Below are 56,790 nucleotides of genomic sequence, written 5' to 3' on the forward strand. Positions count from 1 at the left end.
CACCTGAACGATCTCATCCGGATTGGAAAGATCCAGTTTGGGATCAATGCCTTGGCTGTAAAGGTTCATCGCCAGGGTAACAATATCCATATTGCCTGTGCGCTCGCCGTTACCGAGTAGCGTGCCTTCGACGCGGTCGGCACCCGCCAGTAATGCTAACTCTGCTGAGGCAACTGCGCCGCCGCGGTCGTTGTGGGTATGTACCGAGATAATGACACTATCTCGACGGCTAATGTGCTGGCAAAAGTAGTCAATCTGGTCAGCATGATGATGGGGGCCTGCGACTTCTACCGTGGTGGGCAGGTTAAGGATGCATTTATTGTCCGGCGTTGGCTGCCAGACATCCATCACCGCCTCACAAATAGCCAGTGAAAAATCGATTTCAGTGCTAGAAAAGCTTTCCGGTGAGTATTGGAAACGCCAGTCAGCGTCTGGGTATTGGGCAGCATAGGTTTTTACCCAGGTAGCACCTTGCACAGCGATATCGGTAATGCCGGCGCGGTCCATCTCAAACACCCGCTCGCGCTGGATGGTAGAGGTGGAGTTGTAAAGATGAATAATGGCGCGTTTGACGCCTACCAGCGAGGCAAAGGTTTTCTCAATTAAGTGTTCGCGGCACTGCACCAATACCGCAATGGTGACATCGTCTGGAATTTGGTCTTCTTCAATAAGCCAGCGGACAAAATCGTAGTCTGGTTGGCTAGCCGACGGAAAGCCCACCATCACTTCTTTAATGCCCACTTTAATAATCTGGTGCCAAAAGCGCTGCTTTTGCTCAACTGTCATCGGCTCTAATAGCGCCTGATTGCCATCGCGAAGGTCTTCACTGACCCAAATTGGCGCTTGGGTTAAGTCGCGGTCAGGCCATAGACGGTTGAACGCGGGGACACGCGGAGCAGGGCGGTATTTGCGATGATCAAAAGCAGACATGGCGAGTTTCCTGAAAACAGTGAATTAGTTGGGTGGCCGCTTGTGGCGTATGCCGCGTTAACAGATGCCTGGGTAAGGCAACATGTGAGAGCTGCTTGTAACAGTCACTACAGTCTACTGGAAGTATGGCGAAAGTTTATTGCGAAAATGTGGTTTTATCGCCAATAATCGGCAGCAAATATCGGTTATTTATTTTTTATTGGTAGGAGCTGCTTCTAATGCCTGTCGTGCCGCTTGAGCTTGATCGTTTTGATCGCCATATTCTGAATGTGTTACAGCAGGAAGGGCGCATTAGTAATCAGGAGTTAGCCGAGCGCATTGGGCTTTCTCCATCGCCCTGCTTGCGGCGGGTGCGTGCGCTAGAAGAGCACGGCTTAATTACCCAATACCGAGCAGATGTTGATGCACGTCAGCTGGGTTATCAGCTGATGGTATTGCTGCATATTTCAATGGATCAACATACCCCCGAACGGTTCGATAACTTCGAACGGCATATCCGTAAAATTCCTAACGTGATCGAGTGTTTGATTATTACCGGGCAAGCGGCTGATTTTCAGCTCAAGATTCTGGTTCGTGATATGGACGACTATCAGCACCTTTTACTGCATGTGATTAACCGCATTGAAGGCGTTACCGGGGCGCATACCAGCTTTGTTTTGCGGCGAGTCTTTGAGCATCGTCCGGTGCCTACAGAGCACGCTTGATTAAGAAGGCGTAGGCAACAAAGCGGTAGCGGTTTACACTGCTTTTTTTTGCTTTACTTAGGAGATTGAACTATGACAATTCAGCGCCATGATACGAAAGCCCGTATGAGCCGTGCCGTTATTCATCAAGGCGTTGCCTACCTATGTGGTCAGGTAACAGGCCCCGAGGCACGTCATGAAGGCATTAAAGCACAAGCCGAAAGTATGCTGGCGCGGGTTGATGCGCTGCTAAAAGAGATTGGCTCCAGCCGAGAGCAGCTGCTCAGCGCGACGATTTATCTCAAAGACGGCAATGATTTTGCTGCCATGAACGAAGTGTGGGATGCGTGGGTACCTGAAGGCTATGCACCGGCACGCACCTGTGTCTGCGCGCCGCTGCCTGCTGATGAGTTAAAAGTAGAAATTACGGTTACCGCCGCCGTCAGCAGTTAAGTCATTGGTGTCAGTGATTGATGGCTTACTGATTACTTCCCCACCTTTTCTATGGGAAAACGGGTATCGCGCAAGCTATCTTTGATCTTCTTAAGGTGCGGCAGAAAATCTTCGCCGCGCCTTAAGGTTACCCCCGTGGCTAGGGTATCAATCAGTGTTAATTGAATCATCCGCGAGGTCATTGGCATGTAGTGGTCGGTGTCCTCGGGGGTGGCGACTTCAAGTGTCGCAGTACACTCTAGGGAGAGCGGAGAGTTAGGCGCGGTAATTCCCAGCACCACGGCACCTGCTTCGCGGGCAACGCGTGCAATATCGACCAGTTCTTTGGTGCGTCCTGTGTAGGAGATAATCACGACGACATCTCCTGTATGGCAAGCGGCGGCCACCATGCGCTGCATCAGTACATCAACATAAGCCATAACCGGCAAGTTGAAGCGGAAAAACTTGTGCTGGGCGTCTTGGGCGACGGCACCGGAGGCGCCTAAGCCAAAGAAATGAACCTGTTTCGCTTGGGTGAGGTAGTCGACCATGCGCTCGACGGCGGCCATATCGACGTCACGCTGTGCTTCGTCCAGAGCAGCAATGGTCGCGCCGAAAATCTTCTGGGTGTATTGCGTGGCGCTATCACTGGGTTCGACAGCTCGCGTGACATAGGGCGTGCCGCCCGCCAAGCTTTGAGCAAGTTTGATTTTAAAATCCGGGTAGCCTTTGGCACCAAAATTGCGGCAGAACCGATTGACCGTGGGCTCGCTGACGCTGGCTGCTTGAGCAAGGCTTGCAATGCTTAGGCTGGTGGCTACCGCCGGGTCCTCCAGTATGACATTGGCAACCTTGCGTTCTGAGCGGTTTAGTTCTTCTAGGCGTTCGCGTAAGCGGTCAAGCAGGTCGTGCGCCATCAACAGACTCCATGTTTATGGTTATTTAATAAAAGCAACGTTGTTATCAACATCTATTCACTACCGTGCAGGATATCATCACTTGTTTACCCATAGAGAGCTTAGCCAATCCTTAGTAATTTTAATAGCCAGCGCTTATAAGGCGGCCTTATTAATGAACTAGAGGCTCGTTTTGATTGGTAGAAAATGCCGCGTAAATGGCTGAATCGTTCAAAGCCGTGGCGGCCGTGATATGCCCCTATGCCGCTTTCTCCAACGCCACCAAAAGGCAGAGAGGGAACCGCGTGGTGGAGCAATGTTTCGTTAAAGACCAGCGCGCCAGAGCGCGTTGTGTGGCGTAAGGTCGTTTGCAACAATTTATTGTCAGTGAACGCGTAAAGTGCCAGTGGGTGTGGCCGGGCGTTTACAAAGGCAATCGCGTCGTCGAGCGTTTTAACGCTGATAAGCGGCAGCGCACGGCCAAAAATTTCTTCACTCATTAGCTCAAGGTTTTGGGTTGGGTCGATAACGAGCGCGGGTGCATGATGCCCCGTATCGATGATACGGCAGCCGTGATCTCTTGCCTGTTCTATCAGTCGTTCACTGCGCTGTTGATGGTGAGGGCTGACAAACCCGGTGGCCTCTTTATCGCTTGGGCGCTGCTGTTTGATAGCGCGGCTAAGCGCCTGGATAAGCGCTTCCAGGTGGCGGCTTTCCACCAGCACGTAATCCGGTGCAATGCAGGTCTGACCAGCGTTCATTCCCTTACCGAAAATAATCGATGCAGCAGCACGATCCAGGTCAGCGTCACTCGCAACGATGGCAGGTGATTTGCCACCCAGCTCAAGCGTCACCGGTGTTAACTGCTCGGCGGCGGCAAGTGCAACCTGCCGGCCCACTCGGGTGGAGCCGGTGAAGACCAAGTGGTCAAAAGGCAGTGCGCTAAACGCTTTTGCTATCTCAGGGCCACCCTCAACAATGCACAGTTCTTCATCGGTAAAATATTGTGGTACCAGCTTGGCCAAAAGGGCGCTGGTAGTAGGGGCGAACTCACTAGGCTTGATCATGACGCTATTCCCCGCTGCGAAAGCATCAATTGCAGGCATCAATGCCAGGCTCCATGGGTAGTTCCAGGGCGACATAATGCCGACCACGCCAAGTGGCTGAGGCACAATACGTGCGCGGGCGGGCCATAAGCGCCACGGCATGTTGGCAGCATATGGGCGCATCCAGTGCCAGAGGTGCCGACGCGTATGACGAATGGCTTGAAGCACTGCGCTAATTTCCGCCAAGCGTATTTCTGTTTCGCTGCGTTTGCCGAAGTCAGTCTGGATAGCGTGGATAATGTCTCGCTGGTGGTGCTTGGTCATTCGTGCAAGGCGGGCCAAGCGCTCTCGTCGCGACGTTAATGTTGGGAAGGGCGCATTGCCAACCGCATGGCGCTGAGCGTGCAAAAGGCGCGTTAAATCGCGTTTCATGGCGGCTCCTTGGGTCACTTCTTAATAACAATAGACGGTTGTCACTGCTAGTTGAATACCGCACGCCGGACAGAAATGGCAGCATCAACAAAGGCACTGACAGCCTAGTTGGTGGTAAAGTCACTTATTCACTATTTTATCGATATGCCTTGGGAGGCATCATGCGCTCACTGTCATGCATCATGCTACCCGGTATCAATGCCGTGGAGGCCGTCCAATGGGACGCACTGGTCAGCCATGAACAACCTTTTCTACGCCATGCGTTCTTACAGGCGTTAGAAAGCAGTGGCTCTGTCTGTGAGGCTACCGGGTGGGAGCCTTGCCACCTTTGCGTGTGGCAAGATAACCGCCTAGTAGGCGCGCTGCCAATGTATCGCAAGCACCACTCCTACGGTGAGTATGTGTTTGATTGGGGGTGGGCTGACGCGCTGGAGCGTGCTGGTGGTCGTTATTACCCCAAGGCATTAAGTGCCATTCCCTTTACCCCGGTTCCCGGTACGCGCACCTTAATTGCCGATGACGCCAACGCCGATGATGTTCGCGGCGTATTGGCAACGGCATGGCAAGCCCATTGTGAAGAACAAGCGTTATCGAGTTGGCATCTCCTGTTCGCGCAGGATGACGAAGTGGATGCATGGCAGCGTCAGTGCCCACAGTTAATTGCTCGAGAAGGCGTTCAGTTTCAATGGAAGGATCGTGGGTTTGGCGATTTCGAAGGTTTCCTGGCAAGTCTTACCTCAAAACGTCGCAAAATGATTAAACGTGAGCGTCGTCTGGTAGCCGAGCAAGGCTTTAGATTACGGCGTTTAGAAGGCGAGGCGATTACCCAAGAGGCAATGGCACACTTTTTCCGCTGCTACACGATTACGTATCACGAGCGGGGACGTCCCCCCTACTTAAATCACGCCTTTTTTGAGCGTTTACGTCACGCGATGCCTGAGGCGCTTGTGTTGGTTCAGGCGCTGTTGAATGACCAGCCCGTCGCCGCTGCTCTCTATTTCCGTGGTGAGAACACACTGTATGGCCGTTATTGGGGGAGCGAGGTGGCTGCCGATTGTCTCCACTTCGAAGTTTGCTACTACCAAGGCATTGAATTTTGTCTGGAAAAAGAGCTCTCTTTGTTCGACCCAGGTACCCAAGGAGAACACAAGCTGGTGCGCGGTTTTGCCCCCCAGCGGGTGCGCTCATTGCACTACCTTGTGCACCCAGGCTTAGCGGCAGGGGTCGCCCAATTCTGCCAAGAAGAGGGTGCCCACATCAGCGCTTACCGTGAAGCGGCGAACGACGCATTACCGTTTAAATAAAAAACGATTTACACCGACCTGTTAGGTAAGGTGCTGCTCGCTGGAAATAGCTCATGATGGCATAATGCGCTTCGTTTAGGCCTAAACAAAGGATGGCGGTGATGCATAAATGGCTAACGGTTGCGCTGCTTGCCGTAATGGGGTTGCTCCAATACCAGCTTTGGCTAGGTAATGGCGGCTGGGAAGATTTGCAGCTAGTTGAAGAGCGCGTTGCCGTTCAAGAGGCTGCCAACGTGCCCATGCGTGAGCGTAATGCTCGGTTAGCGGCTGAAGTCACCGACCTGAAAACCGGCCTTGATGCTATTGAAGAGCGTGCCCGAAGCGACATGGGCATGGTGCGAAGCGATGAGCAGTTTTTTTGGGTGCCGGGTGTCGCGATTGAAGCAGAACTTGTGGGTATCAATGCGGGGCTAGTTACCCAGCCAAGCTTACCCAGCGAGGTTGCTAACGAATGAACCATTCGCTGTGGCTAATCGTACCCGCAGCAGGGCAGGGCAAGCGAATGGGGGCTGACAAGCCTAAACAGTACCTGTCGTTAGGTGAAAAACCGATCCTTGCCCATACACTTACTCGGCTACATCAAGCCTTTCCCGCTGCGCATCTCGTGCTATGCCTGGACAGTGATGATCGTTGGTTCAACCCTAAGTGGGTGCCGTTTTCTCAGTGGCAACGCGTGTCTGGTGGCGCTGAGCGAATGGATAGCGTTTTAAATGCGCTGAATGCTATTAATGCGCAAGAAAACGATATGGTCATGGTGCATGATGTCGCGCGACCCTGCATTACAGCGTCTGATTTGCTGACGCTTTACCACGTGGCACAACAGCACCCAAGTGGCGCACTCTTGGCGATGCCGGTTGCTGATACTATGAAACGGGCCAGTGCAGAACAGCTAAGCACCGCGACAGAGTCCCGCGATCGTTTATGGCATGCGCTAACACCGCAAAGCTTTCGTTATGCGCTTTTGCTCCGTGCCCTTGAATACGCATCTGCGAATCACAACGTGGTAACGGATGAAGCCTCAGCGGTTGAAGCACTTGGCCAGGCCCCTAAATTGGTAAGTGGGCGTCGCGACAATCTCAAGATCACCCATCCTGATGACCTTGCTCTTGCCGCTGCCATCATGGCGTCGCAAGTAGCTCAATCCTCTGAATCTGAAAGGAGTTGTTAATGCGAATTGGCCACGGATTTGACGTGCACCGATTTGGCGTTGGCGACCATTTGATGATTGGTGGCGTAAAGTTGCCTTTCGAACATGGTTTTGTTGCCCACTCGGATGGCGATGTGCTGCTGCATGCTGTCAGTGATGCATTGCTGGGTGCCTGTGCGCTCGGTGATATTGGACGGCACTTTCCCGATACCGACCCAGCATGGGCGGGTGCAGATAGCCGTCATTTATTACGTCACGTGGTTCAACTGGTTCATGCAGAAGGCTTCTGTGTGGTTAATCTGGATGCCACGCTAATGGCACAGGCGCCTAAAATGGCGCCGCACATTGACACAATGCGGGCTGTCATCGCTGAAGATTTAGGTATTAGCCTTGGGCAGGTCAATGTCAAAGCCACAACGACTGAACGGCTTGGATTTACCGGACGAGGTGAAGGTATCGCCGCTGAAGCAGTGGTGCTGATTGAGCACCAAGAGGCGCTGAATGCTTAACTTACACGCTTGGCAGCGCTGCTTGGATGCCGAGTTTGGTGCTCCTGAACCAGGACATTACCGTGCTCAGCCAGAAGATTTTGTTGTCGATGAGCAGCTGGATTTTACGCCTGAAAATCATGGCGAGCATCTGTGGTTACGTCTTGAAAAGCGCCATCAAACCACGTTAGATGTGGTAAAAAGCCTTAGCTGCCTTTGTGGGGTAGCCCCCCGAGAGGTGGGCTACTCCGGAATGAAAGATCGTGTTGCGGTGACCCGGCAGTGGTTAAGCGTTCATTTGCCTGGCCGCGAGGCGCCAAGTGATTTAAGCGTGTCATTAGCGGCATTGGGTATTACGGTGTTGGCACAGGCGAGACATCCCCGAAAGCTTAAACGCGGTGTGCATCGTAGTAATCACTTTACGTTGCGTCTTAGCGGTGAGGCGCTTCAAGGAAATCATTTTTATGACCGTTGGGAGGCGCTTTGTCGTCAGGGTGTTCCTAACTATTTTGGACCTCAGCGTTTTGGGCCAGGTGGGCGTAATTTACAGCGTGCAGAAGCCCTTTTCGCTAAAGGTTGGCGCAAGCGTGACGACCGCCAAGGAATGATGCTTTCTACCGCGCGAAGTTTCTTGTTTAACGAGCTGTTGAGTGAACGTTTGGCAGATGGGACTTGGTGTCAGCCGTTAGCAGGCGACACGCTCATGCTGGATGGCACTCACAGTGTCTTTACCGTTGATGCAGTGGATAACAACTTGCTTGATCGTGCTGCTGCGCTTGATATCCATCCAACCGGTGCCTTATGGGGCGTCGGTGAGCTAGCTGACTATCACGTGGCAGACTACGAAAAGCGGCTGTTAGCATGCCATCCAATGTTGTGCGAAGGGTTACTGAAAAGCGGCGTGAAACGTTCCCATCGGGCGCTGCGAGCAAGGTTGATTTCGCCTAGTATCGAGACATTGCCTAATGCCGTGGTACTCTCATTTGCCTTACCACGGGGAAGTTTTGCGACGGCGGTGGTGAATGAGTTAATTGCTCATCCAGATGTTGCTTAATGCACCCCGCGTGCGCTTATCTTTACTAGGTATCCTTAAAGGAGACGCTAATGCGGCGACTGCTGCTTTCCAATGACGATGGTGTCCATGCGCCGGGCTTGCGGGCACTTCATGATGCGCTAGTCGCCCATGCAAATTTACGTGTGGTTGCTCCTGACCGAGATCGCAGCGGCGCTAGTAACTCGCTGACGCTCTCCCGTCCGCTTTCTTTAACCGCGTTAGATAATGGTTTTTATAGCGTCGACGGGACGCCCGCCGACTGTGTTTACCTTGGCGTGAACGGTGTCTGGGACGAGCGTCCTGACTTAGTGATCTCCGGGATTAATCACGGCAGCAATCTTGGTGATGACGTACTCTATTCAGGCACCGTGGCGGCTGCCATGGAAGGGCGCAATTTGGGCATGACCGCTATTGCAATGTCGCTGTGCGGTGATCGCTATTTCCCAACTGCGGCTAAAGTAGCGGCCAGTTTAATCGGCGCAGCCGACCAACTGTCGCTGCCACCGCGCACCCTTTTAAATGTCAACGTGCCGGACGTGCCATGGGAAGAGATTAAAGGCGTCAGAGTGACCCGCTTAGGCTACCGCGGGCCAGCAGAGAAGCCTGTGCCGGTAAAAGATCCGCGCGGTCGCACGCGCTTCTGGATAGCGCCCGTTGCGGCGAATGCTGACGATGGCGAGGATACCGACTTTTCTGCGATCGAAGCGGGTTATGTATCAATTACCCCATTACAAACAGACTTGACGCGCCACCCTGCGCGCAGCGACGTGCAGGACTGGTTGGATGCTTTTGCCTGAGCTGTCGCCTAGCGAGCTGCGCGGACGGGGCATGACCTCTCAGCGCACTCGGGATCGCATGGTAGAGCGGCTTGAGCAGCAAGGTATTCAAGACGCACGGGTGCTCGGTGTTATGGCGGCTGAGCCAAGGCACCTTTTCGTTGATGAGGCGCTGGCCCATCGCGCGTATGAAGATACCGCGCTGCCCATCGGTTTTGGACAGACACTATCGCAACCACTGACGGTTGCCCGCATGACCGAGCTGGTGCTGCGAGCTGATCCAAAGCGCGTGCTTGAAGTAGGGACAGGCTCTGGTTACCAAACGCTGATATTGTCGCGGCTGGTGCCCATGCTTTACTCGGTCGAACGCATTTATGCATTACATCAGCGCGCCGCGCAGCGGCTTCGACGTCTTGATGCGCCAGCGACGCTGGCCGTTGCTGATGGCGGTGAAGGGTGGCAAGAAACAGCCCCTTTTGACGTGATTTTGTTAACCGCTTGTGCTCAAACGCTGCCAGAAGCTTTATTGGAGCAGCTTAGCCATGACGGTGTTCTGATTGCTCCGTTGGAAGAGCCTGACGGCAGCCAATGGCTCACTCGAATAAAACGCATGGGTAGTGCTTTTGAAAAGCGTCGGCTTGAACCTGTGCGTTTTGTACCCCTATTGCAAGGAGTGGTGGATTGAAGCGTCGATTTGTAGAGCTGTTTTTAAAAGGCGCAGGAATGGGGGCAGCCGATGCGGTGCCCGGTGTTTCAGGCGGAACAATCGCATTTATTACCGGTATTTATGAGGAACTCATTAATACCATCAAACAGTTTGGGCCCAGCGCCTTCATCGCTTGGCGTCGTGGCGGCTGGGTGGCGCTGGCTCAGCATTTGAATTTAACCTTTTTAGTGCCGCTATTACTGGGCGTCGCGGTTAGCCTTTTCAGTGTTGCTCATATAGCGCTTTGGCTAATGGAAGCGTACCCGCTATTAATTGAGGGGTTTTTCTTCGGTTTGGTGGCCGCATCAGGGTTTGTGGTAGCTAAAGCGGGAAGAGGTTGGAAGTTTTGGTACTTATTACCCATGGTCGGGGGGCTGCTGTTAGCTAAATCGCTGCCTGGTATGATGCCGCTGGTGTTACTTATCGGTAATGAAGCTCTGGTTGTCATGGTCGCTGGCTGTATTGCTATTAGCGCCATGCTGTTGCCAGGGGTGTCGGGTAGCTTCTTGCTGCTTACTATGGGACTTTATGGCACCATTTTAGGGGCTATTCGAAGCTTCGATATCGGCATTATTATACTCTTTGGCATGGGATGTGTGATCGGTTTAGCGCTGTTTTCGCGACTACTGTCGTGGCTGTTGCGCCGCCACCATGATTCCACACTACAGCTGTTATTAGGGTTTATTGTTGGTTCGTTACCCGTGCTATGGCCGTGGAAAGAGCTACTGCGTTATCAGCTTGGCCCAGACGGACAAATGATCCCGTTGGCTCATCGTTATTTGTTGCCTGGTGATTATGCGGTACTGTCTGGTGAATCGGCACAAGCGATAGGCGTTGTGGCACTAATGGTGGTTGGCGCACTATTGGTGGTGTTATTAAACCGTCGCGCAGTGCATTATGCCGGGCATAGATCAATAGGAAACGCGCGCGACGTTGAAAAGGAGTAGGGTTTTCATGCGTAAGGTTTTCATCATGTCAGTATTGGCGTTAGCTGTCAGTGGCTGCGCCAATCAACAGCAAAACACCCCGCAAGTGCAGGACTTAAGTGAAGCACGCCGCGCGGTAGCAGACTCACCTCAATATACCGTTAAGGCAGGCGATACTCTTTATGGAATCGCATGGCAGCACAGTCTTGATTATCGCCAGTTAGCGCAAATCAATAATATTGAGGCGCCTTATCAAATTCACCCAGGCCAAACCATTGCGCTACGAGACGGGGTGTTGGCATCAAATACCCCGTCGGCAGGCTCCTCTGTTCCAGAACGCCCTGCGTCGGGTGCCGTTGCAACAGGGTTGAATCCTCAGGCCACTTCCGTGGCAAGTAACGATCAGCAGCTAGACTGGTTGCTGCCCGATGAGAGTGCGATTGAGCGTAACCAGCGTTTAACAGCTGAGCGAGCGCAGCGTGCTGAGCAAGCGTCGGTGGAAGCCGCGCAGCAAGTGGCTGAAAGCGTGAGTGTGGCGAGTGTCGATGCGCCCAGTAGTGAGACGCCCGAAGTGTCTGAGCCAGAGCCCACCAGAGAACCAGAGACGAAGCCTGAACCTAAGCCTGAACCTACCCCGAAACCTGAGCCTACCCCGGCACCAGAGCCAGAACCAGCGGCAACCACCCCGCCTGTTGAGTCTGCAAAGCCAAGCCAAACCGCTCGCGTTGACCGTTCTTCACGCACGTTTACACCTGTCGATAATGTTAACTGGCTATGGCCAACGGCAGGACAAGTTGCCGGAGAGTTTGGCCAGGGAGGCTCAATTACCGCCGGGATTGATATCGAAGGTCAAAAGGGGCAACCTGTCAAGGCGGCAGGACCAGGCATCGTCGTTTATGCAGGCAGCGGCGTGCGTGGGTACGGTAACCTAATACTACTCAAACACAATGACCAGTATCTGAGTGCTTATGCGCATAATGATAGCCTGAGCGTTAAAGAAAATGATGTCGTTGAAGCGGGAGAGGTGATCGCAACGATGGGTGATAGTGATGCAGACAGTGTCAAGTTGCATTTTGAGGTGCGTCGTGATGGGCAGCCACAAAACCCCTTGGACTATCTACCCTCTCGTTAACACTTCTGGCATTGTTAAGCGAACCGGTCAGTTAATGTGCTTTGGGGTACCCGGATAGCTAGAGTAAGGCGTCATATAGCAATAACGGTGCAAGTGCACAGGGAGTGCAGCTACCTTCACTTTTCTAAATGGCGGTTAGGCGAAATAACGGGGGATACTACCATGAGTATGCTGGAGAAGGATCTACAGGAGGTTGACCTGGACGCTATTGAGGAGGCGCTGGATAGCGCCGATGACGTCACCGCGGAGGAAGATGCTTTTGAAAAAGCGTTGAGCCGTGATGAGCGTCAATCGAGTCAAAGCTCGGATGCTACACAAATCTATCTCAATGAAATTGGTTTCTCGCCGTTATTAACGCCGGACGAAGAAGTTTTTTATGGCCGTTTAGCACGTAAAGGTGACCCGCTTGGACGGTCAAGAATGATTGAGTCCAACCTCCGCCTGGTTGTCAAAATTGCCAGACGTTATCTTAATCGGGGGCTAACGCTGCTTGATTTGATTGAAGAGGGTAACCTTGGGCTGATCCGGGCGGTAGAAAAGTTTGATCCTGAACGAGGGTTTCGTTTTTCTACCTATGCCACATGGTGGATTCGACAAACTATTGAGCGTGCACTGATGAACCAGACGCGCACCATTCGTTTGCCGATTCACGTGGTTAAAGAGCTGAATATTTATTTGCGCGCAGCGCGTGAGCTGACCCAAAAGCTTGACCATGAAGCAACCGCAGAAGAGATTGCCGATCATCTCGATAAGCCAGTTGAAACGGTTAAGAAAATGCTTGGGCTCAACGAGCGCGTCTCTTCCGTAGATTATCCAATGGGTGGCGATAGCGATAAGCCGTTAATCGATACCTTGACTGACGACGAAGTGCTCGGGCCGGAAGCGTGTCTGGTTGATGGTGATGTGCGTGAGCACGTAGACCACTGGTTGGATGAGCTAAGTGATAAGCAGCGTGAGGTGGTTGTGCGTCGCTTCGGTCTGCGAGGCCATGAAGCCGCCACATTAGAAGAAGTTGGCGCTGAAATTGGCCTGACCCGAGAGCGTGTTCGGCAAATTCAAGTGGAAGCGCTAAAGAAGCTGCGCCGCTCTTTGGAAAAGCAGGGCCTTTCGCTCAACGCTATTTTCGAGAGTTAGCTGTTTTCGAGAGTTGGCTGTTTTTGAGAGTTAATGGCGGCAAGCTGTGTCGTCATACAGACCCTAACGCACCGAGTTAATCGCTCGGTGCGTTGTTTTTGACACCCGCTGGTTGATCTACCGATAAACTATTGACTGTGTAAGTGAGAAACGTGATGCGCCCCTTAGTGGCCCATATTGATTTAGGCGCGCTGCGTCATAACTATCAGCTAGCGTGCCGCTGCGCCCCTCAAAGCCGTTCGGTAGCCGTTATTAAAGCGGATGCTTATGGTCACGGGGCGCTTGAATGCGCGCGCGCCCTAGAAGCCGATGTGCCTGCATTTGCTGTTGCTTGCATAGAAGAAGCGATTAGCTTGCGTGAAGGGGGCATTAAAGTGCCCATCGTATTGCTTGAAGGTATTTTTACCGCCGACGAGCTAGCGTTAGTTGATCAATACAACTTCTGGATCAGCGTTCACACTGAGTGGCAAGTGGCTGCCTTGTTAGCTTTTTCACCCCGTCAGCCTATCCCGGTATGGATGAAAGTCGATTCAGGTATGCATCGTTTAGGCTTTTCCCTAGATGAAGCGCCTGATGTTTGGCAGCGATTAGTCAACGCGCCACAGGTAACCGCGCTGCATTTGATGAGCCACTTTGCGACGGCAGATGCTCGCGAGGGGAGCTACTTTAATCAGCAAATGACCGCCTTAACGACCTTGGCGGAATCGCTGGATGCGCCTCTATGTTTAGCCAACTCTCCGGCAACACTGGCATGGCCAATTGCCCATGGTGACTGGAATCGTCCTGGTGTCATGCTGTATGGCAGTGACCCGCTGGAAGAAGCCAATGAGATCACCCGCCAGTTGCGCCCGGTGATGAGCTTACGCTCCGAAATTATCGCCCTTCGTGAACTTGAGGAAGGCGAACCGGTTGGCTACGGTGGTCGTTGGCGAGCTTCGCGACGCTCTAAAATTGCTGTCGTTGCGGCAGGGTATGGCGATGGCTATGACCGCCATGCCGTAGACGGTACCCCTGTGTTGGTGAATGGCCAGCGCTGTGCGATTGCCGGCAAGGTCTCAATGGATATGCTAACCGTCGATGTCACCGATGTGCCGGAGGCTGTTATCGGTAGCGAGGTCGTGTTGTGGGGATCCGCAAGCAACGGTGTTGTGTTGCCAGTTGATGAGGTGGCGCGCTACTGCGATACCATCAGCTATACCCTGTTAACGGGAGTGTTGCCAAGAGTGCCGCGTCGCTATCACAGTGCCTTCGCTTAAACGGTAATCAGTATGTCTAAAACCTCCTATCCGCGCTCGTTTGCACACCCGCGCTACTGGCCAACCTGGCTGGCAATAGGCGCGATGTATGTTGTTGCTTGGCTCCCTTGGCGGTTTACGCTGTGGGTAGGGAAAGTGATTGGTTTGTTAGCATGGCGTTTTATAAAGCGTCGGCGGCACATCACAGAGACAAATATTGCCCTCTGTTTCCCTGAAAAAAGTGCCGATGAGCAGCACCGGTTAGTAAAAGAGATTTTCATTGCCAATGGAATGGGACTGGTAGAAACCGCCACGGGCTGGTGCAGAAATGCCGAAAGCTTACGCCACCGTGTGGCCTACCATGGCCAGGAAAACTTAGCGCGCGCCCAGGCTCAAGGCAAAGGCGTGCTGGTTGTGGGGGTGCACTTTTCAACGTTAGATCTAGGTGGTGCGCTCCATTCGCTATTTTTTTCCGCAGATGCGGTTTATCGGCCACATAACAATCCCTTGTTTGAGCGATTTATGACGCGAGCCCGTTCGCGTATTTTTGGCCAGGCTATCGACCGCCATGATTTGCGCGGCGTTGTTCGGAGGATCAAAGCAGGCCATATTGTGTGGTACTCGCCTGACCAGGATTTTGGCCGCGATGTTAGCGTGTTTGCACCACTGTTTGGCCAGCAAGCAGCGACCATTCGTCTTACCGCTAAGATTGCTCGTTTAACAGGTGCGCCTGTTGTGCCACTGATGTTTCATCGCAACCCGGATAATCGTAGTTATACTATTGAGTGCTTGCCTGCGTTTGAAAACTTTCCTAGTCGAGATGAGGTAGCCGATGCTACTCGGGTGAATGAGTTTATCGAACGGGCAATTCGTAAGCATCCTGAGCAGTATCTATGGCTCCATCGGCGGTTTAAAACGCGCCCCGAAGGTGAGTCAGGTTTCTATTAGCGGCTGCCAAGAACCAAGCAGTGAATAAAAAAGCCGCCCTGCGATTGTCGTAGGACGGCTTCTGGTCGATTGGTGTCTAGGCTAGTCGAGATTACGTGAATAGAAAATCTCTAGCATCTCTCTGCGCAACCGACTTTCAATGTCTCGCGCTTCTTCAAATGTAATGTCGCGGCGCGATGTGCCGAACAAGTAGTTATCAAGCTCGAAGTCTTTCAGCAGCATCTTGGTGTGGAACATGTTTTCTTGATACACGTTCACATCGATCATTTGATAGGCGTGCTTGGTATCTTCTGCCAGGTAGTCCTGGATCGAGGTAATATCGTGATCGATGAACAGCTTTTTTCCGTCGACGTCGCGAGTAAAACCGCGAACGCGGTAGTCCGTGGTAACAATATCAGAGTCAAAACTGTGGATTAGGTAGTTCAGTGCCTTCAACGGGCTGATGTGACCACAGGTTGACACGTCAATATCCAGTCGGAAGGTGCTGATACCATTGTCAGGGTGCGACTCAGGATAACTGTGCACCGTCACGTGGCTTTTATCAAGATGCGCCACGACTGTTTCAGGTAGTGGTCCAGGGCCTGGCTCGGTTTGCTCCGGATTGGATTCATCCAGTTCGTGCTCAGCGATTAGGATCGTAACGCTGGCCCCATGGGGCTCATAGTCTTGACGAGCAATATTGAGCACATGAGCGCCGATAATATTGGTGACGTCTTTTAAAATCTGCGTTAAACGTTCGGCGTTGTAAAGCTCATCGATATAGTCGATGTATGCCGCACGTTGCTCTTCGGTCTTGGCGTAACAGATGTCGTAAATGTTAAAGCTCAACGAGCTAGTCAGGTTGTTAAACCCGTGGAGTCGGAGATTATCTGACACGTCCGAACCTCCCTATGGCAGATGAAGACACCCCGACGAGCCAGCGCCGGAACCGATAAAAACTTGTCACCATGATGCTGTGGTCGCTTTCTGCAAAGCGGCCGTTTGCTACGCAGTAGGGGTAAAAACAAGCGAACGTATTATGCCCGCCAAGCGCATGGTATGCATCCAGGCGCGCTAATTTTTTTAATACATGCATTTTTGATGCATGCGTCGTTAATAAACAGGGAAGATGTCGCTCCGAGTAGCTCAAGCGTCGACAATCTCAAACGAGTGAGTGATCTCAACGCCGCCTTGGACCAGCATGATAGACGCGCTGCAGTACTTTTCTGCGGAGAGCTCAACCGCTCGCTGTACCTGCTTCTCTTTTAAGTTGCGACCAGTCACCACAAAGTGCACGTGGATCTTGGTAAACACAGAGGGCACTTCATCGGCACGCTCGGCGTCAAGCTCCGCAACACAGTCGGTGACATCGGCACGGGCTTTATCCAGGATATTTAAAATATCAAAGGCGGTGCAACTGCCCATGCCCATCAATAACATTTCCATGGGGCGGGGGCCGGTATTGCGGCCGCCGTGATCAGGCGGGCCGTCAATAACGACGCTGTGCCCACTGCCGGACTCAGCTACAAATTGGCGACCCTCTGTCCATTTTATTCGTGCTTTCACGTCGCTCTCCTCATCTAAGCACCTATAGGTAGGTCGCGAAGCATAACATTTCTAGCGGTAGACGCACTGCTTCATCGTTTGCTGCTCTGTTACGCCAAAAGATGGTGTTCTAGAGCCTCTAGCCGCTCTGGGGTGCCCACATCGACCCAGTGGCCTGAAAAGTGTTCGCCGCTGACACGATTGCCTGCCATCGCTTGCTTAAGCAGCGGGGCCAGGGCAAATGCCCCTGGGGGCTGTCCGGTAATAAGGTTTGGGTGTAGCAGGCTAATGCCCGCGAAAGTGAGGCGCTGGCGGCCTTCCACTGCAACGCGCCCATCGGTAAGGGCAAAATCACCGGCGGGGTGATGAGACGGGTTATCTACCAGCACAAGATGAGCTAGGTCACTTCCCTGAAGCAGCGACGCTTGGGGCGTGTAATCACACCAGACGTCCCCGTTGATCAGTAAGAACGGGGCATTTCCAAGCAGAGGCAGTGCCTTTTGGATGCCGCCGCCGGTTTCTAACGGCGCTTCTTCATGGCTCCAGTGAATACGTAATTTAAAGGCGCTTCCATCGCCGAGTGCTGTCATGATCTGCTCTGCGCGATAGCTTACATTGATGACTACGTCATCAATGCCCGCACGCTTGAGCCGTTCGAGGTGGTGCACAATAAGTGGCTTACCCCCTACCGGTAATAGTGGTTTTGGGCAGTGGTCGGTAAGCGGCCGCATTCGTTTGCCAAGACCAGCGGCTAAAATCATTGCTTTCATAAGTCACTTTCCGCTAGACGAACAAGAATGGCGGGGCGCAATGTACCACGTACCCATTCAGCAAACGCGCTGTGCTGGGGCAGCGCGGTCAGGCTATCTTCTAAGTGCGCTAAAAAATGTGGCAGACGTGATAAATAGCCCTGTTTGGCATCACGTAGCGTTAGTCGGCAAAAAATTCCGAGTACTTTTAAAGAGCGTTGAGCGGCCATGGCGTGGCACTGGGTAAGAAATTCATCACCGCTGACGTGATGGGAGAGACGCCCATCCTGGCGCGCCTGACGATAGAAGGCGTCCACGAACTGCATGAACTGCGCCTGAGAAAAACGGCAGTAACGTCCGCGTAATAAGGAGATAACGTCGTAACTGATGGGTCCAGCAACTGCGTCTTGAAAATCAATCATGTAAAGCTGCTGGTCGTGCACCATGATATTCATCGCGTCGTAATCGCGATGTACGCTGACAACGGGTTGCTCAAGCGCCTGCTCAACGAGGTGTTTACGCAGCGCATCCCAGCTGTCAGGCGTTGGTAACGAGAGCCAATTGTTTAAACACCACTCGGGAAAAAGGTCGAGCTCTCGGCTCAGCAGCGCCGCATCATAAGGTGGTAACGTGGCAGGGTTGGCGTGGTTTTGTAACTTGGCAAGTAAGGCCAGCGCATCTAAATGACTTTGTTGAGTGCGCGCTTGATCAGTGAATAGCGCTTGTAAGGGCGTGTCCCCAAGGTCATCGAGCAGCAAAAACCCCGCGTCGAGATCAGCAGCGTAAATATGTGGAACGGGTAATTTTGCCGCGTACCAGCGTTTTCCGATAGCAACGAATGGTGCTGAGTCTTCCTGAGCTGGGGGGGCATCCATTACTATTCGAGTACTGCCGTTAGGCAGCGTTAGCCGGAAATAACGCCGGAAACTGGCGTCACCGCCCGCTGGTGAAAGGCGGACAGCGGCGCTATTTAGGTTATTTTGTTCAGCCGCCCACTGGGTGAGGGCGTCAATCCGAGAAGATGACATGCAAGCTCCTTGCTGGTCGGGCATCATGCGGGCTGTATAATACCGATTATGGATGCCAAGGATAACGAACATGGGCAAGCGAATCTCGCGTACCGTAACGGTTGCGCACACGCTGTTGGGCAGTTTGCTCGCTGGCGCCTCTTTTTCAGCAGTGGCACAAGGCCAGACGCTGCCTGCCGAGGCGCTCGACTGGCAGGCCTGGAACCAAGATGAAGCCCCGCACCAGCTGTGTCGAGGGCGCTATGTGATGCCTGACTACCGCCTGCCAGCGGAAGATAACCCCGAAACCTTGTCGGTGGAGACTCAGGAAGTCGATTATGCCGCAGATGGTGAAGCGTTTCTGCGCGGTGATGTTGTGCTGCGTCGTGGAAACACAGAGCTGCAGGCGGCCCAGATGTATTTGCCCGCGGACCGCCAGCGAGTAGACGCAGAAGGCAATTTAGCCATACGTGATGGCCGGGCGTTGGTGCGTGGTGAACAAGCCACTCTGATGTTCAATGATGATCGGGCCTCGTTAAGCAATAGCCACTTCGTGCTTTACGAACAGCATTTACGAGGGCAGGCCAGCCAGTTAGAGCAAACCGGCGATGAGCAATATCGCCTGCGAAATGCTTCATTTACCACGTGCGACCCAGACACGAATAGCTGGCAGCTCGTTAGTAGCGATATAAAGCTGAATCAAGCTGAAGGGTTTGGCACCGCGCGACATGCACGTTTAGAAGTTAAAGACGTGCCAATTTTTTATTGGCCCTGGTTGCGCTTCCCCATTGACGACCGCCGCCATAGCGGGTTTTTGTCGCCTTCCGTTAGCTTTTCCAATGAGGGGTTTGACTATGCACAGCCCTTTTACTGGAACATAGCGCCAAATCACGATGCCACTATTACGCCGCGCTGGATGTCGAACCGTGGGCTGTTGCTCAACGGTGAGTACCGCTATCTGCTGGAAGCGAGTCGAGGCACAGTAGAAGGTGGATATATCAGTAGCGATGACGGCAGTAACAATGGCGATAACCGCTTCGAAGGGAATGACCGCTGGTACATCGATACACAGCATATCGGGACACTAACGCCTCGCAGTGATTACCAATTACGTTATGGCGCCGCCAGTGATGGGCGCTATTTCGATGATTTTGGTGGTGAGTTTGGCAACAGTGAACGCGCTAGTATGGAGCGGTTGGCTCGGATAGATTACCGCGGTGAGCGTTGGCAGCTAGATGCACGCGCCCAAGGCTTCCAACGTTTGGAAGATCCGCTAAGTGATTCCGACAAGCCTTTTTACCGTTTGCCAAGTTTGACTGCCAGCTCTGATTGGCAGTTAGGCAGCGGTATTTACACACAATGGCGCTCTAACGCGACTTATTTTTGGCGTGATGTAGATGAGCGCCGGGTACCGGAGCGCGAAGCCGCGGTCGGGTCGCGTCTTCATCTTACGCCAGCTATTGGTTGGCGGTTTGAGCAGCCCTGGGGTTATATCGAGCCGCGTACCGAGTTATGGCATACCGCCTATGCGCTGGACTATGGCGATCGCGTTACTGACCGGGGAACGTCTCCCAGCCGCAGTGCGGCGGTCACATCGATTGATAGTGGCCTTGTTTTTGAGCGTGAGCTTGAACTGCGCGGTAGAGACTATCGCCAAACCCTTGAGCCACGTTTGAACTACGCTTACGTCCCGCGCACTAACCAAACGCAACTGCCTGATTTTGACAGCCGCGAGCGAGCGTTTTCCTGGGATCAGCTATGGTCGGCTCATCGCTTCTCAGGTGCCGATCGCTTAGGTGACCTTAATCGCGTGTCGCTGGGCGTACAATCTCGCTTTATTGAAGACGCCTCTGGACGGGATCGGTTGACCTTTGGAGTGGGGCAAAGCGTTTATTTTTCCGAGCGCCGCATCGATAGTGAAGGCGATCCCGATACGCTGCCTGCTCGCCCGGAAGATGATCCAAACGTGAACCCGCTAAGCCGCTATCAGGCTACTCGTGATCGCTCTCCGTTGGTGACGCGTCTCGACTGGCAGATTAATGATCGGTGGAGTGCGGGGTATGAATGGTTATACGACGACCAGCGTGAGCAGACCGAACGCTCCAGCGTTGATGCACGTTATCGTCATCCTGCCGGCCATGTAGTGAACCTTGGCTACCGTTGGGAGATCGAAGGTTTCGACCCGGGTGTTATACCAGGCGATGATGGCTTTAGAGATTACAGCCGAGAAGAGTGGGACCTGTCACTTGCTTGGAAAGCCAGCCCAAGAATTGATTTGATTGGCCGCTACCTGCACGATCAAACCAATGACCGTGCGCTTGAGCAGTTGGCCGGTGTTCAGTGGAACGACTGCTGCTACGGTTTACAACTGGTATGGCGTGAATGGGTAGACGATAACGACACCGCTCGCGTGGGTGATGACTTCAACGACCGCGGGTTATTCTTACGCTTTGTATTCCGAGGCCTTGGTGGCGTTGGCCAACAGGCTGACGGCTACTTTGAACAAGCCATTCCTGGCTACCGTCCAACGCCCCTATAACGTTTTTGTTAAATGGCGACTGACTGAAAGAGATTCTTTATGACTACCAGAAAGACCCTGCTGACCAATGGCTTGAAAAAGCAGGCAAAACTGCTTTCTGCTGGCGGCATGATGGCACTTTGCCTTGGAACGAGTGCTGCGCTTGCACCGCTGTCGGTTCACGCACAAAATTTCGAATCGGCCCAGCGGCAAATGCTGGACAGCGTTGTGGCTGTCGTTAATGACGGCGTCATTATGCGTAGTGAGCTTAATAGCCGCATCGCCCAGGTGGAGCAGCAGGCGCAAGCTCAAGGCGGTAACTTGCCGCCCCGTGGCGAACTGGCTCAGCAGGTGCTAGAGCGCATGGTGATGGATGAAATCCAGCTCCAGATGGCTCGCCAAGCCAATCTTAGCGTTGACGACACGGAGCTTAATCGCCAGTTACGTACCATCGCCGAGTCTAATGGTATGACGCTAGATGAGTTTGCCGATAACGTGGAAGCAGACGGCATGGCCCTGGCCGACGTGCGCGAGGAAGTACGTCGCGAAATGCTAATGCGTCAGGTTCAGCAGCGTCAAATTAGTCAGCGTGTCACCGTGACTGATCGCGACGTTGAGCGCTTCTTGAACCAACAGCCCTCTCAACAAGGTCAGGCATTTATTGAAGAAGTGCGAGCCCGTCACGTGCTAGTGGAGTTAACGCCGACACAAAATGAAAACCAGGCCCGTGCTCGCGCTGAGCAGGCTCGTCAGCGTTTACAACAAGGTGCAGACTTTGCCTCCGTTGCGCGTGAGTTTAGTGACGACCGTGGCAGTGCCATGAATGGCGGCGAACTTGGTTGGGTGCGCCCAGGACAAACGGTACCGGCCTTTGAAGAGGCAATGGGGACATTGAGTGCTAATCAACTTTCTGAGCCCGTACGTTCTCAGTTTGGCTACCACGTGATTGAAGTGCTTGAGCGCCGCCGTCAGGACGTGACTGAAGAAAGCCGCCGTGAGCAGGTTCGCGAAGCCATTTTCCAGCGCCGTGCTAACGAAGAACTGCAGACATGGCAGCGTGAAATGCGTGAGCAGGCTTTCGTCGATATTCGCCTTTAATGAGCCATCCCAATGAATAATAGCGCACCACTGCTGATTACTACCGGAGAACCCGCGGGTATTGGGCCAGAGATTACGTTGATGCTGGCCGCCAATGGTCAATTAAATAATACGGTGGTCATTGGCGATACGGAGCTGCTGAGCCAGCGCGCGGCGCTGCTCGGGTTGCACCTTGATATGGTAGAAGCTACCCCTGGAAGCGGGGAGGTTTCCTCGCCAAAGCGTTTGGTTGTGTGGCCCGCTGCGCTTCGAGAGCCAGCACATCCCGGCATGCTCAACCCCGCCAATGCAAGCTATGTGCTAGAGACGCTGCAAATCGCTGTAGACGCCTGTCTGCATGGGCATGCTGCGGCAATGGTTACCGCGCCGCTTCATAAAGGGGTGATTATCGAAGGTGGCTTCCCCCGCTTTACGGGTCACACCGAATGGCTGCGCGATGCCTGTGGTGTTGATGAGGTTGTGATGTTGTTAGCCACTGACCAGGCGCTGCACGCCCAGTCGAGTCGTTGGCAGGGCAGTAGTGATCTACGCGTCGCGCTTGTCACCACACACCTACCGCTGCGAGACGTGGCAGATGCGGTTACCCATGACAAAATTACGCGTATTAGTCGATTGCTCGCGACTGATCTTAAGAACCAGTTTGGGATTATGGCCCCGCGCATTGCAGTGTGTGGGCTAAATCCCCATGCCGGGGAAGATGGCCATTTAGGACGTGAAGAACTCGATGTTATTATCCCTGCTTTGAAGGCGCTGCGTGCTGAAGGTCTGGATATTCAAGGCCCGCTGCCTGCCGATACGCTTTTTACGCCGCGCCATTTAGCGGGCGTTGATGCGGTGCTGGCGATGTATCATGACCAAGGGCTGGCAGTGCTAAAATACGCAGGCTTTGGTCAGGCGGCCAACATTACCCTTGGCTTGCCGTTGGTACGTACCTCGGTCGACCACGGTACCGCGCTCAGCTTAGCGGGCCACGGTACTGCTGACCCCAATAGTTTAGGCGTTGCCCTAGCGCTAGCAAGGCGACTTACCACTCAGCGTGCCAATGCCTTAGTTGCTTCATGAATCAACCCTCCAAGGAACACTGTTAGATGTCTCAAGTGCCTCAGCAGCACCGTGCTCGTAAACGCTTTGGTCAAAACTTTCTGCGTGACCTCGGCATCATTTCGCGTATTGTCCGTGCTATTGGACCTCGCGAAAGCGACCGACTCGTCGAAATTGGCCCTGGGCAAGGCGCGCTCACCGCTCCGTTATTAGAGGCGACTGGAAAACTTGAAGTCATTGAACTAGACCGTGATCTTATTCCTGGCTTGAGGGTGCAGTTTTTTAATTATCCTGACTTCGTTATTCATGAAGGTGACGCGCTGAAGTTTGATTTCGCCGCGCTACAAGGTGACGGTCCTGCCCTGCGAGTCGTCGGTAATCTGCCTTACAACATCTCAACGCCGTTAATAGTTCATCTGTTAACCATGGGCAATGCGATTGCCGATATGCACTTTATGCTGCAAAAAGAGGTCGTTGAGCGCTTAGCTGCTGAGCCAGGCAGCACTGACTGGGGGCGTCTGTCGGTGATGGCGCAGTATTACTGCCATGTTGATCAACTGTTTATCGTACCGCCAGAAGCCTTTGTTCCCAGGCCAAAAGTTGATTCCGCCATTGTTAGGCTTACCCCTCATGAAAGCTTACCCCAAACCGCAGACGACCCAGTGCTGCTGTTTGAACTGGTCAAGCTGGCCTTTGGTCAGCGACGCAAAACGCTGCGCAATAACCTGAAAGGTAGGGTGAGCGCCGAAACATTAGAAGCGCTAGGCATTGATCCTGCACGGCGTCCGCAAACCTTGACGGTTGCGGAGTACGTAACGATTGCCAACCAAGTGGCTGCCGACGAAGCGCTTATTGGTGAGGGGAGTGACGACGCGTGAGTGGTTTAGCCATTGAGGTTAGCGTCGCGCCTGAGTACTGTGCTGGCGAATCAAGCGACAGTGAGTCGCGCTTTGTATTTAGTTACACCGTAACGGTGCACAACCAGAGCCCTCACAGCGTACAGCTTATGGCGCGCTACTGGAAAATTACCCAAGGTAACGGCGATAGCCAAGAGGTGCGTGGCAAAGGGGTAGTGGGCCAGCAGCCGTTAATTGGCCCAGGGCAGCGTTTTCGCTACACCAGTCGGGCTATTTTGCAAACGCCGGTAGGCGTCATGGAAGGTGCTTATACGCTGCTTAATACCGCTACCCAGCGCGCGTTTGATGTGCCTATTGCGCCTTTCAGGCTAGCGGTGGCGCGCCAGCTTCATTGACCATTCTCAAAAAGGGGTAGCCATGAGCACCTATGTTATTGGTGATCTGCACGGCTGTCATGCCGAGTTTGTCAGTTTGCTAGAGCAGCTTAGCTTCAATCCAGCCAACGATACACTCTGGCTAGTCGGTGACCTAGTCAACCGTGGCCCTGGGTCGCTTGCCTGTTTGCAGGAAGTGCAGGCGTTAGGTAGCGCTGCCCAATGCGTGCTGGGTAATCACGATTTTCATCTGTTGGTGGTCGCTCGTGGCGGCGGCAAGCTGAAAAAAAATGACACGCTTAGCGATATTCTTGCTGCTCCACAGCGCGAAAAGCTATTGGATTGGCTGCAAAGCCAGCCATTAGCAATTTATGAAAACAATACCTTGATGACCCATGCGGGCGTGTTGCCCACGTGGCGCGCTGAACAGTCGGTATCGTTCAGCCATGAAGTTCAAGCGGCCTTGCTTAGTGAGCGTTCAGGAGAGTTTTTAACGCGGTTATTTGGTAATCAGCCTGACCAATTCCACGACGAGTTGGAAGGCATTGAACGTTTGCGCTGTCTCGTCAATGTCTTTACCCGCATGCGCTTTATCGACACCAATGGTCGGCTGGATTTTGCCGCCAAAGAAGGATTGGAAAGCGCTCCTGATGGGTTCACTCCTTGGTTTCAGCACCCCCGAGAGGATGCCCTTCAGCTGTTGTTCGGACACTGGGCCGCACTAGAAGGCCGCACCCCAAACGCAAAGATAAAGGTTGAGGCGCTAGATACTGGTTGCGTATGGGGTGGTTCATTAACCGCGCTCAATCTCGAATCGGGTGAGCGCACCAGCGTCCCTAGTCGTCAATCGGGACGTTGAGACACGTTAGATTAAGACACGTTAGATTAAGACACGTTAGATTAAGACTAAGGGCGGCAGCCGTGTTTCAAGTAGATTCGAAAACCAAAGGGCTTGATGTTTATCGTGTCGGCGGAGCAGTTCGCGATACGCTATTAGGTTGGCCGGTGGTCGATAATGACTGGGTAGTGGTCGGTGCCACGCCAGAAGCTATGCAGCAGCGGGGCTTCAAGCCGGTGGGGCGCGATTTCCCGGTGTTCCTGCATCCTGATACTGCCGAAGAGTATGCGCTAGCGCGTACCGAGAGAAAGTCTGGCCACGGCTATGGCGGTTTTGACGTATATGCAAGCCCTGATGTGACCTTGGAAGAAGACCTTTCAAGACGTGATCTAACCATCAACGCGATTGCGCAGCGCTGTGATGGTGTGTTGACCGACCCTTTTAATGGTCAGCGGGATATCGAGCAGCGACTATTACGGCATGTGTCCTCAGCATTTAGTGAAGACCCCTTACGGGTACTTCGCACTGCACGTTTTCTTGCTCGTTATGCGCATTTAGGGTTTGCCATTGCGCCTGAAACCCTCCAACTAATGCATGACGTAAGCCGCAGTGGAGAGCTTAGCCACCTTGCTGCCGAGCGCGTGTGGGTAGAAACCGAAAAAGCGCTGGGTGAACCAAACCCTGACCGTTATTTCGCTGCCTTGAACGATTGCGAGGCGTTGAATGCCTGGTGGCCCGAGCTGGCGGATGAGGCTGTATTGGAGCGCGCGTTTAAGGCAATGGCGCTAGAGGGAGTCGCGCAGGTGGCTATCGAAAGCTCACTTCCGCTTGCACATTGGCGCTATGCGTTGCTGGTGTCGGTATTGAATGACGCTCAGCGTGAAGCGCTGGCCGTAAGATTACGTTTGCCCAACGCGGTAACACAGCTTGCGCGCCATGTGGCGTTGAGCATGGACGTAGTGGCTGCGTCGTTAACCGACGAACGCGTTTTACATTGGCTAGAGCGTTTGGATGGTTGGCGAAAGCCCGTGCAGGTCAATGCGCAATTACAACTCATCAAGCATTTATCAGAGAAAACGGTTGAGCCGCTGAGCCGCGCGTGGCATGCCGCACAGTGCGTTGACCCTCAAGTGCTGTTGCGCGAGGGATATCGCGGTGCAGCCTTAGGTAAGGCGTTGCGTGAATGTCGGCAGCAGGCAGTAGCGAGTGCATTGTTTAATCAGCGCTAGGCGCCAATGGCGAGCTTTGATCAGCGAGCTGACGCCTTTCTTGGCGCGGGATCGGCCTTGGAAACCCAACGACCATGCCAATAAAAATCGATGGCCCATAAACGTTGACTGCCCATATTAAAATGCTGCCATAGTGCAGCGTAAGACAAACCATGGGTGGGATGGTGCTGATCGGGTAGCAGCTCGGCTAATGGCTGTAGAACGAAGGCGTTGAGGGTAATTTCCTCTCGAGGCAGGGTAACACTGTCGATAATTCCGCAAATGTTCCCCACCGTGAGCAGGTCAATATCCAATGCTCGCGGGCTGCACTTAGCCATATCAGGGGTGCGCCCATGGGCAATCTCAAGTTGTTTAGACCATGCTTGAAGCTCGCCCACCGACCAGTCGCTATCAAATGCAACTACAAGGTTGTAAAAGTTGCGATGATCGTTAAACCCTACCGGCTCGCTTTCAAAGATTCGTGATATTTGAAGAGGGCCAAACGTATCTTCAAGCGCATCTAGGCATAAGCGAATATGGGTATCGGGATCGATATTGCTGCCTAAACTGAGAGTAACCAAGCTCATGGAAGGGTGCCGCGGGTGATTTCAAGACCGACGCTAGCGGCTTGTGGTACGGCACTGGGTTTGCGTACGGTAAGGCGCAGCCAGATAATGGAAAACTCCTGCTGTAAGCATTCCGCTAGGCGCTCGGCAAAAGTCTCGACAAGAGCAAATTGGTTCTCGTCAGCAAAGCGCTGAATTCGCTGGCAAATGGCTGCATAGTCAAGCGTTAGGCGCAAATCATCGGCAGCAGCAGCGGGACGGATGTCCGTTGCAAGCGATAAGTCTAAGCGTAGAGACTGAACAATAGTGCGCTCCCAGTCGTAAACACCGATGACGGTGTCTACTGCCAGCGCTTCGATCAAAATGCGATCCACAGGTTTTCCCCTAGCGTCAACAAGCGGGCGATTGTACTTGAGGATAGCGCGAAACGACAGTTGGTTCAGTTTAAAGCTGGGTAGGGCCCAAGGTGGTGAACAGCATGATATGGATCGTGGTGGGCTACTTAAGCGGAAGCTGGCTAGCGGCGCTGAGCGTCTGCCGACTTGCTGGCGTTCCCGATCCGCGCTATTGCGGATCGTGTAACCCTGGGTTTTCAAACGTACTGCGTCTTTACGGGCCGCGTTTAGCAGTCGCCACACTGCTGCTGGATGCGTTAAAAGGGGCGCCAGCAGTGCTGGCAGCCAAGTTGCTGGGGCTGCCTGTTTGGCTACAGGGCGCAGTTGGCTTGGCCGTTCTGCTGGGCCACAGTTATCCGCTGTGGCATCGGTTTCGCGGCGGCAAATCGGTTGCCAGTGCGTTTGGTGTGCTGCTGATATTGGTGCCCAGTGTGGCGCTATTGAGCGCCGTGTGCTGGATGCTGCTTGCCTGGCGACTGCGCATGGCAGCAGCGGCGTCGCTTGTTAGTGCCTTGGTTGCACCGCTGGCTTGCGTCTGGCTAGCACCTGAGTATGTTGTGGTCGTGAGTGGATTCAGCCTGTTGGTGCTCGTTCGCCATGGTTTGAATATTCGCCGCCTACGCCGAGGAGAAGAGCCACATCTGCGCGGATAGGTAGTTGTTAAATAGATATTAAGTAGTTGTTAAGTAGTTGTTAACTGGTTGTTAAGTAGGCGTTAAGGTGTCCAGCGGCCAGCGTGGTGTAGCCTTCATAATTCCGCTTTCATCGTGCTCGCCCGCCGCCAGTCTTTGGGCACCTACATAAGCGATCATTGCGCCGTTGTCGGTGCAAAAGCGCCCACGCGGGTAATAAGCGCGCGCATTGCGTTTCTCGGTTTCAATCGCTAGGCGTTCGCGCAGGCGTTGGTTGGCACTGACGCCCCCCGCTACCACCAAACGCTTTAACCCGGTTTGATCTAATGCACGGCGGCATTTGATCACCAACGTATCGACCACAGCTTCTTCAAATGCTCTTGCCACATCTGCTTTAGCTTGGCTGTCTAGCTCGCCAGCAGCGTCTAACTGGCGAATAGCGGTCAGCGTGTGGGTTTTCAAACCGGAAAAGCTGAAGTCCAGGCCAGGGCGGTCGGTCATGGGGCGTGGAAAGCGGAATCGTTTTGGATCACCTTGTTCGGCAAGCTTAGCAACGTGAGGGCCGCCAGGATAGGCAAGTCCTAGCATTTTGGCCGCTTTGTCGAAAGCCTCGCCAGCGGCATCATCGACTGATTCGCCAAGTAATTGGTAATGCCCAAGTGCCTGTACTTCGACAAGCTGAGTGTGCCCGCCAGAGACTAGCAAAGCGACGAAAGGGAAGTCTGGGGCGTTATCTTCCAGCATAGGAGCCAATAGATGGCCTTCCATATGGTGTACGCCAAGCACTGGAATATCCAGGGCGCGCGCCATGCCGTGTGCCGTACTGGCTCCAACCATGAGAGCGCCTACTAACCCTGGGCCCGCGGTGTACGCAATGCCGTCTAGATCACTGCGTGTCAGTTTGGCATCGCGCAGCACTTGCTCGATTAGCGGCAATAGCTTGCGTGTATGGTCCCGAGAGGCAAGCTCAGGCACCACGCCGCCATATTCGGCGTGCATGGCAATTTGACTATACAGCGCGTCGGCGAGCAGGCCGCTGCCACCTGTGTGCGACGTATCGTAAATCGCGACGCCCGTTTCATCGCAAGACGTTTCAATGCCCAGTACGCGCATAGCAGAAGAACTCGTTGTAGGTTGAAAAGTGTCAGGTAAAAAAACAGCACTGCTAATTAGCAGCCTAGTTTAGCATTCTCATGCTTAAGGCGCGTAAGCATTTGCAAAGATCGCCAACCAAGACTAGACTAATCTGCGCTGTAAAACTGGGTCGTACACTGTATCTTAAACGTGTACGTACTATCCGAACTCAAGACTCCTTAAGGTAGGTGAGTGCTTAATGCCTTCTGTAAAAGTACGTGATAACGAGCCGTTTGACGTCGCCCTGCGTCGCTTCAAGCGTTCTTGCGAAAAAGCCGGTGTTCTTTCTGAAGTACGTCGCCGCGAGCACTATGAGAAGCCGACTGCTGAGCGTAAACGCAAAGCGGCAGCTGCCGTAAAACGCCACGCCAAGAAGATTCAGCGTGAGCAAAAGCGTTTCGAACGGCTCTATTGATCCGTACCCGAGGAGGCCGGAGCAACTAGCTGGTCGCCTCAAGAGGGATGCCAAGCGGCCGCCACTAGGTGGCCGTTTGTTTTTGTTTTGATTCATCGCTGCTTATGGTGATCTGGCACTTATGCCAGATGACGCTAAGCATGTGAGTTGGCGCTTTGCGCGAGGATGCCCGCAGTCCATGGCAGGCCAGATTCCACAGCGTTTTATTGATGACCTATTAGACCGCGTTGATGTGGTCGAGGTGGTTGGTGAACGTGTGCAGCTTAAAAAAGCCGGGCGTAACTATTCTGGGCTGTGTCCTTTTCACCAAGAGAAAACACCATCGTTCACGGTCAGTGCTGACAAGCAGTTTTATCACTGCTTTGGGTGTGGTGCTCACGGTAATGCGCTACGCTTTCTAATGGAGTACGACAAACTGCCCTTTCCCGATGCGGTTGAGCAGTTGGCTAGCCGCTTAGCGCTAGATGTTCCCCGGGAAGGTGCTGACGATCCGCGTGCCCAGCAGCGCGAAAAAAAGCGCAAAGAGGGCGTCAATCTTCTTGAACTTGCTGCCAGTTTTTACCGAGAACGGCTAAAAATGCAGGAGGGGCAAGATGCGCAGCGCTATCTGCAAGAGCGCGGGTTGTCGCAAGAGGTTGTCAGTACTTATGGTATTGGCTATGCGCCGGGGGGGTGGGAAGCCTTAAAACAGCACTTGAGCGCACGAGGTATTGGTGAGCCCGTTCAGGTTGAGTACGGCTTATTAATTCATCGTGAGGATACAGGGCGGACATATGACCGCTTTCGTGATCGAGTGATGTTTCCCATTCGGGATATAAGGGGCCGAACCATTGCGTTTGGCGGTCGAGTAATGGGTGATGAACAGCCTAAATACCTGAATTCGCCCGAAACGCCTGTCTTTCATAAGGGGCGTGAGCTTTATGGGTTGTATGAAGCCCGTCAAGCCTCAAGCAAGCTTGAACAGCTTGTTATTGTTGAAGGCTACATGGATGTAGTGGCGCTAGCGCAGTATGGCATCAATGACGCAGTCGCAACGCTAGGGACTGCTACGACAGAAGATCACTTAAGCCGACTATTTCGTTTAGTTAGCCGGGTAGTATTTTGTTTTGACGGTGACCGTGCAGGGCGACAAGCCGCCAGCCGTGCGTTAGAAACTGCACTGCCGCAGATGATTGATGGTCGTGAAGCACGTTTTCTGTTTTTGCCAGAAGGCGATGACCCGGATACCTTGGTGCGCCGAGAGGGCAGTGACGCATTTAAGGATCGCGCTACTTGTGCGATGCCGTTATCCGAGTTTCTTTTTGAGCAGGCAGCCAAGGGGCGTGACCTGAATACCGTGGAAGGACGAGAGCGGTTTGCAAGTCAGGTGCTTGAAGCATTGAACAAAGTGCCTGAAGGCATGCTCAAATCGTTACTGCTGGAGGCCTTAGCTAAGCGCAGCGGGTTAGCTCAAGCGCAGCTGAAAGCGCTGCTTGATAAACGAGCGGCTGCCAGCGCGCAAAAAGAAGCACAGAGGGCGTCTTCGCAAGAGGTCGTGCACTGGGAGCAAGTTGAGTCGCCTGACATGATGTCGTTTGAGCATCATGAAGCGCGGCCGGTCAGCGCCAAGGCTTCCAGTAAAACGCCACGACAAGGGCGTTCTCAGCCGCGTCGCCTGCAAGTGCTCTCGACCGTTGGGCGTATCGTGCAGCTATTGCTACACGAGCCTCGCCTGGTGACGTCACTGCCGGACGCTTTAGATTGGTTGCCGGAGAGTGAAGAAACACCGCTGTGCCGTGACTTAATTAAGCTGCTGCGCGCAGGGCGCTATCGCAGCCCGCAAGTGGTGCTAGCACACTTTCAAGGCAGCCATGAAGGACAGGTGTTGACTGAGCTGGCGGCACGGGAGTTGCTGATTCCCAAGAGTACCCGGGAAGCAGAGTTGACAGGGCTGGTGGAACATCTAGTGGAGGTTCAGCGCAAGCGCTCGCCTCAAGAGGAGTATCAGGCGCTACTGGATTTAGAACGTTCAGGGAAAAAGCTAGATAAGGCGCAGCAGCAACGTTTGGCAAGCTTAGTCATGGAACTCGTCCAACGACGCTAGGCGAGCTTTGTAACGTCGGCCTTTCTAAAGATCAGGGCCTGGAAATAGAGTTTTGAGCGCTAGGGTTGAATTTACCTAACGTTGGCACCACATATAGGTCAGTCGCCAGGCGCTGGCCTAACCAAACAACCTAACACACCTGAATGACCGCGCAAATATGTTTCGCTGGAAAAATTCCTGCTATTTACGCTATACTGTTCGGCTTGTTGAGTTTAATCGATTCAGCGCCCCAGGTGTTTCATTCCTCTTCGTCGAGATAGGGTTTCTATGGCTGGAAATGCGCAGCAGCAGTCGCGTCTGAAGGAGTTGATCGCGCGCGGTAAGGAGCAGGGTTACCTGACCTATGCCGAGGTCAACGACCATCTACCCGAGGATATCGCCGACCCGGATCAAGTGGAAGACATCATTGGCATGATTAACGACATGGGTATTAGTGTCGTTGAAGAAGCGCCAGATGAAGACACTTTGATGATGTCGGATCATTCCACGGACGAGTCCGCGGCGGAAGAGGCCGTTGCGGCACTCGCCGCTGTGGAAAGCGACGTCGGTCGCACTACCGACCCTGTGCGCATGTACATGCGCGAGATGGGTACGGTTGAACTTCTAACCCGCGAGGGCGAGATTGAAATCGCTAAGCGGATTGAAGAAGGTACCCGAGAAGTCATGTCAGCGCTGGCGTATCTGCCCGGTGCCGTTAATTCCATTCTCGACGCTTATGACGCCACGCAGGATGAAGAAGCGCCTGGTCGCTTGTCCGACTTGTTCTCTGGCTTTATCGATCCGGATGAAGGGATCCCGGGCGTTGCTGAAGCCGAAGTGCCTGAACCCGAAGCGGAACCTGAGCTAACCGATGATGATATCGATAGCGACGAAGACGAGGACGATGACAGCACTGCCAGTGAAGGTGGCCCTGATCCGGAAGAAGCAAAAGCTCGTTTCGAGCAGATCCGTGAACAGAATGCCGCTGTTGAAGCCGTATTTGCAAAACATGGTCGTGGTAGCGCTGAGCTTAAAAGTGAGCAAGCGCGTCTAGCTGAACTGTTTTCGCCAATCAAGCTGGTGCCAAAGCATTTTGAGCGCTTGGTCGGTCAAGTGCGTATTAGTGTTGAGCAAGTGCGTGCCCAAGAAAAAGCGGTTATGCAGCTGTGCGTGAAGAAAGCTAAGGTGCCGCGCAAAACGTTTATCAAGTCGTTCCCTGGGTACGAGTCAAATCCAAAATGGTTGGACTCTTTCCAGGAAGCGCAGCCCAAGTACGCGGATCGCCTTGAACCGCTGCGCGCTGATATTGCTCGCTCACAGCGCAAAATTGCCTTTGAAGAAGACATGGTGCAGCTTACCGTTGCCGATCTCAAAGAGGTTAACCGCAAGCTTTCTATCGGCGAGGCGAAAGCGCGCCGTGCCAAGAAAGAGATGGTTGAGGCTAACCTGCGTCTGGTGATTTCGATCGCTAAGAAGTACACCAACCGTGGTCTGCAGTTCTTGGATCTAATTCAAGAGGGCAACATTGGTCTGATGAAGGCGGTTGATAAGTTCGAATATCGCCGCGGCTACAAGTTCTCGACTTACGCCACGTGGTGGATTCGTCAGGCGATTACCCGTTCGATTGCAGACCAAGCGCGCACTATTCGTATTCCGGTACACATGATTGAGACAATTAATAAACTCAATCGTGTTTCTCGTCAGATGTTGCAGGAAATGGGCCGCGAGCCGACGCCGGAAGAACTGGGTGAACGCCTGGAAATGCCGGAAGACAAAGTGCGTAAGGTGTTAAAAATTGCCAAAGAGCCGATCTCCATGGAGACGCCGATTGGCGACGACGACGATTCGCACTTGGGCGACTTTATCGAAGACGGCACCATGCTGTTGCCGATCGATATGGCGACTGGCGAAGGCTTAATTGAGGCGACGCGCAACGTCCTTGGCGGCTTAACCGCCCGTGAAGCCAAAGTGCTACGCATGCGCTTCGGTATTGATATGAATACCGACCACACGCTAGAAGAAGTGGGTAAGCAGTTTGATGTTACTCGCGAGCGGATTCGTCAGATCGAAGCGAAGGCGCTGCGCAAGCTACGTCATCCGAGTCGTTCTGAGCCGCTGCGCTCGTTCCTCGACGAGTGATCTGTTAGCGCTTGCGAGTAGCTTTAATAGCAAGCAGTGAATAGCAAGTGTGAATGGTGGAAAGTCAATAGTAAGTGGTAAAGAAAAAAGTGGTCAACCAATAGTTGTCACCATGATCAATAAGCCCGCCGTTCTCAGAACGGCGGGCTTATTGCATTATGCCATCGCGTTATACGATGAAAAAGCTTACAGCGTTCAAGGTGGGTTGGCTGTTAACGCTATCGAGTGTTAGGTAGACGAGTGTTAGGCAGATGGGCGTGGCGGCAACGTCGCGTCAATGTTGGCCACCAAATAATCGACGAGCTGGCGTATTTTAGGTGATAGGTGGCGATGGCGAGGGTACACCGCCCACACCGCCGTGTCGTTGTGTTGGAAAGGCTCCAAAACGGACACCAGCTCACCGCTAGCAAGATAAGGGGCGACGTAGTAGTCCGGCAGTTGGGCAAGCCCCAGACCTTTTAGTGCGGCGTCAAGCAGCGCGGGTCCAGAGTTGCCGCTCCAGCAGCCTTCTACCTTAACTTCGCGGCGCTGACCGTTAACTTCAAACAACCAGTTGGGGCGTGAACCCATCAGGCAGCGGTGTTGGCTTAGCTCCGATAACGTGTGGGGTCTGGGGGCCTGGCGGAAGTAAGCCCGCGACCCTACGACATACTCCCGCCGTTCGCATAGCCGCCGAGCAATCAGGCTTGAGTCTTTGAGTACCCCCATCCGAATGGCAATATCGTAGCCTTCTTCAATAACTTCTACGGGGCGATTAGTGAAGTGCATATGCACCTCGAGGTGTGGGTGTAGGCACTGAAAGTCATTGACGAGTGGTGCGATGTAGCGCTCACCGAAGGTCGTCGCGGATGTCAGCTTCAGTAGCCCACGTGGATTTGCCTGAAGCTCGCTGATCGCTTGCTCGGCATCACGCAGGCCATCAAAGAGATGTCGACAGTGATCAACGTAGATGGCCCCGGCATCGGTTAAGCGAATTTGCCGTGTTGTTCGGTATAAAAGCTGAACGCCCAGCTGGTTTTCTAGCTGACTCACCATGCGGCTGATGTGCGATGTTGATACTTTCAAATGGCGTGCGGCAGCCGTAAAAGTCCCCAGCCTTACCACCTCGACAAACGCTTCAATTCGGTCCCAGCGTTGCACGTACGATCCTTTAGTAATGTTTGATTGTTGCTCAATGGCAATAATCTTATGAGTGTATCCCGCTTTATCCTGCTCGCCTAGCTGGCCTACACTGCAACTATTCAACTCTTATGTGACCGTTAAGGAGATGCCTAGATGAAATCACGTGCCGCCGTAGCACTCGAAGCGGGTAAACCGCTGGAATTAGTCGAGATTGATGTGGAAGGCCCGAAGGCGGGCGAAGTGCTGGTCAAGATGGCAGCGACGAGTGTCTGCCATACTGATGCCTATACGCTTTCTGGGGCTGACCCTGAAGGTAATTTCCCTGCTGTGTTGGGCCATGAAGGTGCCGGCGTGGTGCAAGAGGTAGGCGAGGGTGTTACCAGCGTTAAGCCGGGTGATCATGTTATTCCCCTGTACACCGCAGAGTGCGGGAAATGTAAATTCTGCCTTTCGGGTAAAACTAACCTGTGTGGCAGCGTGCGCGCTACCCAGGGGAAAGGGGTGATGCCTGATGGCACCTCGCGTTTTTCGCTAGATGGCAAAATGCTGCACCACTATATGGGCACGTCGACCTTTAGCGAGTACACCGTGTTGCCGGAAGTATCGCTCGCGGTGGTTTCCAAAGAGGCGCCCATGGATAAGATTTGTCTATTGGGCTGTGGCGTAACCACGGGTATCGGCGCAGTGCTGAATACGGCAAAAGTAGAGCCAGGCTCCACCATCGCCGTTTTTGGCTTGGGCGCGATTGGCTTGGCGGTTATCCAAGGGGCGGTAATGGCAAAAGCCGCGAAGATTATTGCCATCGATGTAAACCCTGATAAATTTGAATTGGCCAAGCAGTTTGGCGCCACCGACTTCGTCAACCCGAAAGACTACAGCGACCCGATTCAGCAGGTAATTGTTGATATGACTGACGGCGGCGTTGATTACTCCTTTGAGTGTATCGGCAATGTTAATGTGATGCGCTCGGCCCTTGAGTGCTGCCACAAAGGATGGGGTGAGTCGATCATTATCGGTGTGGCAGGCGCTGGTGAAGAAATCGCTACACGTCCCTTCCAACTGGTGACTGGGCGCGTTTGGAAAGGCTCCGCGTTTGGCGGTGTTAAAGGGCGTAGCGAGTTACCGGGTTACGTCGAACGCTATATGAATGGCGAGTTGAATATCGACGACTTTATTACCCACGACATGCCGTTTGAGAACATTAATGAAGCCTTCGATTTGCTTCATGCAGGTAAGAGCATTCGTACCGTGCTGCATTACTGAGTATCATTGGTAATAGGGTAAATGAGCGCGGCAGGGGAAACCCACCGCGTTTTCATCTTTTTAAGGAGCCTGCCCATGAGCATGAGTGAAACTTTAGAACTGGTGTCTGCCAACCGCAGTTTTGGTGGCTGGCACAAGCGCTACCGCCACTACTCCCGGGCGCTGGATTGCGACATGGTGTTCGCGGTTTACCTGCCGCCGCAGGCAGAGAACGAGCGAGTACCGCTGCTTTGGTGGTTGTCAGGTCTAACCTGTAACGACGAAAATTTCATGCAGAAAGCAGGCGCGCACCGTATCGCAGCGGAACTTGGGGTGGCGATTGTTTGCCCCGATACCAGCCCGCGCGGAACAGAGCTTCCCGGTGAGCATGAAAGTTATGATCTAGGGTCGGGCGCTGGGTTTTATGTGAATGCCACTCAAGCCCCCTGGAAATCGAATTACCGCATGTATGACTACGTGATTGAAGAGCTGCCTTCGGTGGTGCGCCAGCACTTCCCGGTGAATGGACGTGAATCGATCAGTGGGCATTCCATGGGCGGGCACGGCGCGCTTATCCTCGCGCTACGTCATCCTGGCCGCTTCCGTTCAGTTTCTGCTTTTGCGCCTATCGTTAACCCCATGAACTGCCCCTGGGGACAAAAAGCATTCACCCACTATTTGGGCGACGACCAGTCGCGTTGGCGTCAGTATGATGCCTGTGAGCTAGTGGCTAACGGTGCTTCCCGGCAACGGCTATTTATCGATCAAGGCGAGGCCGACCAGTTCCTGGATGAGCAACTAATGCCGGAACGCTTAGAGGCTGTGTGTGAAGAGCATGATCACCCGCTGACATTGCGCCGCCAGCCAGGCTACGATCATAGTTACTTCTTTATCGCCTCGTTCATCGAGGAGCATTTGCGCTATCATGCAGAACACCTCATGAAGCGCTAAGGATACTGGAATGTTTAATCGGGCGTTGCGCCGCTTTCTTCGTTTTATATGGCGTCTTATCTGGCGTAGCGCGCTGGCCTTTGTTGTTCTTTCCGTTGCGTTGGTGTTGCTCTTTCGCTTCGTGCCGCCTCCAGGGTCTATGGTGATGGTCGAGCGTAAAGTGCAGAGCTGGGTTACCAGTGAACCGATACGTATTCAGCGCCAATGGCGCCATTGGGACGAGCTTTCAAGTAATGCAAAATTGGCGGTGATTGCCGCGGAAGACCAACGTTTCCCGCAGCACAGAGGCTTTGATTTAGTGGAAATGCGCCGTGCATGGGAGGCGAGCCGTGACGGTGCGCGTCTACGCGGTGCGAGTACACTGAGCCAGCAGACCGCTAAAAATGTCTTTTTGTGGAGTGGCCGCAGCTGGGCTCGAAAGGGGCTAGAGGCGTGGTTTACTCTGCTAATAGAACTCATGTGGGACAAGCAGCGGATTTTAGAAGTTTATTTAAACGTTGCTGAGTGGGATACCGGTGTTTTTGGGCTAGAAGCGGCTGCGGGGCACTATTTTGGCGCCTCTGGCAGTGCCTTGACCGAACGGCAAGCAAGCCTGCTAGCGGCTATTCTTCCCAGTCCGCGTAATCGCAGCGCGTCCCGTCCCGACGCTCAAGTAGAGCGCCGCAGCCAATGGATCCGACAGCAAATGCAAAATCTAGGCGGTGTTAACTACCTAGAGCGTTTATAACCCAAATTGTTTATAACCAAAATCGTTTGTAGCCTAATTGTTTGCAACCTAGACCGACCGTAACGCCTTACGCTTTTTCTTTGCTACTAGGTTTACGTACCACCATGACCACACCTGCAATGGCAATTACCATGCCTGCCAGCCCGAGCAAGGGCAGGCGCTCGTCGAAAAGCCACCACGCTTGAAGGGCAGTAACCGGTGGCACTAGATAAAATAAGCTGGCAACGCGGGATGCTTCGCCTTTCTTTATCAATGCCATCAATAGCAGGATAGCGGCAATAGACAGGATGAGTACCAGCCAACCTAATGTAAGCGCAAAGGTCATGCTCCATTCGACCTGACGGGTTTCAAAGATAAGTGACCCAATACCCAGCAGCATCCCTGCCGCCATATACTGAATAACCGCCCCAGAGAGAAGCGGCATACTGGTGCAGTAACGTTTCTGATAAAGCGTACCTAGTGAAATGCCCACCAAGGCTGCCATCACGCTGACCAACGCACCAAGGCCAAATCCAGCGAAAATCGATGTGCCGAACTCTAGCTTGCTGCCTAATACAAGACAGATACCCACAAGGCCAAGCAGTAGCCCCAACCACTGGCGGCTGGTTAAACGTTCCCCCAATAGCGGGCCGGCACAGGCTGCTGTCAGCAACGGCTGCAGGCCAACCAATAATGCGGCTAGCCCGGCAGGCATGCCCAAATAAATACCGTAAAAGACCCCACCTAAATAAGTGCCGTGTACCAACAGCCCTGAAACGCCTATATGTAACCAAAGAACGGGTGATGAAGGCCACGCAATGCGCATTAACCACGTCAGCGGAATAAGCAGCATGAGCGTGAGCACGAAACGAATAAACAAAAAGGTGAATGGTTCTGCGTAGGGCAGGCCAAATTTTGCGCCAATGAATCCCGTGCTCCAAAGCAAAACAAATAGCCCTGGCATTGCGGCAAGGCCTAAGGAAGCCTTGTTTATGCCTTTCAAATTGTTGATGTTAATGGGTATATTTCCTCGTAGTGAAGAGTGTTTTTACTTGGTAATACTACTTTCTGTTTTTTTGGTTACTTTTTTTTACGCAATAAATTGAACCTGTGTCTCAACAACTCGTCACATGGGGCACATTCATAACGCATCAATGAGGTTTCTCACTATGCAACGCATAACTGCTTTGTTCTCTGCTGCTCTTCTCGCTACTGGTCTACTGGCTGGCACCGCACATGCTCAGCAAACCCAAGACCCTGCTCAGGATCCGATGGCTACCCAGCAAGCGCCGGCCCAAGATTTCTCCGATCAGCAGTTACAGCAGTTCGCCGATGCTGCTCAAGAAATTGCCGTGCTCTCTCAAGAGTACACTCAGCGTCTGCAGGAAACTGAAGATGAAACTGCTCAACAGGAAGTACGCGCTGAAGCCAACGACCGCATGATTGAAGTCGTTGAAGATAGCGGTCTTGATGTTGATACCTTTAACGCTATTGGTCAGTCAATTCAGCAAGATCCTGAAATGATGCAGCGTGTTCAGGAAATGGCTACCCAGTCATAAATGGTTTTAATCAGATAGTGTTGCAAATAGTGACAGATTTTCCTTAACCTGCGAAGTACTCTGTCACTCTGCCGTCAATCTGTGACTCCCCAAAGCCCAGCGTATTCACGCTGGGCTTTTTTTAGCGTTTGTTAACCCTTCATTTTTTACCTTAGGGTTTACGGTGCATGCGAACCGAGACAGACTAATCCTATTGATAATGCTGCCGCGCTAAGTGCAGGAGATCGTATGGATGTTGAACTGTTAGAAATACGCCAGCATATGGGGCAGTTTCCCCCCTTTGACGGCTTATCGGATGAGTTGCTAGACGCCATCGCCGAGCACGTTCAAGTGCGCTACTACAAAACGGGGAGCGATATATTAAGGTTTGACGATACGCTCAAAGAGCTTTGTTATATTCGCAGTGGCGCAGTAGAAGTTTATCGCCGCCAAGGAGAGCTGTATAACCGGTTGGGTGAAGGAGATATCTTTGGACATTTTAGCCTGCTGCGAAACCACAAGGTTCGCTTACCGGCTAAGGCGATCGAAGATACGCTGATTTATTTTATCCCTAACGCCGTCTTTCAGCGGCTTTGCGAAGAAGATGATGACTTTGCCGATTTCGTCGAGCTTGAGCGTCCCCGCTTAGAAACCGCCGCAGAGCAGCAGAAAAAATCGAATGACATGATGGTTACGCGGATACGCAAGTTAGTCACGCGTTACCCCGTCATGGTTGAGTCCACCACTACGGTCCAGCAAGCCGCTAAGCAAGTGAATGAGGCTCAGGCATCCGCAGTGCTGGTGATTAATGAGGGCAGCAACAATCCGCGTTACAGCTTTCAGGATAGCGAAGGCAAAACCTGGCAAATGTGTGGCATTCTCACGGACAGCGATTTCCGTACACGAGTAGTAGCTGAAAACCTGTCAGCACAAACGGCCATTGGGGAAGTGGTTTCCGAACGCTTAATCACCATTCAGTCGGATGCATCGGTTTACGAGGCCATGCTAACGATGCTGCGCAACAATGTTCACCACTTACCGGTGCTCTACCGCCAACGCCCAGTTGGTGTTGTTCACCTTTCCGATATTATTCGTTACGAGACGCAAAGTGGGCTCTATCTGGTAAGCAATATCTTCAACCAATCGAGTGCTCAGGGGTTAGCGAAACTCGCCCCCGATGTTCGTGCTGCCTTTGTAAGAATGGTGCAAGAAGGTGCTAATTCGCAGATGGTAGGAAGCGCCTTGTCGACCATTGGGCGAAGCTTTACGCGGCGGCTGCTAGAGCTTGCCGAAGAAGCGCTAGGGCCACCACCCGTGCCTTACTGTTTCATGGTTAACGGCTCAATGGCGCGCAATGAACAAAGTATTGTCACTGACCAGGATAATGCACTGATCTTGTCAGACGATTTTAACCCCGATGAGCATGACGACTACTTTCACGCGTTAGCAGCCTTTGTAAGCGATGGCCTAGATGCCTGCGGTTATACTTACTGCAAAGGCGACGTGATGGCAACTAATCGTCAATGGCGCCAGCCGTTGCATATTTGGAAGCGCTATTTCCAGGACTGGATGGCGAACCCAACCCCTGAACGATTGCTCCATAGTTCGATTTTCTTCGATTTAGACAGCATTTACGGCGAAGACCATTTTGTTGAAGCGCTTCAGGATTTGATTGCCCAAACGGCGCCAAAATCGCCACTGTTTTTAGCAGCTATGGCCCGTAATGCGCTGAATCGAACACCACCGCTTGGATTTTTTCGCACGTTTGTGATGGAAAAAGACGGAAAACACAACAACTCTATCAACCTAAAACGGCGTGGTACTGCCCCTATGGTTGACCTTATTAGGGTACATGCGTTGGCCTGTGGGTCTAAAGCGCAAAACTCGTTCCAGCGCTTAAACGATATTAGCAATACTCAACTGCTGGCGACGGGCGTTAGCGATAAGCTTAGCTATGCGCTTGAGTTTCTATGCATGTCGCGGATTCGTCATCAAGTGATTGATCTGCAGGAAGACCGTTTTCCTGATAACAATATCGAGCCAGAAAATGTTGAGGATAGCGAGCGCCATACGCTTAAAGATGCTTTTCAAGTACTAAGCAATGCACAGAAGTTCTTGAAATTTCGTTATCCAGTGCCCGCGCAGCGGCAGGGACGGTAACATGCATGGAATCCGGCTCCGCCAAAAAGTCGTTAAAGCTAACTGGCTAGACTATATGGCTAAGCGTGCTGAACAAGCCCATGATAGTGCGCTTAGGAAATTTTTTGCGACGCCGTTACCTGACTCTGATACCCCTATCGCGCAAGTGCCGATGGCGGCTTTAGATATGGAGACAACGGGGTTAGACGAGCGCCGCCATGCAATTGTCAGCATTGGTGTCGTGCCTTTCACGTTAGATCGCATTCCGCTTGCTCAGCGTCGTTACTGGGTTTTGAAACCTCCTCGGCCCTTGGATGAGGCGTCTATTGCTTACCACCACATTACTCACTCAGAAATTGCCACCGCACCTGACTTGGACGCCGTGCTGGACGAGCTGTTAGAGGTGCTGGCGGGGCGATTGGTAGTGGTGCATTTTCGCAATATCGAACGCCCATTTCTCGATGCTGCCGTGAAAGCGCGACGAGGAGAAGGGGTGATATTCCCGATGATTGATACTATGTCGCTTGAAGCGCGTATGCATCGTCAAACGATGTTGGCACGGTTTAGCCGCTGGCTAGGGCGTCCACCTGTTTCGATTCGGCTAAATGCTAGCCGAGAACGCTATGGCTTACCTGTCTATCAAGGCCATCATGCACTGATCGATGCACTGGCAACAGCAGAGTTATTGCAAGCTCAGATTAGTCATCACTACACACCTGAGACACGGTTGAAAGATATTTGGGTTTGAGCAAAGCAATATCGATTAACGCAAACGGGCAGCCATTTGGCTGCCCGTTTGTGATTCAGTGCAATGGTTAGCGATTTATATCATACCGCTTTAGGTTCGCTCATCAGCCCTTTGATAATGGCATAACATGCCACCAGCAAGATGATAGTGAACGGGAAACCGGTAGAAACCGCCATGGTTTGCAGTGCGGTTAAACCGCCGCCAAGCAACAACGCAATGGCGATAGCTCCTTCAATAATCGCCCAGAATACACGCTGTGGCTTCGGTGCATCCACCTTGCCGCCAGCGGTAATGGAGTCGATAACCAGTGATCCAGAATCAGAGGAGGTCACAAAGAAAATAATGACCAGCAAAATCGCAACAAACGAGGTGATTTGTGACAGCGGCAGCTGTTCAAGCATCATGAACAGTTGCAGATCCACGCCCGCGTTACGTACGGCTTCAATACCTTGGCTAACGTACTGGTCAATGGCGGTGCCGCCAAAGGTGGTCATCCAGAGTACCGATATAACCGAAGGTACGAGCAGTACCGATACTAAGAACTCGCGAACAGTACGGCCACGGGATACCCGTGCGATAAACATACCGACGTACGGTGACCAGGAGATCCACCAAGCCCAGTAGAAGGCCGTCCAGCCTTGGCTAAAGTTGGCGTCTTCACGGCCAAACGGATTAGACAGCGCTGGAAGATGAACGAAATAGTTCAGCAGGTTTTCAAAGAAACCTGTCGCGATAAGCAGCGTTGGGCCAACAGCAATAACAAAGAATAACAGTACTGCCGCCATGGCAATGTTGATTTTTGAGAGTAGCTGAACACCTTTATCGACACCGGCTAGAATTGAACAAATAGCGATAATCGTGATGCCGATGATAAGTAGAATCATCGTGATATCGCTTTCCGGTGCGCCAAACAGGTAAGTCAAACCTGCTGCTGCCTGGGTCGCGCCCAAACCAAGTGACGTCGCCAAACCAAATAACGTAGCAAAGACAGCCAGAATATCGATTAGATGCCCCGGCCAGCCCCAAACTCGCTCACCTAAGATTGGGTAGAACACCGAACGCATAGACAGCGGCAAGCCCTTATTAAACGAAAACAGAGCAAGTGATAGTGCCACTACCGCATAAATTGCCCAGGGGTGTAGGCCCCAGTGAAAAATAGTGGCTGCCATGCCCAGCGCGGCGGCACCTGCAGCATCACCTTCGGCGCCTGCTAGCGGTGCCCAGCTTCCTCCATCGAAGGAGGTGCCAAAATGGGTCAGCGGCTCGTTAACGCCAAAGAACATTAGGCCAATGCCCATGCCCGCGGCAAATAGCATTGAGAACCAGCCCACATAGGTGAAGTCGGGTTTGGCGTCAGCACCACCAATTCGAATTTTACCCAGTGGTGAGATGATCAAACCAAGGCAGAGAATAACGAATACATTGGCAGCTAGAATAAAAAACCAAGCTAGGTTGCCAGTCAAGAAGCTAAAGACAGCATCGTAAATCGGCGCAATGGTGTCCTGCAAAGCGAGCGTCAATATTACAAACAGCAGCACTAAGATAGATGAAATGGTGAAAACCTTGCCATGTAGATCAAGGTTTACGCCCATCGTACTGGTAGTGATATTGTCTTGGCCAATGACGTAATCGGTATCTATCAGATTCGCCGGGCCGTCAGGGGCGGGAATGCCCGCTGATTCTGGCTCTTCCGGTGGTCGATTTGGCGGCTTTTTATCCACAAAGTTGCTCCCATCATTATTAAAACGCGTGTTTTTAAGCGTGCAATATCAAAGCAGGTTTTTTTAAAAATGCAAGAGTGTGTTTACTAGGGCACTCGAATCAGGAAGACAGACGCATCTGTGTGAGTAGCTACTTTGCCGCCATGGGAGGGCATAATAATGTCCAAATGGCGAGGTAAGTGCGTTGCCATCATCACCAGATCGGCGCCTGTCTCTTCCACAGCGTCAACGAGTTGCTTGTCTACATTAGCAACAGGGTCCGTTGAACTATACACCTTGATGCTGACAGGTTGACCGTGAACTTGGTGTCGGCTTTGGGCAAAAGCATCAAGTTTTTGCTCGTATTCTTGCGGAGTGCGAGCAACGCTTGTCGGTGTGTTAGCGGTAACGCTCACATAGGTGATATGTGCATCATATTGTTTAGCAAGGTCTGCCACGATGCTTAAGGCAGGCTCCAATACTTCTAGATGAGCAAGATCGACTGGCACCATAATGTTCTTAAACACAGCACACTCCTAGTATGACTTTTCTAACATAGGTTTGCCATGTCAGTAAAATCATATGTTGGTTGAAAAAATACCAAACGGCTTAGCTGAAGCTGTAGGCAGCTTCAGCTAAGTGAGTTGCTACCAATGAATACTATCTAGTCAATACGATATTAGTTGTTAAGCCACTGTTCGACTACATCCTGGTTGTCTTGAACCCACTGCTTAGCATTTTCGTAGGGGTCACTGCCATCTTCCTGATTCATCAGCATGACTTCGCCCATCTGCTCAGGTGTCCATTTGAAGGCGTCAAGAATGGCGTAAGCTTCTGGCATATCTTCTTTAAGGCCTTGGCGTACCACGGTGTGAATTTGTTCGGCACCGCCGTATACACCTTCTGGGTCTTCAAGATATTTCACATCGAAACGGGCAAACATCCAATGAGGTGTCCAGCTGGTTACCACTATATCTTCTTCATTATTAATAGCGCTTGAAAGCGCTGCAGTCATGGTGGCACCACTACCGCTACGTAGCCGCAGTCCGAGGTCATAGGTATCCATGACTTCTTCGGTAAGTGCCATCAGGCCCGCACCGGGGTCAATACCGATGATCTCGCCGTTAAAGTTGTCGGCGTTGTCATTCAGGTCAGCAATAGAGTCAATATCTGTATAAGCAGGTACTACTAATCCCAGCTTGGTGCCATCTAAGTTCACACCGAGATCTTCCGTGTTACCCCCTATACGTTCCATGTAGTCAGCATGGGTAGTGGGTAGCCAAGCAGCAACGATGCCATCGGCGTCGCCTGAAGAAAGCGCCTGGAACATGGCAGCTGCAGAAAGCGAGGTTAGATCAACCTCAAAACCAGCCTGTTCTAATACAGCGGCCATTACGTTGGTAGACGCTACTTCTGACGACCATTCAACATAGGCAAGATTAACAGTGCCCTGATCTTGAGCATGGGCCAGACTTCCAGCGGCAACGCCAGTACCAGCAATCAGGGCTAATGAGGCGAGGCGGATGCGGTGATTCAACGTACGAGTTTTCATTCACTTGCTCCTTTGGGGAATAGTCGTGGCATCTATAAAAAGTAAGCTCCACAACCGTAGTAAACACACTATCAAATGTACTGAGTTCAAAAAGATCGGTCAGCGCAGCACTGATGATGGCTGACCCTTTGCGCCTTGATTTACTAAGAGCGGCGCGTTTTCCGTAATGATTGCGTTAAACGATCAAGCAGCATGGCAAGAATTACCACGGCGATACCAGCTTCAAAGCCATCACCGGGACGCAGCCGCTGAATAGCGCGCCATACTTCGCTACCTAGACCGTCTGCGCCAATCATGGCGGCGATCACCACCATTGAAAGTGCCAGCATAATGGTCTGGTTAATACCCGCCATCACCGTTGGTAACGAGAGCGGAAGCTGCACCTTGAAAAGTTTTTGGCTGCGCGTTGCGCCGTAGGCATCGGCCGCTTCGATAAGTTCTACCGGCACCTGGCGTATGCCCAGCGTAGTGAAGCGAATAGCAGGCGGCATTGAGAAAATCACCGTCGCAAAAATAGCGGATACGGAGCCAATGCCAAAAAACGGAATCGCTGGAATTAAGTATACAAACGCCGGCATGGTCTGCATGAAATCTAATATCGGCATAATTAATCGGTAAAGCCGGTTAGATAGTGCCGCCGCAATGCCCACTGGAAGTGCGATAACCACGGCAACCAAGGTCGCAAAGACCACCAGCGTAAGCGTCTCAATCATCGGGTTCCAGAGGCCCAGATTCCAAATCAATGCCAGCCCGGCCACTGCGCCAATCGCCAAGCGAACACCCGCTTGCTTCCAGCAGAGTAAGGCGATTAGCCCTAGTAGCGCCCATTCAGGTAACCACATCAAGCTGTCGTTTAATACATCAATACCTGTCTGGGTAAAGCGTGATATTGCCCGAGTTACCGACGAGTACTCGCTGGTTAGCCAGGTCAGGCCGCTTTCAATCCAATCGCCAAGGGGAATGCTTGGAATATTCATTGCTGTTCTCCTGCCCGTGCTAATTCATCCAGTACTGCGCCCTTCACAACGACACCCAGTAACCGTTGCTGCTCGTCTATGACGGCGATGGGGTAGCTTTTATCGCCAAACATCGCGAACAGGTTGTGCAGAGGTTCTTCTGGAGAGACTTTGCGAAAGTCTTGAGAAAGGTGATCGGAAATTGTTTCCGACTTAGCGTCAATCGCCTTGCTCGCTGACTCGGCTTCTAGCAGGCCTATTAGGCGGCGGTCACGATCAGTGACATATATTGAATCAATCGTGTGGTCACGCATGCGGTGAAGTGCTGTGCGCGGGCCGTCGCTTTCGCGGGCGGTAGAACGTACGGGGCGCATGGCGCTCTCGGCAGTTAATATCCGCGAGCGATCAACGCCTTCAATAAAGCGGCGTACATAGTCATCGGCGGGTTGGGTCAATATTTCTTCCGGCGTGCCGATCTGAACGACTTCACCATCTTTAAGAAGGACGATGCGATCGCCAATATTGAGTGCTTCATCTAAATCATGGGTGATAAAGACGGTTGTTTTCTGCATTTTTGATTGGAGTTGCAATAACTCTTGTTGCATATCTTTACGGATTAAAGGATCAAGCGCTGAAAAGGCTTCATCCATTAATAGCACGGTAGAGTCATTCGCCAGGGCACGGGCTAGGCCGACACGCTGTTGCATACCACCGGAAAGCTGATTCGGATAAGCGTCTTCCCAGCCATCAAGTCCTACTTGCGTTAACGCGTTTTGGGCAATTTGGTGGCGCTCAGCTTTATCTACGCCGCGAATTTCAAGACCGAACTCCGCGTTGTGGCGTACCGTGCGATGTGGAAATAGTGCAAAATTTTGAAAAACCATCGAAAAATGACGACGGCGACATTCTAATAGCGCTTTTTCACTAAGCGTGGGGATGTTTTCGCCGTCAATAATGATGTCGCCTTCGGTGGTATCAATCAGGCGGTTTAAACAACGAATTAACGTGGACTTACCAGAACCAGAAAGTCCCATGATGACGAGCAGCTCGCCTTCATAAACATCGAACGATATGTTTGAAAGGCCTAGCGTTTGGCCAGTCTTATCAAGTATCTCAGGGCGTTTTAGACCTTGGTCACGAAGCTCAAGGGCTTTTTTCGGCTGTTTGCCAAATACCTTGCTTAAGCCGCGAACCTGAATTTTGACAGGGCGTGTCTCGTCCATCAACGGTGCCTTTTGCGTGAATGAGCAGCCTTGTGTCGTTGCTCAGCTCGCTTCCTAGTACTCGATGGCTTTCCCTGCAAACAGCGACACAAACCTATTCATAATGAAAATTTAAGTTTGGATTAGAATGTTGATTAATTTTTATTATACATAAGTGAGCTAGGTGTGTCACAACGCCCCCTGTGCGAAGCGTTAAAAGTCGTCACATGTGTCATTTTAAACCCGCAGTATCCGCTCGTTCGAAAGGGGGTTATGTTTTGTTATTTTTTTTAAAATACTGTTTTTTATGTTTATTTTTTATTATTTTAGTTATTGGCATAAAGTATGTATAAACATTAGCAGTTAAGCGATATTTTTTGGCTAGAAGGGAAGCAAGCCTTATGGATAAACATGTTAATCAAGTTATGAAACGTCCCCGTATACTTACTCTGTGCATGTTAATGGCAACGCTAAGCACGCTCGCGCTTGCCGGTTGTGGCAATGCTGAAGAAGATATGCCGCCTGTTGAACAGCCAGAAACAATGATGGAACAAGATGCCACCTCTTCTACCGGACAGGCATCTACTGCAAGCGATAGTGCCACCATGAATACCACGTCAGATCCTATGATGAGCGATGAGCCTGCCATGAGTGATCCGGGGTTAAGCGATGATGCAGCGGGATCACAAGAACCGATGCCCGATACATATTCTGAAGAAAATCCAGGATTCGGTGAAGGTACTGACCCGATGCCAGGTGCTGATGAGAATGACGATGAGATGAATAGCAGTCAGTAATCGTTAATATTCCCTACGATGGTAAATCGACCCAGCTGTCTGTTCCCTGCGGCTGCTCCACACGGTTTATCATCCTTTTCCCCCGTGCCCGCGGGGGTTTTTTTGTAGTAAATGGCCATTCTTGGGACATTATCGAGAGTCGCAAATAAGCCAGTTATACTAATGGGTCCCTAGCATCTATACGTTGCGTTATTCCTCGTTATCTTCCAGCCGCCGATAAAGCGTTCGTCGCGCAATACCTAACACCTCAGCTGTACGTCGTTTATTACCCCCAGTAGCTTCTAACACTTTATGAATATAGCGTTTTTCTACTTCTTCCAAGCTGGGCCAGCGGGTAGGCGCAGGTGCGGGAACCTGAGTGCCGGGCAACACTTCACCACTGAGTGTTGGCGTTATTTCCGAGCGATTACGCTGGTTGGTATGTTCGCGTAACCGCTCTGGCAAGTCTTTATGCTGTAATACACCTTCTTCGCTCAGGGTTACGGCTCGCATAACGGCGTTTTCCAGTTCGCGCACATTGCCTGGATAGGTATAGTTCAGCAGGCTATTCAGCGCTTCGGGCTCAATTTGCTCAATCTGTTTACTTTGCGCTTCGGCATGTTTGTCGATTAACGCAAAAACGAGGTGCTCAACATCGGTGCCTCGTTCTCGCAGTGGAGGAATGCGCAGCGAGAATGTCTCAAGGCGATAGAACAAGTCACTGCGGAAGTTTTCTTGTTCGATTTCTTTTTCAAGATTACGGTGTGTTGCGGCGATAATACGCACATCTACCGGCTCCTCGCGTTCGCCGCCAACCGGTCTTACGGTTTTTTCCTGTAGCGCCCGCAGTAGTTTGGCCTGAAGATTAATGGGCATTTCGCCAATCTCATCTAAAAACAGGCTGCCGCCCTGAGCGCTATGAAATAGGCCGCGACGCGCTTCGTTCGCCCCTGTGAAGGCCCCTTTTACATGGCCAAAAAATTCGCTTTCCATTAAATCGGCAGGAATGCTGGCGCAGTTTACGGGCACAAAAGCTGCTTCGTGGCGCTTACTCTCTTGATGGATAGCACGCGCCAGCAGCTCTTTACCGGTACCACTTTCGCCTAGAATTAAAATAGGTGCATCGCTTTTGGCCAGCCGAGATGCGTCGTGAAACAGTGACTGCATGCCGACGCTTTTTCCAACAATGCCATGAAAGTGGCTCAACTCACTATCATCGTGGGAAAGAGACAAGCGCTGGCGCTCTAAAACGCGAAAAACTGCCTCGCGTATAGCATCCAAATCCAACGGCTTGGTTAGAAAGTCATCAGCTCCGAGTTTTAGCGCCTCGACAGCTTGGTCAATGGTGCCAAAGGCAGTGATAACAATAATGCCCAACTCGCTGCCGCTTTGACGCAACTGCTGAAGCAGCTGAATGCCGGTAATGCCTGGAAGACGCACATCCGTAATCATCATCGCCACAGGGGTGTGGCTAAGTAGTGCCAGGGCGTCTTCGGCACTGGGAACGCCTAGCGTGTCGTAGCCCGCGTCGTTGAGCTCTTCTTCTAATAACTCACGTATAGCGGCGTCATCTTCCACCACCAATATCGGTAAAAGGTGTTCCTGATGGGTCACAAACGTTGTCCTCAAGCGGATACGGTTTCACTAAGGGGGAGCGTAATTTCAAATCCAGCGCCGCCAAGGCCGCTATTAAATACGCCAATTGTCCCGCCGTGGTCGTTAATAATGCGATGTACCATGGAGAGTCCTAAGCCGCTGCCTTGGCCCACCGGTTTGGTCGTAAAGAAAGGGTCAAATACTTGTTGATGATGCGAAACTGGAATGCCAGACCCGTCATCTTCCACCCAAAGCGTTAGCTCTTCGCTGTACTGCTTGGCACTAAGGCGTATACAGCTAACATCAGGCGCTTGCGCCGCGTTGCGCAATAAATTAGAAAGCACCTGCACGATTTGCTGCCCATTGACCAATAGATTGGGGGCAGGGGAGGGAAGATCAACATCCAAACGTATATTTCGTGGCTCCAGTTCCTCTTCCACTAACTCACTGGCACTCAGGATAAGCTGGTCTAACGGTTGTGTTCCTTTCTCTACGTTATGCTGTCTTCCTAATTCCATTAACTGGCGAACAATTTGAACAATCCTTTCGACTTCGCCTCGAATACGGCTTAGTCGTGCGCGTTCGTCGTCGCCAATGGTGTCCTGGCGGGATAAGCGTTGGGCTTGGCCATTGATGACGGTCAACGGTGCGCCAATTTCATGGGCCACGCCGGCCGCCAGGACGCCTAATTCGGCCAGCTTTTTGGATTTACGCAAGCGCTTTTCTAATTCGATCTCGCGCTGGCGGCGGGCATCAATATCGCAATCTTTTTCTGCCATGGCATCTAGCATGCCGTTCAAGCCTGATGCTAAGCGGCGATATTCGGTTGGGCCATCGACGGTCGCCCGCTGGCTGCGATCGCCATCTTCCACCAGTAACATCACGTGTAAAAGGCGATTGAGTGGCCGTTCAATGTAGTGTCTAAAGCCCCACCAAATGCTAAACACAATACCGGCAGCCCCGATTACGAACACCAGAACGGCCACAATACTGATAAAGCCCGTATAGTTTTCGATACCGGTATTGAGCCGATTTACCTGCAGTACACCTTGCACTGAGCCGTCTTGCGACCGCAACGGAATCAGTGCTGAGTAGTATGTCCAGCCTTCCTTCTGGCGGTAATTGCTGTACAAGTCATCTTGTTCGATGACCTGCTGAATCTCTTGCGGAGTAAACAGGTCTTTGCCCAAACCAAGCCCATAAACTTCTCGGCCTTTAGTATCGAATACATAAGCGCCATAGATGCGATGAAAAGAAAAAGCGGATTGCAGCGCTTCTTCTAAAGGGGTGTCACTATCGCGGTCAACGGCGTAGCTCAGCGATGTACCCAGTGCCCGCGTGATAATTTCAACTTCGGTTTGCAGCTTGGAACGCACGTTATCTTCTAGCGACTTGATAGCGACTAGGCTGAATACCACGAGAATGACAAATAGCGGCACAATCACCGTCAAAATAATTAAATTACGTAGTCGCATCAGGCATCCGTAGTGATATCAACCGTTCATCAGTGAACAGCGTCGGCTGTGTAAACAGGCAGTGTAAAGAGTGGCGATTCAGATAACGTTAATCTGGGTTAGTTAACCGCCTGCAAGCGATAAAGGTCGCCTTGGTCACCATCGGTTAGCAAATAAATGGCATCGCTAGGGCCTTGGCGAACATCGCGGATGCGGCCAATGTGGCCGTCAAGAATGACCTCTTCATCCACCACGCTGTCGTTTTCTAGCTGCAGGCGCAGCAACGTTTCACTGGCGAGACCACCAGCTAATAACTGCCCCTGCCAATCTCCAAACGCGTTACTGGTGACTTCGGCAAGCCCTGAAGGTGCGAAGCGGCCCTCAAAGCGGTAAACCGAGTCGACCATACCGGGCATCGATTTGACCCCGATCGGCTCATTAGTCCGATAATCATTTCCTAAGCTAACGTTGGGCCAGCCATAGTTGCTGCCTGCTTTGATGTGGTTAAGCTCATCACCTGTGCGCGGCCCATGTTCCGTTGCCCAGGGTTCGCCATTGCTGCGTACGGTCATGCCTTGAATGTTGCGGTTGCCCAGGGAGTAGATTTCATCCAGGGTGCTGTTATCACCCACAAAAGGGTTGTCGTTAGGGACGCCGCCCGTGTCGGTTAGGCGCAGCGTTGACCCTGCATGATCATCGCTGGCCTGGGCGCGGGATGGATTCACGCCGCGGTCGCCAATGCTCATTAACAGCGTGCCATCCGCTAGCCACGCCAAACGTGAGCCGTAATGGCGGCCAGGTGAAGACGCACGATCCTGTTCAAAAAGGTGCTCGACCTCGCCTAATGAATCCTCTTTCCATTTAACCCGAGAGAGTGCCGAACGACTGTTATTACCATCGGGTTTGCTCCAGGTGAAATAGATCCAGTCGTGTTCACCGTCTCCAAACGCAGGGTGCACAGTGATGTCGAGAAGCCCGCCTTGCCCCCGATGGCTGACCGTGGGTAACCCTTCAAGCGCCCGTCGGTTACCCTCTTGATCTACCAGCACTAGCTGGCCTCGGCGTTCGCTGACTAAAAAGCGACCGTCAGGCAAAAAAGCGACTGCCCAGGGGCTACGTAATCCACTAGTCACGCGCTCAAGTGACAACGTCATCTGTTCGGTTTCAATAGCGCCGTGAACCATGTCTGCTTGGGCAGTACTAAAAGTGCCCGCCAACACAAGCCCACCAATGCCTGTTAAAAACCAGCGGTAAGAGGAAGTCATCAACATTGCCCGGCGTGCTTGTGGTTGTTGCATCATGGTCACTCCTGTCGTCGATGATCATGTTTCAGTTTAGCAGTGACTGCTTAAAGCGGGCGGGGTTCCCTCCAGGATCAGAAACGCCCTAACAGAAAATTTCTATCAGAAATGCTACGTAATAAAGGCTACATAAGAAATGCCAGCAGCACCGGCAGATACACCAGGGCAAGCAGCGTAGAACAGAAAACGAGGCTGGCAACATACGCCGGTTCCCGCTGAGCACGTTGGGCGAATAAGTAGTTAAATACCGCCACAGGCATGCACATTTGTAGTATCAGAATGCTTTGCGCCAATGGGGGCAGACCAATCCAGCCCGCGATTAACCACGCTGCCCCAGCCGCAAGGGGGATGCGAACCAGACTGAAACCGATACCGGAGCGCAGGCTTTTTACCTGGATGCTAGCGAGAGAGACACCGAGCGTGATCAGCATAAGCGGCACGGTGAAACCTGACATGAGGTCGACTGTATTGGCCAGCCAGGGGGGAAGTGATGTATCGGTTAACAGCAACGCCATGGAAATTAAAATGGCATATACCGTGGGCGTTTTAAGGAGTGTTTTCGTAGGGCTTCCGTTGCTATTGAGAACGGCCCCTAAGGTGAACTGAAACAGCGATACCGTCACCATCACCGTAATGCCGTAGGCAAACCCTGCGCTGCCAAAGGCATAAAGTACCACGGGTAGCCCCATATTGCCGGTGTTGGGGTACATCATCGGGGCGAGTAATACGCGCCAACTGCGGCGCAACAGTTTGGCTACCACAACGCTCGCTGCACCCATGGTGAGAATCACCATGGCCGTGGCAAACATCATTTGCCCAAAGCTATTGGCATCGATATTTGCCCCAGAAAGTGAGGCAAGTACCAGCGCTGGTGTGCCGATGTTAAACACTAAACGAGTAATAAAATCGACGGGGTAGGGATGCCCTAAGCGTACCCACAAATATCCCAGACCAGCTCCGGCGAGTACCGGCGCCATGACGGCAAACAGTTCAGCGAGCATTAACATTCCTTGACGATTATTAGCGGCTCATTGTCGTTAATTAGGCCGCTAACTGGCAAGGTGAATTACTTAATCAGCGTTAGCGGTGGAGTGACGGGCTTGCCATGCGGCGGGGACTTGCTCACGTAAAAACTCAAGCAGTGCGTTAACCCGGCGCGAATGATGGCCGTAAGCGTACAGCATGGTGATCGGTAGTGGGGCGGGTTCCCAGCCAGGTAAGCAACGGACTAAATCGCCGGGATGATGCTGCTCACGTTTTTCAACCACCCAATGGGGCAGTAGCCCAATACCTTGGCCATAGGCGATGGCATCAATTTGAAGCACGGTCAGATCGACTCGAAACCGAGAGTGGGGAGCATTAAATAGAAAGTCATCGTGATGAGTATGATGTAGCAGCAGGCCACTAGACGCGCTATCAAGTAAATTAATCCACGCATGTGCCGCTAATTCACTGGGATGCTGAGGGCAACCGGCGTTGGTAAGATAGCCGGGGTTGGCATAAAGGCCACGGCTCAAATGCCCTAAGCGCTCTTGGTTGAGACCGCATTCGTGCGTTGCCCCTAGCCAGATGTGCACACTGTTACTGTGCATGTTGGTGGGTGGAGATTCTCGGGTGTGAAGCGATAATTCTACTTTGGGGTGGCGGGTAAGAAAGGCATCAGCGACGCTGGCCATCCAACCGCGAGCAAGAGCGCCATGTACTTCAAGGGTTACTTTCCCGCAGATCTCCTCACGCAGTTCTGCTAACGCTTCCTGGCTATGTACTGCCATCGCCAGCAGTTCTGTGCAGTAGTTATGAAACAGCAGACCTGCTTCGGTTGGGATCATCCGATTGGCTTGACGCCTGAGCAGTGGCTGCCCCAATCGTGCTACTAACTGGCTAATACGGCGGCTAAGCGTTGATTTAGCAAGCCCTAGCTTTTGTGCGCTGAGTGTCAGGCTGGCGGTGGTCATCACATCGGCAAAGGCGGCGAGTTCATCAAAATCGTACATGGTCGTGGCCACTGGGCAACAATTGAAACGCGATTGTGCCATCTAATGATGTTAATGAAAATAATTATCATTTGTTTTTGTCGTTAGCTCAAAGGCCAAGGCAGCAAGTTTTCATTGAAACCGTAACGCCAATCTACTCGCTAGCAGCGTTTAGAACTCGTAGCGCGCTGAGAGCCACAGGCGACGGCCTTCTTCACTGTTGGCATACACATTGCCAAAGCGAGCGCCATCACCATAAGCACGATAATCAACAAAGTCGTTATCGAACAAGTTGTAGAGAGTGGCACTCACGTTAAATTGCTCAGTAAATGCGTAGCTGCCGCCTAAGTGGAACAGCGAATAGGCTTTAAAGTCGCCCAGGTCATCGAAAGAGGGGGCGCCTCTAACGCTTTCACGGTTACGATAACGCTCACTGCGATACTCGGCGGAAAGCCAAGTGTCCAGCTGGGGCGTGGCTTGCCAGCGCAGCGTGGCATTAAACGCATGCTTCGGCGTATCAGTGAGCGGCTCGCCACGATTGTTGCCGCTTTTTTGCTTGCTATCGGTGTAGGTGTAGTTGGCCGATAAACGCCAATCAGGCGTGAACTGGTAGCTCGTAGAAAGCTCGACACCTTGGGTGACGGCTTCATCAATATTGATGTCTTGGCTATAGACGCCGTCAGGTACGAGCGGATTGTTCTCAACAATAATGTCGTTGCCGCTGGCTATCTTGTCGTCGAACTCGTTATAGAACAGCGTCGCGCTAGCGGTGAAGCCTGCCTGGTTATCGTAATGTGTACCAATTTCACTGCTGGTACTGGTTTCTGGCTCTAGGTCTGGGTTACCAATCGTCAGTATGGTGCCCTGGCCCGTGACGCCATTAATGCCTGCATGCAGCGCATTAAGCGAGGGCGTTTTGTAGCCTCGGCTAACGCCGCCTTTGAGCGTCCAGTTGGGGGTTGTGTTCCACACCAAATAGCTACGCGGGCTGAACTGGCTGCCAAAAGCATCATGGTGATCGTAGCGGCCGCCAAGCGTTAGCGCCAAATCGTCGCGCAGCATCCACTCATCTTCCGCAAAGAGCGACCATGTCGTTTGCTCGAAGGTTTCGTTTGCCAACCCGTCATCGAGCTCTGCATCCCACCACTGCAAGCCCACTGTGGTGATGTGGTCGCCTAACGGCATGACATATTTGTTATCTAACACGGTATTCGTGGTTTCAAGCTCCCGGGGGGCACCGCCCACAATGCCTGGGAAACCGTCATAAGCGACACCGATTTCACCGGGAATCGTGCGGCCGTTGGTTTCCGTGGTGTTACGCATTAGACTGGATTCGAGCGTGCCTGATGCGAAGCGTCCAGTGTGGCCAATAGCAATCTGTTGACGCTCAAATCGCAACTCGTCGGCGTAGCCATTCGCGACACCTGGATCTGGTGAACAGCTACGGGTACGGCCGTCCAACGTGCCGAGTTGGCATTCATCGTTGTTGTAGCGCTGCCGATTAACTTCACCATCTACCCAAAGGTCATGATCGGTGTTTGGCGTCCAGGTTAATTTACCGCCGAGATTATAGACATCGCCCTCTACCGGGCTGGGGCCACGCTGGCTAACCTCGATTAGGTTTCCGTCGCTATCGGTGTAAGTCAGTTCTGATGTATCACGCTTATACAAACGGCCACGAATCTGAATACCAAGCGTATCTTGAATAAGCGGGCCGCTGGTATAAAGATTGATTTCACGTCGATCACCGAAATCACGATCTTCATTGAAGGTGTTTTCAATTCCCACGGAACCAACCCACTCACGGTCTACTCGGCGGGTAATGATGTTGATGACCCCGCCCATCGCGTCAGAGCCATAGAGCGTCGACATGGGGCCGCGAATCACTTCGATATGTTCAATACTGGAAATCGGCGGGAAAAAACGGGTGGAGGTTTCGCCAAAACCGTTAGGCGTAACGCTGCCAGCAGCATTCTGTCGGCGGCCATTGATCAGGATAAGAGTGTAA

Annotated in this window: 55 protein-coding genes (2 of these 55 running past the window's edge); 32 read left to right on the top strand and 23 right to left on the bottom strand. The window is 52.5% G+C overall.

Features of this window, described 5'->3' with window-relative positions; translation table 11 throughout:
- Positions 1-930 carry the 5' portion of a 2-isopropylmalate synthase gene (locus ELY33_RS16650; RefSeq protein WP_126949024.1) on the bottom strand. The gene continues 756 nt to the left of window position 1, outside the view, so only the first 930 of its 1,686 coding nucleotides appear in the window; its start codon is at positions 928-930; its stop codon lies off the left edge, out of view.
- A gap of 218 nt (positions 931-1,148) precedes the next feature.
- On the opposite strand from ELY33_RS16650, the gene ELY33_RS16655 reads away from it, so the two are divergent.
- Together ELY33_RS16655 and ELY33_RS16660 are read left to right on the top strand one after the other, a co-directional pair.
- Positions 1,149-1,634: an Lrp/AsnC family transcriptional regulator gene (locus ELY33_RS16655; protein WP_126949025.1), complete on the top strand. Its 486-nt coding sequence runs from the start codon at positions 1,149-1,151 to the stop codon at positions 1,632-1,634.
- 72 nt (positions 1,635-1,706) lie between these two features.
- Positions 1,707-2,066, top strand: coding sequence for a RidA family protein (locus ELY33_RS16660; RefSeq protein ID WP_126949026.1), 360 nt, complete (start codon positions 1,707-1,709; stop codon positions 2,064-2,066).
- Positions 2,067-2,098: 32 nt separating this feature from the next.
- Here the strand turns inward: ELY33_RS16660 and ELY33_RS16665 are convergent, their stop codons facing one another.
- Positions 2,099-2,962: a MurR/RpiR family transcriptional regulator gene (locus tag ELY33_RS16665; protein ID WP_126949027.1), complete on the bottom strand. Its 864-nt coding sequence runs from the start codon at positions 2,960-2,962 to the stop codon at positions 2,099-2,101.
- 101 nt (positions 2,963-3,063) lie between these two features.
- A complete protein-coding gene (locus ELY33_RS16670) occupies positions 3,064-4,419 on the bottom strand; it encodes an aldehyde dehydrogenase family protein (RefSeq protein WP_126949028.1) in 1,356 nt (451 codons plus the stop codon).
- Between the two features lie 161 nt (positions 4,420-4,580).
- Between ELY33_RS16670 and ELY33_RS16675 the strand changes: the two genes are divergently transcribed.
- From ELY33_RS16675 to lpxL, 12 genes are all read left to right on the top strand, one after another.
- Positions 4,581-5,723, top strand: coding sequence for a GNAT family N-acetyltransferase (locus tag ELY33_RS16675; protein WP_126949029.1), 1,143 nt, complete (start codon positions 4,581-4,583; stop codon positions 5,721-5,723).
- A gap of 101 nt (positions 5,724-5,824) precedes the next feature.
- A complete protein-coding gene (gene ftsB / locus ELY33_RS16680) occupies positions 5,825-6,178 on the top strand; it encodes a cell division protein FtsB (protein WP_126949030.1) in 354 nt (117 codons plus the stop codon).
- Positions 6,175-6,891, top strand: a complete 717-nt coding sequence (gene ispD / locus ELY33_RS16685; protein ID WP_126949031.1) for a 2-C-methyl-D-erythritol 4-phosphate cytidylyltransferase — start codon at positions 6,175-6,177, stop codon at positions 6,889-6,891. The genes ftsB and ispD overlap by 4 nt, the downstream gene beginning before the upstream one ends.
- The gene (gene ispF / locus ELY33_RS16690) at positions 6,891-7,379 is read left to right on the top strand and encodes a 2-C-methyl-D-erythritol 2,4-cyclodiphosphate synthase (RefSeq protein ID WP_126949032.1); all 489 of its coding nucleotides are present in this window, start codon (positions 6,891-6,893) and stop codon (positions 7,377-7,379) included. Before ispD ends, ispF begins: the two co-directional genes overlap by 1 nt.
- The gene (gene truD / locus ELY33_RS16695; RefSeq protein ID WP_126949033.1) at positions 7,372-8,412 is read left to right on the top strand and encodes a tRNA pseudouridine(13) synthase TruD; all 1,041 of its coding nucleotides are present in this window, start codon (positions 7,372-7,374) and stop codon (positions 8,410-8,412) included. The genes ispF and truD overlap by 8 nt, the downstream gene beginning before the upstream one ends.
- A gap of 50 nt (positions 8,413-8,462) precedes the next feature.
- Positions 8,463-9,209 (top strand): 5'/3'-nucleotidase SurE, encoded by a 747-nt coding sequence (gene surE, locus ELY33_RS16700; protein WP_126949034.1) that lies wholly within the window; start codon positions 8,463-8,465, stop codon positions 9,207-9,209.
- Positions 9,196-9,873: a protein-L-isoaspartate(D-aspartate) O-methyltransferase gene (locus ELY33_RS16705; protein ID WP_126949035.1), complete on the top strand. Its 678-nt coding sequence runs from the start codon at positions 9,196-9,198 to the stop codon at positions 9,871-9,873. The genes surE and ELY33_RS16705 overlap by 14 nt, the downstream gene beginning before the upstream one ends.
- Entirely contained in the window at positions 9,870-10,841 is a 972-nt protein-coding gene (locus ELY33_RS16710; RefSeq protein WP_126949036.1) for a DUF368 domain-containing protein, read from the top strand. The genes ELY33_RS16705 and ELY33_RS16710 overlap by 4 nt, the downstream gene beginning before the upstream one ends.
- Positions 10,842-10,848: 7 nt before the next feature.
- On the top strand, positions 10,849-11,952 hold the full coding sequence (locus tag ELY33_RS16715) for a peptidoglycan DD-metalloendopeptidase family protein (RefSeq protein WP_126949037.1): 1,104 nt from the start codon (positions 10,849-10,851) through the stop codon (positions 11,950-11,952).
- Between the two features lie 162 nt (positions 11,953-12,114).
- On the top strand, positions 12,115-13,086 hold the full coding sequence (rpoS, locus tag ELY33_RS16720; RefSeq protein WP_126949038.1) for an RNA polymerase sigma factor RpoS: 972 nt from the start codon (positions 12,115-12,117) through the stop codon (positions 13,084-13,086).
- Positions 13,087-13,241: 155 nt separating this feature from the next.
- Complete coding sequence (gene alr / locus ELY33_RS16725) at positions 13,242-14,342, top strand: alanine racemase (RefSeq protein ID WP_126949039.1); 1,101 nt, start codon at positions 13,242-13,244, stop codon at positions 14,340-14,342.
- Between the two features lie 12 nt (positions 14,343-14,354).
- The gene (gene lpxL, locus ELY33_RS16730; RefSeq protein ID WP_126949040.1) at positions 14,355-15,269 is read left to right on the top strand and encodes an LpxL/LpxP family Kdo(2)-lipid IV(A) lauroyl/palmitoleoyl acyltransferase; all 915 of its coding nucleotides are present in this window, start codon (positions 14,355-14,357) and stop codon (positions 15,267-15,269) included.
- Between the two features lie 81 nt (positions 15,270-15,350).
- Here the strand turns inward: lpxL and speD are convergent, their stop codons facing one another.
- From speD to ELY33_RS16750, 4 genes are all read right to left on the bottom strand, one after another.
- The gene (gene speD / locus ELY33_RS16735) at positions 15,351-16,145 is read right to left on the bottom strand and encodes an adenosylmethionine decarboxylase (protein WP_126949041.1); all 795 of its coding nucleotides are present in this window, start codon (positions 16,143-16,145) and stop codon (positions 15,351-15,353) included.
- Between the two features lie 249 nt (positions 16,146-16,394).
- On the bottom strand, positions 16,395-16,814 hold the full coding sequence (locus ELY33_RS16740; RefSeq protein ID WP_126949042.1) for an OsmC family protein: 420 nt from the start codon (positions 16,812-16,814) through the stop codon (positions 16,395-16,397).
- Positions 16,815-16,903: 89 nt separating this feature from the next.
- On the bottom strand, positions 16,904-17,563 hold the full coding sequence (gene murU, locus ELY33_RS16745) for an N-acetylmuramate alpha-1-phosphate uridylyltransferase MurU (RefSeq protein WP_126949043.1): 660 nt from the start codon (positions 17,561-17,563) through the stop codon (positions 16,904-16,906).
- Positions 17,560-18,570, bottom strand: a complete 1,011-nt coding sequence (locus ELY33_RS16750; RefSeq protein ID WP_126949044.1) for an aminoglycoside phosphotransferase family protein — start codon at positions 18,568-18,570, stop codon at positions 17,560-17,562. Before ELY33_RS16750 ends, murU begins: the two co-directional genes overlap by 4 nt.
- 70 nt (positions 18,571-18,640) lie before the next feature.
- Here ELY33_RS16750 and ELY33_RS16755 point away from each other — a divergent pair, with 70 nt between their 5' ends.
- The 7 genes from ELY33_RS16755 (at position 18,641) to ELY33_RS16785 (ending at position 26,504) form a co-directional block, all read left to right on the top strand.
- Complete coding sequence (locus ELY33_RS16755) at positions 18,641-21,088, top strand: LPS-assembly protein LptD (RefSeq protein WP_126949045.1); 2,448 nt, start codon at positions 18,641-18,643, stop codon at positions 21,086-21,088.
- 39 nt (positions 21,089-21,127) lie between these two features.
- Positions 21,128-22,165 carry a peptidylprolyl isomerase gene (locus ELY33_RS16760; RefSeq protein WP_126949046.1) on the top strand — a complete coding sequence of 346 codons (1,038 nt, stop codon included), beginning with the start codon at positions 21,128-21,130 and terminating at the stop codon, positions 22,163-22,165.
- A gap of 12 nt (positions 22,166-22,177) precedes the next feature.
- Positions 22,178-23,227 (top strand): 4-hydroxythreonine-4-phosphate dehydrogenase PdxA, encoded by a 1,050-nt coding sequence (gene pdxA, locus ELY33_RS16765; RefSeq protein WP_126949047.1) that lies wholly within the window; start codon positions 22,178-22,180, stop codon positions 23,225-23,227.
- A gap of 26 nt (positions 23,228-23,253) precedes the next feature.
- On the top strand, positions 23,254-24,084 hold the full coding sequence (gene rsmA, locus ELY33_RS16770; protein ID WP_126949048.1) for a 16S rRNA (adenine(1518)-N(6)/adenine(1519)-N(6))-dimethyltransferase RsmA: 831 nt from the start codon (positions 23,254-23,256) through the stop codon (positions 24,082-24,084).
- Positions 24,081-24,458, top strand: a complete 378-nt coding sequence (gene apaG / locus ELY33_RS16775; RefSeq protein WP_126949049.1) for a Co2+/Mg2+ efflux protein ApaG — start codon at positions 24,081-24,083, stop codon at positions 24,456-24,458. The genes rsmA and apaG overlap by 4 nt, the downstream gene beginning before the upstream one ends.
- Before the next feature lie 22 nt (positions 24,459-24,480).
- On the top strand, positions 24,481-25,296 hold the full coding sequence (locus ELY33_RS16780) for a symmetrical bis(5'-nucleosyl)-tetraphosphatase (protein ID WP_126949050.1): 816 nt from the start codon (positions 24,481-24,483) through the stop codon (positions 25,294-25,296).
- Between the two features lie 62 nt (positions 25,297-25,358).
- Positions 25,359-26,504: a tRNA nucleotidyltransferase/poly(A) polymerase-related protein gene (locus tag ELY33_RS16785; RefSeq protein WP_126949051.1), complete on the top strand. Its 1,146-nt coding sequence runs from the start codon at positions 25,359-25,361 to the stop codon at positions 26,502-26,504.
- Positions 26,505-26,524: 20 nt separating this feature from the next.
- Here ELY33_RS16785 and folK read toward each other — a convergent pair whose 3' ends face one another.
- Positions 26,525-27,070, bottom strand: coding sequence for a 2-amino-4-hydroxy-6-hydroxymethyldihydropteridine diphosphokinase (gene folK, locus ELY33_RS16790; RefSeq protein ID WP_126949052.1), 546 nt, complete (start codon positions 27,068-27,070; stop codon positions 26,525-26,527).
- On the bottom strand, positions 27,067-27,423 hold the full coding sequence (folB, locus tag ELY33_RS16795) for a dihydroneopterin aldolase (protein ID WP_126949053.1): 357 nt from the start codon (positions 27,421-27,423) through the stop codon (positions 27,067-27,069). Before folB ends, folK begins: the two co-directional genes overlap by 4 nt.
- Before the next feature lie 104 nt (positions 27,424-27,527).
- Here folB and plsY point away from each other — a divergent pair, with 104 nt between their 5' ends.
- Positions 27,528-28,097 carry a glycerol-3-phosphate 1-O-acyltransferase PlsY gene (gene plsY, locus ELY33_RS16800; RefSeq protein ID WP_126949054.1) on the top strand — a complete coding sequence of 190 codons (570 nt, stop codon included), beginning with the start codon at positions 27,528-27,530 and terminating at the stop codon, positions 28,095-28,097.
- Between the two features lie 51 nt (positions 28,098-28,148).
- Here plsY and tsaD read toward each other — a convergent pair whose 3' ends face one another.
- Positions 28,149-29,189: a tRNA (adenosine(37)-N6)-threonylcarbamoyltransferase complex transferase subunit TsaD gene (gene tsaD / locus ELY33_RS16805; RefSeq protein WP_126949055.1), complete on the bottom strand. Its 1,041-nt coding sequence runs from the start codon at positions 29,187-29,189 to the stop codon at positions 28,149-28,151.
- A 220-nt stretch (positions 29,190-29,409) separates the two neighbouring features.
- Between tsaD and rpsU the strand changes: the two genes are divergently transcribed.
- From rpsU to rpoD, 3 genes are all read left to right on the top strand, one after another.
- Positions 29,410-29,625 (top strand): 30S ribosomal protein S21, encoded by a 216-nt coding sequence (gene rpsU, locus ELY33_RS16810; RefSeq protein WP_007113641.1) that lies wholly within the window; start codon positions 29,410-29,412, stop codon positions 29,623-29,625.
- 178 nt (positions 29,626-29,803) lie between these two features.
- Positions 29,804-31,708, top strand: coding sequence for a DNA primase (dnaG, locus tag ELY33_RS16815; protein ID WP_126949147.1), 1,905 nt, complete (start codon positions 29,804-29,806; stop codon positions 31,706-31,708).
- A 267-nt stretch (positions 31,709-31,975) separates the two neighbouring features.
- Complete coding sequence (gene rpoD / locus ELY33_RS16820) at positions 31,976-33,826, top strand: RNA polymerase sigma factor RpoD (RefSeq protein WP_126949056.1); 1,851 nt, start codon at positions 31,976-31,978, stop codon at positions 33,824-33,826.
- Positions 33,827-34,069: 243 nt separating this feature from the next.
- Here rpoD and ELY33_RS16825 read toward each other — a convergent pair whose 3' ends face one another.
- Positions 34,070-34,966, bottom strand: a complete 897-nt coding sequence (locus ELY33_RS16825) for a LysR family transcriptional regulator (RefSeq protein ID WP_126949057.1) — start codon at positions 34,964-34,966, stop codon at positions 34,070-34,072.
- Between the two features lie 135 nt (positions 34,967-35,101).
- On the opposite strand from ELY33_RS16825, the gene ELY33_RS16830 reads away from it, so the two are divergent.
- The 3 genes from ELY33_RS16830 to mtgA all read left to right on the top strand — a co-directional run bounded on the left by ELY33_RS16830 (position 35,102) and on the right by mtgA (position 37,868).
- On the top strand, positions 35,102-36,211 hold the full coding sequence (locus ELY33_RS16830) for an S-(hydroxymethyl)glutathione dehydrogenase/class III alcohol dehydrogenase (RefSeq protein ID WP_126949058.1): 1,110 nt from the start codon (positions 35,102-35,104) through the stop codon (positions 36,209-36,211).
- 75 nt (positions 36,212-36,286) lie between these two features.
- Positions 36,287-37,141, top strand: coding sequence for an S-formylglutathione hydrolase (gene fghA, locus ELY33_RS16835; RefSeq protein WP_126949059.1), 855 nt, complete (start codon positions 36,287-36,289; stop codon positions 37,139-37,141).
- A gap of 10 nt (positions 37,142-37,151) precedes the next feature.
- Complete coding sequence (mtgA, locus tag ELY33_RS16840) at positions 37,152-37,868, top strand: monofunctional biosynthetic peptidoglycan transglycosylase (RefSeq protein WP_126949060.1); 717 nt, start codon at positions 37,152-37,154, stop codon at positions 37,866-37,868.
- Positions 37,869-37,935: 67 nt separating this feature from the next.
- Here the strand turns inward: mtgA and ELY33_RS16845 are convergent, their stop codons facing one another.
- Complete coding sequence (locus ELY33_RS16845) at positions 37,936-38,811, bottom strand: DMT family transporter (RefSeq protein ID WP_126949061.1); 876 nt, start codon at positions 38,809-38,811, stop codon at positions 37,936-37,938.
- 205 nt (positions 38,812-39,016) lie between these two features.
- Here ELY33_RS16845 and ELY33_RS16850 point away from each other — a divergent pair, with 205 nt between their 5' ends.
- The 3 genes from ELY33_RS16850 to ELY33_RS16860 all read left to right on the top strand — a co-directional run bounded on the left by ELY33_RS16850 (position 39,017) and on the right by ELY33_RS16860 (position 42,272).
- Positions 39,017-39,406, top strand: coding sequence for a DUF4168 domain-containing protein (locus ELY33_RS16850; protein ID WP_126949062.1), 390 nt, complete (start codon positions 39,017-39,019; stop codon positions 39,404-39,406).
- A 228-nt stretch (positions 39,407-39,634) separates the two neighbouring features.
- Positions 39,635-41,545, top strand: coding sequence for a DUF294 nucleotidyltransferase-like domain-containing protein (locus tag ELY33_RS16855; RefSeq protein WP_126949063.1), 1,911 nt, complete (start codon positions 39,635-39,637; stop codon positions 41,543-41,545).
- Position 41,546: 1 nt separating this feature from the next.
- Entirely contained in the window at positions 41,547-42,272 is a 726-nt protein-coding gene (locus ELY33_RS16860) for a 3'-5' exonuclease (protein ID WP_126949064.1), read from the top strand.
- An 80-nt stretch (positions 42,273-42,352) separates the two neighbouring features.
- Here the strand turns inward: ELY33_RS16860 and ELY33_RS16865 are convergent, their stop codons facing one another.
- The 5 genes from ELY33_RS16865 to ELY33_RS16885 all read right to left on the bottom strand — a co-directional run bounded on the left by ELY33_RS16865 (position 42,353) and on the right by ELY33_RS16885 (position 47,703).
- Positions 42,353-43,993 carry a BCCT family transporter gene (locus ELY33_RS16865; RefSeq protein ID WP_126949065.1) on the bottom strand — a complete coding sequence of 547 codons (1,641 nt, stop codon included), beginning with the start codon at positions 43,991-43,993 and terminating at the stop codon, positions 42,353-42,355.
- 86 nt (positions 43,994-44,079) lie between these two features.
- Entirely contained in the window at positions 44,080-44,499 is a 420-nt protein-coding gene (locus ELY33_RS16870; RefSeq protein WP_126949066.1) for a universal stress protein, read from the bottom strand.
- 152 nt (positions 44,500-44,651) lie between these two features.
- Entirely contained in the window at positions 44,652-45,524 is an 873-nt protein-coding gene (locus ELY33_RS16875; protein WP_126949067.1) for a glycine betaine ABC transporter substrate-binding protein, read from the bottom strand.
- 143 nt (positions 45,525-45,667) lie between these two features.
- The gene (locus tag ELY33_RS16880) at positions 45,668-46,501 is read right to left on the bottom strand and encodes an ABC transporter permease (protein ID WP_126949068.1); all 834 of its coding nucleotides are present in this window, start codon (positions 46,499-46,501) and stop codon (positions 45,668-45,670) included.
- Positions 46,498-47,703, bottom strand: a complete 1,206-nt coding sequence (locus ELY33_RS16885; RefSeq protein WP_126949069.1) for a quaternary amine ABC transporter ATP-binding protein — start codon at positions 47,701-47,703, stop codon at positions 46,498-46,500. Before ELY33_RS16885 ends, ELY33_RS16880 begins: the two co-directional genes overlap by 4 nt.
- A 380-nt stretch (positions 47,704-48,083) precedes the next feature.
- Between ELY33_RS16885 and ELY33_RS16890 the strand changes: the two genes are divergently transcribed.
- The gene (locus tag ELY33_RS16890) at positions 48,084-48,479 is read left to right on the top strand and encodes a hypothetical protein (protein ID WP_126949070.1); all 396 of its coding nucleotides are present in this window, start codon (positions 48,084-48,086) and stop codon (positions 48,477-48,479) included.
- A gap of 189 nt (positions 48,480-48,668) precedes the next feature.
- Here the strand turns inward: ELY33_RS16890 and ELY33_RS16895 are convergent, their stop codons facing one another.
- The 6 genes from ELY33_RS16895 to ELY33_RS16920 all read right to left on the bottom strand — a co-directional run.
- On the bottom strand, positions 48,669-50,072 hold the full coding sequence (locus ELY33_RS16895) for a sigma-54-dependent transcriptional regulator (protein ID WP_126949071.1): 1,404 nt from the start codon (positions 50,070-50,072) through the stop codon (positions 48,669-48,671).
- Between the two features lie 11 nt (positions 50,073-50,083).
- Positions 50,084-51,529: a sensor histidine kinase gene (locus ELY33_RS16900; protein WP_126949072.1), complete on the bottom strand. Its 1,446-nt coding sequence runs from the start codon at positions 51,527-51,529 to the stop codon at positions 50,084-50,086.
- A gap of 98 nt (positions 51,530-51,627) precedes the next feature.
- The gene (locus ELY33_RS16905) at positions 51,628-52,806 is read right to left on the bottom strand and encodes a PQQ-dependent sugar dehydrogenase (protein ID WP_126949148.1); all 1,179 of its coding nucleotides are present in this window, start codon (positions 52,804-52,806) and stop codon (positions 51,628-51,630) included.
- A 128-nt stretch (positions 52,807-52,934) separates the two neighbouring features.
- Positions 52,935-53,810 (bottom strand): AEC family transporter, encoded by an 876-nt coding sequence (locus tag ELY33_RS16910; RefSeq protein WP_126949073.1) that lies wholly within the window; start codon positions 53,808-53,810, stop codon positions 52,935-52,937.
- Between the two features lie 69 nt (positions 53,811-53,879).
- Complete coding sequence (locus ELY33_RS16915; RefSeq protein WP_126949074.1) at positions 53,880-54,803, bottom strand: LysR family transcriptional regulator; 924 nt, start codon at positions 54,801-54,803, stop codon at positions 53,880-53,882.
- A 150-nt stretch (positions 54,804-54,953) separates the two neighbouring features.
- Positions 54,954-56,790 carry the 3' portion of a TonB-dependent receptor domain-containing protein gene (locus ELY33_RS16920; protein ID WP_126949075.1) on the bottom strand. 296 nt of this gene lie beyond the right edge of the window, so the window shows 1,837 of its 2,133 coding nt (coding positions 297-2,133); the start codon falls outside the window, past its right edge — the gene reads right to left on this strand; it ends in the stop codon at positions 54,954-54,956.

The sequence above is a fragment of the Vreelandella andesensis genome, assembly GCF_003989795.1.
GTDB classification, from domain to species: Bacteria; Pseudomonadota; Gammaproteobacteria; order Pseudomonadales; family Halomonadaceae; genus Vreelandella; species Vreelandella andesensis.

Bases quoted from the DNA above. Each gene is read 5' to 3' on its own strand.
- ELY33_RS16665 (WP_126949027.1), bottom strand. From the start codon at position 2,962: ATGGCGCACGACCTGCTTGACCGCTTACGCGAACGCCTAGAAGAACTA.
- ELY33_RS16900 (WP_126949072.1), bottom strand. From the start codon at position 51,529: ATGCGACTACGTAATTTAATTATTTTGACGGTGATTGTGCCGCTATTT.
- tsaD (WP_126949055.1), bottom strand. From the start codon at position 29,189: ATGCGCGTACTGGGCATTGAAACGTCTTGCGATGAAACGGGCGTCGCG.
- folK (WP_126949052.1), bottom strand. From the start codon at position 27,070: ATGAGCTTGGTTACTCTCAGTTTAGGCAGCAATATCGATCCCGATACC.
- ELY33_RS16860 (WP_126949064.1), top strand. From the start codon at position 41,547: ATGCATGGAATCCGGCTCCGCCAAAAAGTCGTTAAAGCTAACTGGCTA.
- ELY33_RS16670 (WP_126949028.1), bottom strand. From the start codon at position 4,419: ATGAAACGCGATTTAACGCGCCTTTTGCACGCTCAGCGCCATGCGGTT.
- murU (WP_126949043.1), bottom strand. From the start codon at position 17,563: ATGAAAGCAATGATTTTAGCCGCTGGTCTTGGCAAACGAATGCGGCCG.
- ELY33_RS16905 (WP_126949148.1), bottom strand. From the start codon at position 52,806: ATGCAACAACCACAAGCACGCCGGGCAATGTTGATGACTTCCTCTTAC.
- rpoS (WP_126949038.1), top strand. From the start codon at position 12,115: ATGAGTATGCTGGAGAAGGATCTACAGGAGGTTGACCTGGACGCTATT.
- dnaG (WP_126949147.1), top strand. From the start codon at position 29,804: ATGGCAGGCCAGATTCCACAGCGTTTTATTGATGACCTATTAGACCGC.
- ELY33_RS16885 (WP_126949069.1), bottom strand. From the start codon at position 47,703: ATGGACGAGACACGCCCTGTCAAAATTCAGGTTCGCGGCTTAAGCAAG.
- ELY33_RS16715 (WP_126949037.1), top strand. From the start codon at position 10,849: ATGCGTAAGGTTTTCATCATGTCAGTATTGGCGTTAGCTGTCAGTGGC.
- ELY33_RS16830 (WP_126949058.1), top strand. From the start codon at position 35,102: ATGAAATCACGTGCCGCCGTAGCACTCGAAGCGGGTAAACCGCTGGAA.
- ELY33_RS16875 (WP_126949067.1), bottom strand. From the start codon at position 45,524: ATGAAAACTCGTACGTTGAATCACCGCATCCGCCTCGCCTCATTAGCC.
- truD (WP_126949033.1), top strand. From the start codon at position 7,372: ATGCTTAACTTACACGCTTGGCAGCGCTGCTTGGATGCCGAGTTTGGT.
- plsY (WP_126949054.1), top strand. From the start codon at position 27,528: ATGATATGGATCGTGGTGGGCTACTTAAGCGGAAGCTGGCTAGCGGCG.
- ELY33_RS16660 (WP_126949026.1), top strand. From the start codon at position 1,707: ATGACAATTCAGCGCCATGATACGAAAGCCCGTATGAGCCGTGCCGTT.
- ELY33_RS16855 (WP_126949063.1), top strand. From the start codon at position 39,635: ATGGATGTTGAACTGTTAGAAATACGCCAGCATATGGGGCAGTTTCCC.
- ELY33_RS16910 (WP_126949073.1), bottom strand. From the start codon at position 53,810: ATGCTCGCTGAACTGTTTGCCGTCATGGCGCCGGTACTCGCCGGAGCT.
- ELY33_RS16850 (WP_126949062.1), top strand. From the start codon at position 39,017: ATGCAACGCATAACTGCTTTGTTCTCTGCTGCTCTTCTCGCTACTGGT.
- ELY33_RS16880 (WP_126949068.1), bottom strand. From the start codon at position 46,501: ATGAATATTCCAAGCATTCCCCTTGGCGATTGGATTGAAAGCGGCCTG.
- rsmA (WP_126949048.1), top strand. From the start codon at position 23,254: ATGTCTCAAGTGCCTCAGCAGCACCGTGCTCGTAAACGCTTTGGTCAA.
- ELY33_RS16655 (WP_126949025.1), top strand. From the start codon at position 1,149: ATGCCTGTCGTGCCGCTTGAGCTTGATCGTTTTGATCGCCATATTCTG.
- ELY33_RS16755 (WP_126949045.1), top strand. From the start codon at position 18,641: ATGGGCAAGCGAATCTCGCGTACCGTAACGGTTGCGCACACGCTGTTG.
- pdxA (WP_126949047.1), top strand. From the start codon at position 22,178: ATGAATAATAGCGCACCACTGCTGATTACTACCGGAGAACCCGCGGGT.
- ispF (WP_126949032.1), top strand. From the start codon at position 6,891: ATGCGAATTGGCCACGGATTTGACGTGCACCGATTTGGCGTTGGCGAC.
- rpsU (WP_007113641.1), top strand. From the start codon at position 29,410: ATGCCTTCTGTAAAAGTACGTGATAACGAGCCGTTTGACGTCGCCCTG.
- ELY33_RS16675 (WP_126949029.1), top strand. From the start codon at position 4,581: ATGCGCTCACTGTCATGCATCATGCTACCCGGTATCAATGCCGTGGAG.
- lpxL (WP_126949040.1), top strand. From the start codon at position 14,355: ATGTCTAAAACCTCCTATCCGCGCTCGTTTGCACACCCGCGCTACTGG.
- ELY33_RS16760 (WP_126949046.1), top strand. From the start codon at position 21,128: ATGACTACCAGAAAGACCCTGCTGACCAATGGCTTGAAAAAGCAGGCA.
- ispD (WP_126949031.1), top strand. From the start codon at position 6,175: ATGAACCATTCGCTGTGGCTAATCGTACCCGCAGCAGGGCAGGGCAAG.
- surE (WP_126949034.1), top strand. From the start codon at position 8,463: ATGCGGCGACTGCTGCTTTCCAATGACGATGGTGTCCATGCGCCGGGC.
- ftsB (WP_126949030.1), top strand. From the start codon at position 5,825: ATGCATAAATGGCTAACGGTTGCGCTGCTTGCCGTAATGGGGTTGCTC.
- fghA (WP_126949059.1), top strand. From the start codon at position 36,287: ATGAGCATGAGTGAAACTTTAGAACTGGTGTCTGCCAACCGCAGTTTT.
- ELY33_RS16915 (WP_126949074.1), bottom strand. From the start codon at position 54,803: ATGTACGATTTTGATGAACTCGCCGCCTTTGCCGATGTGATGACCACC.
- ELY33_RS16890 (WP_126949070.1), top strand. From the start codon at position 48,084: ATGGATAAACATGTTAATCAAGTTATGAAACGTCCCCGTATACTTACT.
- alr (WP_126949039.1), top strand. From the start codon at position 13,242: ATGCGCCCCTTAGTGGCCCATATTGATTTAGGCGCGCTGCGTCATAAC.
- ELY33_RS16780 (WP_126949050.1), top strand. From the start codon at position 24,481: ATGAGCACCTATGTTATTGGTGATCTGCACGGCTGTCATGCCGAGTTT.
- ELY33_RS16845 (WP_126949061.1), bottom strand. From the start codon at position 38,811: ATGCCAGGGCTATTTGTTTTGCTTTGGAGCACGGGATTCATTGGCGCA.
- rpoD (WP_126949056.1), top strand. From the start codon at position 31,976: ATGGCTGGAAATGCGCAGCAGCAGTCGCGTCTGAAGGAGTTGATCGCG.
- mtgA (WP_126949060.1), top strand. From the start codon at position 37,152: ATGTTTAATCGGGCGTTGCGCCGCTTTCTTCGTTTTATATGGCGTCTT.
- ELY33_RS16705 (WP_126949035.1), top strand. From the start codon at position 9,196: ATGCTTTTGCCTGAGCTGTCGCCTAGCGAGCTGCGCGGACGGGGCATG.
- ELY33_RS16750 (WP_126949044.1), bottom strand. From the start codon at position 18,570: ATGTCATCTTCTCGGATTGACGCCCTCACCCAGTGGGCGGCTGAACAA.